This is a genomic window from Micromonospora lupini (assembly GCF_026342015.1).
GTDB classification, from domain to species: Bacteria; Actinomycetota; Actinomycetes; order Mycobacteriales; family Micromonosporaceae; genus Micromonospora; species Micromonospora lupini_B.
Genome location: NZ_JAPENL010000001.1, coordinates 3129520 through 3177500 on the forward strand (window position 1 = coordinate 3129520; position 47981 = coordinate 3177500).

Here is a 47981-nt window from a genome sequence, read left to right on the forward strand (position 1 = left end):
GCGGCCGGCACGTCGCCGACCATTGTGGCGTCCGCCACCGTGAAGCCGGTCACCTCGACCCGGCCCCGGTAGTAGCGGGCCACCGTCTCGGCGCTGATCCGCCCGTCGGTGTCGGCGATGAGCTGGGAGCAGGCGGCGGCCAGCTCGCGCAGGTCGTTGCCGACGGCCGCGATCAGCGCCTCGGCGGCGTCGTCTGTGCACTTTCCGCCGGCCCGGCGGATCTCGTCGCGGACGAAGGCGACCCGGTCGCGGTGCCCCTTGAGCTTCGCCGCCGGGATCACCGTCGCGCCTGCCGACCGTAGCCCGTCGGCGAACGCCTTGCCCTTGGCGCCGCCCAGGTGCAGCACCAGCAGTTGGACGTCCGGGTCGGGGTTCTTCGCGTACGCCAGCAGCGCGGCGACCAGGTCCTTCCGGGCGTCCTGGCCGGAGCGCAGGATGAGCAGCCGTCGCCCGCCGAACAGCGATGGGCTGAGCATCTCGGCGATCTCACCGACGGTGAGCGCGCCTGCCTGGTACTCGCGGACGTCCGCCTCGGCCTCGACGCTGCGGACCCGCTCGACAGCTTCGGTCACGGCGCGCGTGGCGAGCAACTCCTCGTCGCCGAGGACGAGCAGAATGGGGGCGAGGCTGGCGGGGGTCACGCCGCCCATATTCGCACGGCCAATGGCGGGTACGGGCCTGGTCATTCGCCGCCCGGTCGGTGCAGCCCGCACTAAGCGCAAATCCAGACATTTACCTCGGTTCGCCATCTAATCCGCAAGACGGTCACCATTTCCTCAATTGCGCTGCAATTTCCACGGCAGCGCGGGCCTACCCCACGGTCGACTCTCACGGTGGTCGTCCGGGTCGCACCCCTCGGCGGGCCACCGCGAGGCCGTCGCCGGTCCGGATCGCGGCCAGGTCACCGTCGGTGTCGGTCCGCAGGACCCGGGCGCCGCCCCTGCTCAGCCGGGTCAGAAGCGCCGGGTTCGGGTGCCCGTAGGTGTTGCCCGCGCCGACCGGCACCAAAGCCACCGCCGGTCGTACGGCGGCGAGGAAGCCGTCGTCCTGATACGCCGAGCCGTGGTGGGCGACCTTCAGCACGTCCGCCCTCAGCTGTCCCGGCGCCACCCGGGCCAGCACAGCGTGCTGCTCCTCGGTCTCGGCGTCGCCGGGCAGCAGGATCCGCACGCCGGCGACCGTGGCGCGCAGCAGCAACGAATTGTTGTTCGGGTCGGATCTGGTGCCCGCCAGCGGATACGGCGGACCGAGCACGAGCAGGTCGACGCCGCCGACCCGATGCAGCGCCCCGGCGGTGGTGCCGAGCAACGTGGCCCGCCCGCTCATCGCCGCCGCGCGGACCGCGTCCCGGCCGCTCGCCGGATCCGTCGATGGCGGGGTCAGCACGGCGGTCACCCGCCGGCCCCGGAACACCCCGGCCACCCCGCCCACGTGGTCGACGTGGAAGTGGCTGACCACCAGCAGCGGCACCTCCCGGATGCCGAGCCGCCGCAGGCACCCGTCCACCGCGCCCGGGTCCGGGCCGGCGTCGACCACCACCGCCCGGCCGGGGGCGACGGGCAGCACCAGAGCGTCGCCCTGCCCCACCGCACAGGCCACCACCACCCAACCGGGCGGCGGCCAGCCGGTGGCCAGCAGCCGGACCGGTAGCGTGCCGAGCAGCGCGGCGACGGCGACGACCGCCACCAGCCGGCGCACCAGCTGTCGACGCGCGGCGACCAGCAGCGCCACGGTCAGTGCGGCAAGCAACAGGGCGCCCCACGCGCCGCCCGGCCACGGCAGGGTGCCGGCCGGGAGACGGGCGCCGTGACGGGCGAGGACGACCAGCCACCAGGCCGGCCAGCTGGCCAGCCACGCGACGAACCCGGCGCCGCCCGGCCAGATCGGTGACAGCACGGCAGCCGTCACGCCCAGCACCGTCGCCGGGGCGATCGCCGGCACCGCCAGCAGGTTGGCCGGCACGGCGACCAGGCTGACCGTGCCGGAGATCCCGGCGACGACCGGCCCGCAGGCCACCTGGGCGGCCGCCGGCACCGCCAACGCCTCGGCCAGCCCGGCTGGGACACCCCGGCGGCGCAGCCCGTCGCGCCAGCGCGGCGCGAGCAGCAGCAGACCCCCGGTGGCCAGCACGGACAGCGCGAACCCGGCGTCGCCGGCCAACTCGGGGTCGAGCAGTACCAGCACCGTGACGGCGGCGGCCAGTGCGGGCAGCGCGGCCCGGGGTCGACCGGCGGCCAGCGCGACGAGCCCGATCGCCCCCATCGTGGCGGCCCGGACGACGCTCGGCGACGGGCGGACCAGGATGACGAACCCCACAAGCGCCACCCCGCAGAGCAGGCCGGCGAGCCACGGGCCGGCGCGTGCCCAGCGGGCCAGCAACAGCACCGCGCCCAACACGATCGCCACGTTGCTGCCCGACACGGCGTTGAGGTGTGTCATGCCGGTCGCCCGGAAGTCCTCCTCGACGGCGGGCGGCAGGCGGCTGGTGTCCCCCACCACCAGCCCCGGCAGCAGGCCACCTGGATCGTCGGGGAGGGGCGCACAGGCCCGTTGCAGGCCGGCACGCAGCGTGCCGGCGGCGCGCTGCGCCCAGGACGCCGCACCGTGCCGTTCGGGGGGACCGGTGGCGCCGAGCACCGCGGCGGTGAGATCGCCGCCGCGCGGAACGCCGAGGCGACCCTCGGCGGTCACGTGCTGCCCGGGCAGCAGACCTCGCCAGCCCGGGTCGGTGGCCAGGACCAGCAGCCGCGCCGACGCGCGAATCCGCTGACCGTTCGGACCGGTCAGCCGAATCAGCTCAGTCGACACCAGCAGCATGCCGGGACGGCCGGCGGATCGGATCGGGCGTGGATCATCGTGGACGACCAGCTCGGCGGTGACCGGAGCGCGCTGCTCGGCCAGGTCGCGGATCGGCGGCGCGTCCCGGACAGCCAGGCGGCCGACTGCCGCCGCCGCGCCACAGAGCACGCCGAGGCCGACCACGACGGCGATCCAGCCGTGCCGGCGGGCGAGCGCCCGAGGGTGACCGAGCCGGCCGAGCAGGTGCAGGGCGCTCAGCGCCGACAGCACGGCCGCCGTCCCGCCCGCCAGCACGAGCGGGCGGACGCCGACGTGCAGGCCGGTGAGCGCGGTGAGCCAGGCGGCCACGGCCAGCCCGGCGAGCCGAAGATCCGGCGGCGGAGTCCGAGGTGGGGCTACGGCCGGGCGGCCCGACGGCGTCGGGTGACCGCCGCTCACACCGTCACCAGATCCTTGAGCTGCTCGTAACGCGCGTCACCGATCCCGTCGACCTGGCGCAGGTCACCGACACCCTTGAACCCGCCGTGCTGATCGCGGTAGGCGAGGATCCGCTGGGCGAGCACCGGCCCCACCCCGGGCAGCGCGTCGAGCTGCGCCAGCGTCGCGGTGTTGAGGTTCAGCGCGCCGCCGACCGCCGGCGATCCGGCGGCCGCCGGATCGGCCCCACCCCCCGGCGCGGATGGTGGCGTCACTCCGACCACGATCAACTCGCCGTCGGTGACCTTGCGGGCGGGGTTGAGCAGCGCCACGTCGACCCCGGGCAGCGGACCGCCGGCCGCCTGCACGGCGTCGCCGAGCCGCGCTCCGGCCGGCAGGCGCACCAACCCGGGCCTGCGGACCTTGCCCGCGACCGCCACCACCAGCTCGCCGGCCGCCGACGCGCTCCCCTGCTCCGCCGCAACGGCCGGGGCCGCCTCGCCTGTCGACGGGGCGACCGGTTCCGCGTGCGGCCGCGACCGCCAGGCCCAACCCGCTGCGGCCAGCACCACCACGAGGGCGACGACCGCCAGCGCCCGCACGCCGCGCCGCCCCGGATCGAACGCCCCGGGGCCGGGCAGCCGTGCCGCACCGCCGTCGGCATCGGGGGGCACGTCCGCCGCCAGGTTGATCGACGGCGCACCGGCCCGGGGTGACGGCGCACCGGCCCGGGGTGGCGGCGCACCGAACGGGGGCACCCCCGCGAGCGGCACGCCGCCACCCGTCGGGGCCGTCAACCGGCGCAGACGCTGGCGTACCTCTGTCTCCTCGTCCTGCGACACACCGCGACGCTAGGACGATGGGCGGTACGCCGGGGCGCTGCGGCCTCGACCTGTGGACAGCCGGCGCCACTGTGGACAACGCCCTGATCATGTCCTGATCTGCTACCGGCCCGCTCGGGCAACGACAGTCGCGGCGCACCGGGGTCGGGCACGGGAGGTAGCGCGGGCGCATGGACAGCCATTAATGTTAGAGGTGTGACGTGTGACGTCACGGTGCACCAGCGCCCAGCGGATCGATCCCGTGCCGCGCCCACCCACCGGAAACGGGCACGCGGCACGTCCCGCACCGCGGACCCGTGCCGTCCCACCGAGGCGCGCCCGCACGACGGACACCCCCTCCGTCGACGTCCGTCGGCTCCCTGGCCGCCATCCATCCCCACCACCCACCACCCACCACCCACCACCAAGTGAAGAGGAATCCATGGACGTGAAGACAAGGTTGAGCCGTCTGCTGGCCGCCGCGGGGACCCTGCTGGTCCTCGCCGCCGGCGCCGGCGCCTACGTGGTCTCGGAGTCGCCAGGCGTCGCCCGGGCCGCCGGCACCGGCCCGTGTGACATCTACGCCTCCGGCGGCACGCCGTGCGTGGCCGCGCACAGCACCACCCGAGCCCTGTACGGCGCGTACAACGGCCCGCTCTACCAGGTCCGCCGCTCGTCGGACAACACCACCCGCGACGTCGGCGTGCTCGCTGCCGGCGGCGTCGCCAACGCCGCCACGCAGGACACGTTCTGCGCCAACACGAACTGCGTGATCACGATCATCTACGACCAGTCCGGCCGCAACAACCGTCTCACCCAGGCGCCTCCGGGCGGCTTCAGCGGCCCCGCCGCAGGCGGGTACGACAACCTCGCCGACGCGAAGGCGGCACCTGTCACCATCGGCGGCCAGAAGGCGTACGGCGTCTACATCGCCCCCGGCACCGGCTACCGCAACAACAACACCAACGGCGTCGCGACCGGCGACCAGCCCGAGGGCATCTACGCCGTCGTCGACGGCACGCACTACAACCAGTGGTGCTGCTTCGACTACGGCAACGCGCAGACAAACGTCCAGGCGGACGAACGCGCCATCATGGAGACCGTCTACTTCGGCGCGAACAAGCAGTGGGGCTACGGCGCCGGCGCCGGCCCCTGGATCATGGCCGACCTCGAGTGGGGGCTCTTCTCCGGGGTGAACGCCGGCTACAACAACATCGCGCCCATCAACCACCGCTTCGTGACCGCCATGGTCAAGGGCGAGCCGAACCACTGGGCGATCCGGGGTGGGAACGCGCAGTCGGGCGGCCTGACCACCTACTTCGACGGTCGACGCCCCAACGGCTACAACCCCATGAAGAAGGAGGGGGCGATCCTGCTCGGTATCGGTGGCGACAACAGCATCACCGGCCGGGGCACCTTCTTCGAGGGTGTGTTGACGTCCGGCTACCCGTCGGCCGCCACCGACGACGCCGTCCAGGCCAACATCGCCGCTGCCGCCTACACCCCCGCCGGCGGTGCGAACCCGCAGCAGAACGCCCAGGTCGTGGGCGCCCAGTCCGGCCGCTGCGTGGACGTCCCCAACGGCACGACCACCAACGGCACCCAGGTGCAGCTCTGGGACTGCATCAGCAACAGCGCCGCCCAACGCTGGACCTACACCAGCGGAAAGCAGATCCAGGTGTACGGCAACAAGTGCCTCGACGCCAACGGCCAGGGCACCACAAACGGCACCCAGGTGATCATCTGGGACTGCAACGGTCAGGCCAACCAGCAGTGGAACCTCAACTCCAACGGCTCCATCAGCGGCGTCCAGTCGGGGCTCTGCCTCGACGCCAACGGCGCCGGCACCGCGAACGGCACGAAGATCATCCTCTGGGCCTGCAACGGGCAGCAGAACCAGCAGTGGGCCCTGCGTAGCTGATCAGGCAACCGGCGTGCCGCCTCGGCGTCAGCACCACGACGCGGAGGCGGCACGCCCGCGCCGGATCAGCGGATCAGCGGGCCTCCGGGTCGAGGCCGAGCACCGCTCGTCCGCCGTCGACAGGCAGCGTCACCCCGTTGACGAAGCTCGCCGCCGGCGACAGCAGGTACGCGACAGCCTCCGCCACCTCCTCGGCACGCCCGATCCGGCCCACCGGGTGTAGCCGGGTCAGCTCGGCGTCTATCCATTCGGCCTGCGACGGCTCCTGAGCGGCGAGGAACTCGGCGTGCCGCTCGGTGGCGATCGAGCCGAGCGCGACGGCGTTGGCGCGGATGCCGTGCCGCCCGTACTCGACGGCAAGCGCCCGGGTCAGCCCCTCCACGGCTGCCTTCGCCGTGGCGTACGGCAGGGCGCCCGACACCGGCCGGCGGGCCTGGTGCGACGAGACGTTCACGATGGCCCCGCCCGTGCCGGCGGCCAGGAACCGGCGGACCGCCACCGCCGCGCCCACCACGGCCGGACGCAGGTTCAGCCCGATCAGGTCCAGGACGGTGTCGGCCGATGCCGAGTGCAGCGCCGCGTCCCGGAAGACTGCGGCGTTGTTCACCCAACCGGTGAGACGGGCGGCGCGCTCCGCCACCTCGGCGGCGCGCTCGGCAACCCGCTCGTCGCCGGCGTCGCCGACCACCGACAGCAGGCGGTCGGCGGCCGGGTGCCTGGCCAGCCAGTCCACCGCCTCGGTGTCGCGCTCCACCACGACGACTGTGACGCCTGTCGTCACCAACCGTTGCACCACGGCCCGGCCGACGCCACGGCCGCCACCTGTCACCACACACGCGGTGGCCACCGGCTCAGCCCTCCGACCGCCGGTGGACGACCACACACGCCAGGCCCGGGCCGGCGTGCGCGGCGACGACCGCGCCGGCCTCGGAGACGTACGTGTCGTGCAGCCGTGCCCCGAGCCGCCCGGTGAGCGCGGCGAGCAGCGCGTCGGCGCGTTGCGGCGCGGCCAGGTGGTGCACGCCGAGGTCCACGTCGTCGTCGCCGGCCGACTCGACGGCCAGGTCGACGAGACGTGCCACTCCCCGGCTGGCGGTACGGACCTTCTCGCGCAGCACGATCGCCCCGTCCGGCATGTGCATGATCGGCTTGACCGACAGGGCGGTGCCGAGCAGCGCCTCGGCCGCGTTGATCCGGCCGCCCCGGCGGAGGAACTCCAACGTGTCGACGTAGAACCAGACGGTGGTCCGGGCGACGGAGGCGAGCGCCGCGTCGCGTACACCGGCGAGGTTCGCCCCGGCCTCGGCGGCCCTGGCGGCCGCGATGGCCGGGAAGCCGAGTCCCATGCCTGCGGAGCGGCTGTCGACGACCTCGACGCGGCCGTCGAAGTCGGCTGCGGCCAGCCGGGCCGCCTCGACGGTGCCGGACAGGCCTGCGGACAGGTGCACCGAGACGACGCCGTCGGCGCCGTCGTCGAGGAGGCGGCGGTACGTCCGGGTGAACTGCTCGGGCGCCGGGCGGGAGGTGCTGGCCGAGACCCGCCGCTCGCGCAGCGCCCGGGTGGCGTCGGCGGGCTGGGTCTCCACCCCCTCCAGACCCTCCGCGCCGTTGAGCACGACGGTAAGCGGGACGACTGTCAGCCGGTGCCGCCGCACCAGCTCGGGTGGGAGGTAGGCGGTGGAGTCGGTGACGACCGCGACGGGCATGCCCGGCACGCTAGCCGATCACGACGGGATACGCCGAGGCGTGAGCGCCCCGGCTTCGGGCGGGAACGGCGCTCAGACCGCTTCGACGACGGCCGGCGCGGTGACCAGGCCGACGTTGTGCCCCCGCAGCTGCCAACCCCTGGCGTCCTGGGGACGGCCGACTGCCGGCGCGCCGGGTGCGTGCCGCAGCTCGGTCCAGTGGCAGTTGGCAAGCGAGCCGATGGTGCGCAGCACGTCGGGAGGCCAGCCGAGCAGGTGGCCGACGCCCTGGCGGGAGCTGCCGCCGTGGGTGGCGATGACCACCGTGCCGTCGGGGGCCGCGTCGGCCGCTTCCCGCAGGGCTGCGGCGACTCGTTCGCCCAGGTCGTGCAGCGGTTCCAGATCGGCGCCCGGGTCGGGGTCGCCGGCCCGCCAGCGGGCGTACTCGTCTCCGAAGCGCTCGGCGACCTCGGTGAGGTGCAGGCCCTGCCACTGGCCGAAGTGCCGTTCGCGCAGCCGGGCGTCGGTGCGGACCGGCAGCCCGGTCAGCGCGGCCAACGCCGCCGCGGTCTCCGTGGCGCGGCTCAGGTCGCTGGACACGATCGCGTCGGGACGCAACGAGGCGAGCAGCGGGGCGGCGGCGCGGGCCTGGTCGCGGCCAAGCTCGTTGAGGGGTACGTCGGAGTGCCCCTGGACGCGGTTGGCGGCGTTCCAGTCGGTGTTGCCGTGCCGCCAGACGATCAGCCGGGTCATTCGGCTGCGGCGGTCCCGCCGGCGTCGGCCTCGACCAGGTCGCGGTCGACGAACGGGATGGTGGGGCAGTCCTTCCAGAGCCGGTCGAGCCCGTAGAACTCGCGCTCCTCGGTGTGCTGGACGTGCACCACGATGTCGACGTAGTCGAGCAGCACCCAGCGGCCGCCACGCTCACCCTCGCGCCGGATCGGCTTGGCCTTCTCCGGAAGCTCCAGCAGGCGCTCCTCGATGGCGTCGACGATGGCGAGCACCTGACGCTCGTTGGGGGCGGCGGCGAGCAGGAACGCGTCGGTGATGGCGAGCTGGTCGCCGACGTCGATGATCGAGATGTCCTGCGCCTTCTTGTCGGCGGCGGCCTGGGCGGCAGCGATAGCCAGCTCGTGAGCGCGTTCGGAAACTGTCACCGTTCTCCTTCGATCAACCGTGCGATCCTCCAAGCGTCTCACACCCGGCGAGGTGCCGACCCGTCAGTTCTGGTCGGTTAGGCGCATGAAACGGTGCATATCGGACGGGATCAGAGCTGATAGAGGCGTCGCTTGGCGATGTACTGCACCACACCGTCGGGCACCAAGTACCACACCGGCTCGCCCCGGGCCACCCGCGCCCGGCAGTCGGTCGACGAGATGGACATCGCGGGCACCTGGATCAGGCTTACCGTGTCCGCCGGAAGGTGCTCGTCGGTAAGCGGAAAGCCGGGTCGGGTCACCCCGATGAAGTGGGCCAGCTCGAAGATCTCGTCCAGGTCCTTCCAGGACAGGATCCGTTGCAGCGCGTCCGCGCCGGTGATGAAGAACAGCTGCACCTTGGGGCCGTACTCGGCCTGGAGGTCGCGCAGGGTGTCGACGGTGTAGGTCGGACCACTGCGGTCGATGTCGACCCGACTGACCTGGAACCGCGGGTTGGAGGCGGTGGCGATGACAGTCATGAGGTACCGGTCCTCGGCGGGGCTGACCGGCTCGTCAGCCTTCTGCCAGGGCTGCCCGGTCGGGACGAAGACCACCTCGTCCAGGCCGAAGCGGTCGGCCACCTCGCTGGCCGCGACGAGGTGCCCGTGGTGGACCGGGTCGAAGGTGCCGCCCATGATCCCGATCCGCCGGATATCTTCCTCCACCCTGCGATCGTAGGCCGGGCGTCCGGGCCGACCGTTCCGGCCCGGCAACGGCGACGTCAAGCCGCCTCGCGCTGATCGTCTCGGCCTCCTGCCGAGGATCGACTCGCCCTCCTGGAAATCGGCCCATCGCACCCGTCGGGACACCGCGGCTTCAGGAAAAGCGAGTCGATCACTCTGGTCGCGGACCGGCGAGTCGATCACCCCGGCCGCGGACCGGCGAGTCGATCACCCCGGCCGCGGACCGGCGAGTCGATCACTCCGGTCGCGGACCGGCGAGTCGATCACTCTGGTCGCGGACCCGGCGCGGAGAGCGGCGCGGGGAGGTCGCGGTGCGGGCGCCGATGTGCTTATACTCGTCTACGAGTAATCGCCTACGAGCAAGGGGGCGTGTCGTGCCGAAGCGGCGCAAGGTCGGCAATCTGCTGGCGCTGGCCGTGCTGTCCGCGCTGGTCCAGCGGCCCATGCACCCGTACGAGATCGCCACAGCCCTGCGCGCCTGGGGCAAGGACCAGGACATGGAGTTCAAGTGGGGATCCTTCTACACGGTGATTCGCAATCTGGACAAACACCGCATGATCGAGGCGGTGGAGAGCGTCCGTGATTCCCGGCGCCCGGAACGCACCGTCTACCGGATCACCGAAGTGGGGCGGGCGGAGCTTGTCGACTGGGCCCGTGAGCTGGTCGCCACCCCGATGCCGGAGCAGCCCCGCTTCCGCGCCGGGCTGTCCGTCCTCGCCGTGCTGCACCCCGACGAGGCCACCGACCTGCTGCGGCAGCGGCTGGCCCTGCTGGAGGACGCGCTCCGCCTCGACCGCGAGACGCTCGACGCCTACCTGCGGGACATCCCCCGGCTGTTCCTGGTGGAGGCGGAGTACGACCTGGCCATGCGAGCCGCGGAGGCGACCTGGCTGCGAGCCCTGCTCGCCGAGCTGACCTCCGGAAGTTACCCGGGGCTCGACATGTGGCGGGCCTTCCACGAGACCGGCGAGATACCTGCCGAGCTGATCGAGCTGGCGGAGAGGACCAGCAGCGCCCCGGACACCACCGACTGAGCAGACAGCTCCGGCGGGGTGCGCCAACACCCCGCCGGAGCCCTACCTCGAACCGACACCTGAGCAGGCACCCGGCCCGAAGCGGCAAGCACGAGGATAACCGGGTTCCCTCCCAGGTCGGTTTCGCACGCACACACCGACACCCAGGGAGAGAGCATGACCACGGTACGAACCGCGATCGTCATCGGCGGCGGCATCGCCGGCCCGGTGACGGCGCTCGCGCTCCACCGCGCCGGCATCACCGCCACCGTTCACGAGGCTTACCCGGCCACCGCGAGTGGGGTGGGCGGCATCGGCGGCACCCTCGCGCTCGCGCCCAACGGCGTGGCGGCCCTGCGCGCGGTCGGCGCCGACGAGGCGGTGACGGCGACCGCCACCCCGATCGACCGCAGCGTCATGGCCGTCGGACGTCGGCGCATCGACCTGCCCACGCTGGCCGGGGTGCCGCCGCTGCGCGTGGTGCACCGGGCCCAGCTGCACCGCGTGCTGCACGACCGGGCGGCCGCCGAGGGCGTCGCCTTCGCGTACGGCCGGCGGCTGGTGGCCGTCGAGCAGACCGACAGCGGCGTGACCGCCCGGTTCGAGGACGGCAGCACGGCCACCGCCGATGTCCTGGTCGGCGCGGACGGCATCCGGTCCACGGTCCGTGGCCTCATCGACCCGGCCGCGCCCGGCCCCCGGTTCACCGGGCTGCTCAGTTTCGAGGCGGTTGCCCGCCACGAGGTGGACGCCGAGGCGGGCACCATGACGTTCGCGTTCGGGCGACGTGGCTACTACCTCTACTGGCCGGAGCCCGGCGGCGGCACCCGCTGGGGCGCCAACCTGCCGCAGCAGCGACCGCTGAGTCTCGTCGAGGCTCGCGCGGTGCCGGCGGACCAGTGGCTGGAGACGCTGCGCACCAGCTACGGCGACGACGACCCGGGCCGGGAGCTGATGGCCACAAGCGCCGCCGACGAACTCCAGGTCGCCGGCTCGTTGCAGATCATGCCGCCCGTGCCGCACTGGCACCGGGGGCGGATGGTGCTTGTCGGCGACGCGGCGCACGCGCCGTCGAACAGCTCCGGGCAGGGCGCCTCGCTCGCCATCGAGAGTGGGGTGCAGCTCGCCCGCTGCCTGCGGGACCTGCCCGACGTGGCGTCGGCGTTCGACGCGTACGTGCGGCTGCGCCGGGACCGGGTCGAGAAGGTCGCCGCCCGCGCGGCGCGGATCAACCACGCCAAGGCGCCGGGGCCGGTCGCCCGAACGCTGATGCCGCTGCTGATGCCGCTGCTCATGCGGACCGCGATGGACCCGGAGCGGACCATCGCCCACGAGCAGCGCTACGTCATCGACTTCGACGCCCCCGTGACGGCGGAGACCGCGCTGCGGTGAACGCCTGGCGCGGGGTGGCCGACACGCCACCCCGCGCCCGCCTCGGCTCAGGCGGCCGCGGCGGCCACCGCCGTCCGGGCGACGAGCGCGCGCCGCAGGTCGTCGTCCGCGTCGGTGACCACCCGGCGCAGGCCCGGCGTCAGGTCGTCGCGGGCCAGCAGCGCCGCGGCCGCCTCCCGGGTCGGCTGCGCCACGGCGTAGTGGGGAAACGCCAGCTTCGCCACCCGATCGGCAGTCCAGGCCGTACGCCGACGCGCGGCAGCCGGCATCTCGGTGAAGTACCGCTCGACGTACGCGGCGGTCAGGTCGGTCTGCTCCGGCTGCCAGAACCCCTCGGCCGTTGCCTCCAGCAGCCGGTTGGACAGCTCGGTGTCGCGCACGATGATCTCCCAGGCCGCCTGCTTCGCGGCCGGGTCGGGCAGGGCGGCCCGACAGCGGGCGGCCCGTTCCGCGCCTGTGGAGCTGACGTCGGCGGCCGCCTCGGCGGCGATCTCCGCCTCCCCGGCCGCGCCCAGCACCACGAGCCGGCGCAGCACGGCCCACCGCAGCTCGGCGTCGACCTTCAACCCCGCTGGCACGTCCCGGCCGGCGAGCCAACCGACGAGCAGGTCCGTGTCGGTGGTCGCGGCGATCCAGCCGCGCGCGGCGGCGAGCTGCAGGGACTCCCCCGCCTTGGCGCCGTCCAGAAGCTGCCGGCAGGCCAGGGCGACCCGGGCCAGCGCCGCCGACCGGGCCAGCGGGTCGAGGTAGCGATCCACAAGGGATCGGCTGAGGGTCAGCACGTCCTCCGCGATGATCACCTCGGTCTCGGCGGGCAGTGCCGCGACCATCAGGTCGACCAGGCCGCCGACCGGCCGCTCCCCGTCGGTCACCGCGTCCAGTGCCTCGCTCCAGAGCACCGCCCGGGTGAGCGGGGCCGCCAGGCCGGGCAGGAGCAGCGCGACGGCGTCCGCCGACGCCGGGTCGAGGCGCACCTTGGCGAAGGTGAGATCGCCGTCGTTGAGCAGCAGCAGTTGGGCCGCCGGCTCGCCTGTCAACTCGCCGAGCACGGTCCGACCGCCGTCGACGGCCGGGTCGAGATCCACCTCGGCACGCCGCACGGTGCCGTCCGCCGCGTACCGGCCCACGCCGATCCGGTGCGGACGCAGCACCGGATGTGACTCGGGCGCGGTCTGCACCACGGCGACCTCGGTGTAACGGCCGTCGGCGTCCACGGCGACCTCGGCGCGCAGCGTGTTGACCTGCGGCTGGCGCAGCCACAGGTCGGCCCAACCGGACAGGTCCCGGCCGCTGGCCGTACCCAGGCTGGCCAGCAGGTCGGCGAGGGTGGCGTTGCCGAAACGGTGCGCGGCGAAGTGCGCGTTCAGGCCGGCGAGGAACGCCTCGTCGCCAAGCCACGCCACGAGCTGCCGCAGCACGGAGGCGCCCTTGGCGTACGAGATGCCGTCGAAGTTGAGCAGGCCCTCGTCGGCGTCGGCCACCTCCTGGGGTGCGACCGGGTGGGTGGAGGGGCGCTGGTCGGCCGCGTACCCCCAGGCCTTGCGGCGCATGACGAACGTGGTCCACGACTTGTCGAAACCTGTCGCCTCGGCGACGACACGGGTGCCCAGGTACTCCGCGAACGACTCGTTGAGCCACAGGTCGTCCCACCAGCGCATGGTGACCAGGTCACCGAACCACATGTGGGCCATCTCGTGGGCGATCGTGGTGGCCCGCAGCTCGCGCTGGGTGTCGGTGACCGCCGAGCGGAACACGTAGTCGTCGCGGAAGGTGACGATGCCCGGATTTTCCATCGCGCCGGCGTTGAACTCGGGGACGAACGCCTGGTCGTACTTGCCGAAGGGGTAGCGCTCGGCGAAGAGCTGGTGGAACCGGTCCAGGCACTGCCGGGTGATGGTGAAGATCTCCTCGGCGTCGGCGTCGAGGTGCTCGGCGAGCGACAGTCGACAGTAGAGGCCCAACGGCACGCCGTCGTGCTCGGCCCGCCGCACGTGGTACGGACCGGCGATCAGCGAGAAGAAGTACGTGGACAACGGCGCGCTCGGGGCGAACTCCCAGCGCCCCGGGGCCGGATTGGCGGCCACCTCGGCGTTGCTGGAGACCGTCCACCGCGGCGGCGCGGTGACCGTGAGGGTGAACGACGCCTTGAGGTCGGGCTGGTCGAACGCGGCGAAGATGCGCTGCACGTTGTCGAGGAACGTCACCGCGTAGAGGTAGGTCTCCCCGTCGGCCGGGTCGACGAAGCGGTGCATCCCCTCCCCGGTGTTGGAGTACGCCATCTCCGCCTCGACGACCAGGGTGTTCGTCGAGGCGAGGTCGGCCAACGGCAGCCGGTTGTCGGTGAACGTGGCGGGGTCGATGTCGCGGTCGTTGAGGCGTACCGCCAGGAGGTTGGCGGGCTTGACCTCGGCGAAGGTGGCGGCGCCGGGGGCCGCCCGGAACCGGATCTCGACGCGGGAACGGAACAGGTCCCCGTCGCCGGTCAGGTCGAGGTCCACCTGATAGGACTCGACAGTAATCGCCGCGCCACGCGCGGTCGCCTCTACACGGGTCAGGCTCGGCATCCGCTTATCCTGCCCGATGGGGATCGGCACGCGGTCCCCAGACGGCCCCGGCACTGGAGGAAAGAACCATGGCGCAGCACCCCAAGGGCGACTTCGACCTCTCCCGGGCGGTCTGGCAACGGGCCGAGGGGGACACCTCGGAGAGCGCCGTCGAGGTCGCGTTCGTCGACGATCTGATCGGAATGCGCAACTCCGCCGAGCCGGAGGGCGCCGTGCTCGTCTTCACGCAGGCCGAGTGGGACGCGTTCGTCGCCGGCGCGCAGGACGGCGAGTTCGACCTGGACTGATCGCCAGGTGGTCGCGGGTGGCGGGGAACGACCGCCACCCGCGACGCCAGGTCAGGCATCACCGTCGCCCCAGCCGAGACCGCCGGGACCCGGCGCGTGGTGGAAGCCGGGATGCTCGGCGACATCGACGCAACGCTCCCCGTCCGGGCCGACGGCACCGCAGAACAGCCGCTCGGCCCGGTGCCAGGCGTCGGCCGGCGACAGGGCCGCCGCGCCGAGGGCCACCTCCGGGCGCAGCAGGGTCAGCGCTTCCGCGTACGCCACTGCCTGCTCGCGGGCGTCGGCCGCGCCCGGCGCGGTGAAGCCCAGGTGCACTGTGAAGAACCGGCGCGGCCTCAGCGGCCGACCGGGTGGGCCGATCAGCGAGCGCAGGGCACGACCCGCGCCAGTTGCCCCGACCGCCCGCCGTTGCCGCCAGTGCGGCGACCTGTTGTCGTGCATGCGCCCTCCCCGTGGTCGTGACCGTCGGCCCGCCGTCGGCCGCACCGGCCGACCGGTGCTGCCGGCTCACGGCGGCCCCACCAGTCAGCAAACCAGGTTCCGCCGCCCGTGGGAGGGGCCAGCCGACGCGCTGTCGACGCGGGGATTCAGCGGCGGCAACACGGGTAGACGCGCGACGGCGACGCCGGCCACCACCCGCACCCGAGGAGGCCCGATGGCGACCATGCCGGCCGACCGCACACCGGACAGCACCCTCGCGCTGCTGCGCGCCGGCTACCGGTTCATCGGTGAGCGGTGCGACAGGTACGGCAGTGACGTCTTCCAGACCCGGATCCTGCTCGCGCCGACCATCTGCGTGCGCGGCCGGCCGGCGGCGATGCTCTTCTACGACAACGAGCGTTTCCAGCGGGACAGCGCCATGCCCCTGCGGGTGCAGCGGACGCTCACCGGCCGCGGTGGCGTGCAGGGGCTGGACGGATCTGAGCACGCCGCCCGCAAGGCCATGATCATGTCGATCATGACGCCGGCGGCCGTCCAGCGCCTCGGACAGCTCTTCGACGACGAGTGGCGAGCGCGGCTCCCCGCCTGGGAGGCGGCCGGGCCGGTGCCGCTCTACGACGAGGTGGGCCGCCTGCTGACCCGGGTCGTCTGCGCCTGGGCCGGGGTACCGCTTGCCACGTCGCAGGTCGACCGCCGCGCCGTCGACCTGCACGCCATGATCGAGGGCCCGGCGGTCGTCGGCCCACGGCACTGGAGGGGCCTGCTCGCCCGCCGTCGCGCCGAGCGCTGGATCGGCGACCTCGTCGAACGGGCCCGGACCGGGATCCACCCGGCGCCGGCCGGCAGCCCCCTGGAGATCGTGTCCGAACACCGCGACGCGCGCGGGGAGCTGCTCCCCCGTCGGACCGCCGCCGTCGAACTGCTCAACCTGCTGCGCCCGGTCGTCGCCGTGGACCGGTACATCGTCTTCGCCGCGCTCGCCCTGCGCGACCATCCCGGCTGGCGGGAGAGGGTCCACGGCGACGACGAGGCCACCGGGCAGTTCGTCCAGGAGGTACGTCGCTACTACCCGTTCTTCCCGATGGCCGCCGCCCGGGTCCGGCGCTCGTTCGACTGGGAGGGCCACCACTTTCCGCGCGGACGGCGGGTGCTGCTCGACCTCTACGGCACCAACCACCACCCGGCGCTCTGGCCCGAACCGGAGCTGTTCCGCCCCGAGCGGTTCGCCGGCCGCCGTGTGGACCCTTTCGAACTGGTCCCGCAGGGCGGCGGCGACCACACCACCGGGCACCGCTGCGCCGGCGAGTGGATCACCATCGACCTGATGAAGCGGGCGGTCACCAATCTGACCGGGAGCATGCGCTACGAGGTTCCGCCACAGGACCTGACCCTGGACCTGCGGCGGATGCCCGCGCTGCCGCCCAGCGGCCTGACCCTCACCGACATCCGCCGCGCCTGACCCCGTTACCGATCCCCGGAGGCGTCCCCGTTCCGCAGGCGGGCTGCCTGCGGTCGGCCAGTCGAGGCGACATCCTGGTTTGGTTGCCCGCAGGGCGGGCACGCGCAGCGGGCGGTCCGCCCCGCCGGCCGCGGACCGCCTGCCCAGGAGGCACCGATGCCCTCGAAGGCCACCGGTGGCACCGCCCGGCGAGCCGGGCACGACAACACCGGCCTGCCGCCGCCAGTCCTGCCGATGGCGTACGTGCTGCCGCTGCGCTGGCGCACCGACACCGGTCTGGACGAGCTGACCGGCTACCTGCGCTGGCTGAGCGGCCTCGTCGAGGTGCTCGTCGTCGACGGGTCGCCTCCGGAGCGCTTCGCCCGGCACGCGGCGGCATGGCAGGGACTGGTCCGGCACCTTCCGCCCGATCCCGCCGGGCGAGGGCTCAACGGCAAGGTGGTAGGGGTGCACACCGGCCTCGACGCCGCACACCACGAACACGTGGTCATCGCCGACGACGACGTCCGGTACGACGAGGCCGGGCTGCGTGCCGTGCACCGACTGCTGGGCCGGGTCGACCTGGTCCGGCCGCAGAACTACTTCGACCCACTGCCCTGGCACGCCTGGTGGGACACCGGGCGGACGCTGCTCAACCGGGCGCTCGGAAACGACTACCCCGGCACCCTCGCGGTACGCCGCAGCACGTTCCTCGCCATGGGCGGGTACGCCTCGGACGTGCTCTTCGAGAACCTGGAGCTGATCCGCACCGTGCGCGCGTACGGCGGGGTGGAGGTCGCGCCACCCTGGCTGTACGTACGCCGGCTGCCTCCGGACGCGACGCACTTCCGTGGCCAACGGGTCCGCCAGGCGTACGACGATCTGGCCCAGCCGGCCCGCCTGCTGACCGCGCTCGCGGTCCTGCCCGCGCTGGCCGCGGCGGTCGCGTCCCGCCGACCCCGGCTGCTGCTCGGCACGGCGGCCGCTGTCGTCGCCGTGGCCGAGGTGGGCCGCCGCCGCGCCGACGGCGGGATCGTCTTTCCACCGAGCACCTCGCTGGCCGCCCCACTCTGGCTGCTCGAACGCGGCTTCTGCAGCTGGCTGGCGGTCGCCCAGCGCCTCCTTCACGGCGGAGCCCGCTACGGCGACTCCCGCATCCGCAGGGCCGCTCGCCGGCCACCCCGACGCGTGCGCTGAGCAGACGTCCGCACCGCGAGCGCGTCGGGGTGGACGTGCGACAGCTCGCGGCCACCGGAGTGGACCGCGAGCTGTCGGCGACTGCGGTGGGCTCAGGAACTGACCTGCTGGCGGGCCTGCTGGGCCTGGTCCTTGACGTCCTGGGCGGCCGAGCGGCCGTCGTCCTTCACGGCGTGCACGGCGTCCTGAGCGGTGGACCTCACCGACTCGGCGGCGTGCTGGGCCGGCCCGCGCAGCTCGTCCTTGAGCTCGCTGGCCACCTCGCCCAGCTTCTCCTTCACGGCGCCGCTGTGCTCGCTGACCTTGTCCTTGACCTGCGCGGCGGCCTGCTGCTCCCGCCGGGAGGCCGGGATCAGCGAGGAGGCCAGCCAGCCGACCCCGAAGGCGATCAGGCCGGCGGCCAGCGGGTTGCCCTGCGACTTCTGCCGGATGACCCGCGGCGCGCTGTGGGCGGCGTCGCTGACCGAGGAGGCCGCCGAGTGCGCGGCGTCGCTGACGCTGGAGGCCGCCGAGGAGGCGCGGTCACCCACCGAGTGGGCGGCGTGGCCGGTGCCGTGGCCGAGGTCAGACGCGGTTCCCATGACCTTGTCCCTCACATTCTGCAGCGCGGAACGGGCCCGCTGCTTGCGGTCGTCGACGATGCGGCTCGGGCTGACCTTGTAGGCCAGGGCGTCCACATCGGAGCTGAGGCTGTTGCGGGTGGCCTCGATCTCCCGGCGGATCTGGTCGGGATCGGTGCTCATCGGGTGACTCCCTCCGGGTGGGGCTTGAGCGCGTCGGGGATCCGCTGCACGCTGTCGTTTGTCTGCTTGAGCCCGCGTACGTTCTGGGCGTTCTTCTTGGCCATCGAGTAGAGGACCGCGGCGGCCACGGCCCAGATGACGGCCACGATCAGCGCGGCCAGGCCGGAGTCCATGACGTTGTCCAGGAACTGCCACACGGCGATGGAGACGAACAACGCCACCATGTAGCCGCCGAAGCCGGCGCCGCCGAAGAGGCCCGCGGCCTTGCCGGCCTTCTTGCCCTCCTGGCGGATCTCGGCCTTGGCCAGCTCCACCTCCTGGCGCATAAGCGTCGACAGGTCGGTGGTGACCTGGCGCATCAGGTCACCGAGCGAGCTGCCCTTCACGTCCGCCGCGGTGTGCGGGGCGCCCGCGTCGGGGTGGTAACCGGAGTCCAGGCCGGACCCCTGCGTCGGCATGGTCATGCCGTCGCCTCCCTTCGGATGACTCGGCGCCTCACGGGCGGGGGCTGCCGCTGGACGGCACGCCCGGCAGCGGGTCGGTCTGGGTCACCGGCGGCAGCGGCTGACCGGTGCTGGTCGGCTCGGTGTAGCCAGCCGCGCTGCCCGGCGTCGGGTCGGTGTAGCCACCGGAGGTCGGCTCGGTGTACGTCCCGGGGGTCGGGTCGAGGTAGCCGCCCGGCGGAGTGGCGTCGGCGGCCGTCCGGGGCGCCGGCGGCGGCGTGGGGATCACGGCGGTCTGCTCCGGGTCGTACGCCCCCGCGCCGCGGTAGCCAGCGGAGCCGTTGCCGGAGTGGTCACCGGAGTCGGAGATGCTGCGGGTCAGACGCCCGGCCAGCACGCCGAGCACCGCCGCGCCGACCAGGAAGGTGCCCGGGTTGCGCCGCGCGTAGTCGCGTACCTCGTTGATCAGGTCGCCGGGCTCGCGCTCCTCCAACCAGCCGGCCACACCGTGCACCCGGTCGGCGGCCTGGCGGGCCAGCTCGCTCACCGGGCCGGCCTGGCCACCCTGCTCGGCCATGGTGCGCATCTCGTCGGCGATCGACCGCAGTCCGCCGGCGGCCCGGCGCTGCTGCTCACCGGTCTGGCCGGCGAGCTGGCTGCGGGCCTCGCCGTAGAGGTTGCGGGCCTGCCGGGCGGCCTCGCGGCCGACCTCGGTGCCCTGCTCCTTGGCGGTCTGGGCGACCGCGCCGCCGGCGTGCGCCGCCTCGGACCCGACGTGGCGGGCCTGCTCGCGGACGCCGCCACCGTTCGTGGACTCGTTCCCGTACGTGGAAGACGTGGGTGACAGATCGTAAGTCATGATTTCCCTTCCGCTCAGAAAGTCGTCGCGGTTGTGCTGGGGGGATTCGGCCGTGACGCCGTGGCCGCCGACAATTCACCTACCCTGCGTTTCGCCTTCCATACCTCTTCGTGCATTTCTCTGCGGGGCCGGCGGGATCCACTTCAAAATGGAGGATCGTCGGGCTGCGTCACGTCGCCGCCGCGGACAGCGAGGTTCGTGGGACCGGCAGATCCACCGGAGGGGGCAGGGATGGCACGAGACGCGCGAGGTGGCCGACCCGCTGCGCCCCGGCCCCGGGTGCGGGTGGCCGCGCTTGTCGTGGCCGGCGTCTTCCTGCTGATCGGCATCCTCGGCTTCATCCCCGGCATCACCACCGACTACGGCGAGCTGACCTTCGCCGGGCACCACTCGGACGCCAAGCTGCTCGGGCTGTTCCAGGTGTCGATCCTGCACAACGCGGTGCACCTGCTGTTCGGGCTGGTGGGCCTGGTGCTGGCCCGCAGCGTCGGCGGCGCGCGGCTCTTCCTGGCCGGCGGCGGCGCGATCTACCTGGCCCTCTGGCTGTACGGCCTGGCGATCGAAGCGGTCGACGAGGACGCCGGCGCGAACATCCTGCCGGTCAACTCCGCCGACAACTGGCTGCACCTCGCGCTCGGCTTCGGCATGCTCGCGCTCGGGCTGCTGCTGTCCAACCAGGCGGGCACCGGCGGGCGCCTGGACGCCCCGATCGACAGGCCCTGACCTGCGAACTCACGCGTTTGACGGCGACGGTGGCGCGGGTGGGCGCCGCAGCGGGGCTCGGCCGAGTCGAAGCCGGTCACGGTGGCGCACGCCGAGACCGGCGCCTGACCACCGCCGCCGTCAGGCCGACCGCAGCCGTCAGGCCGCGACCGGGAGCCGCTTGGCGAAACAGACGCTGTACGGGTTGCCGACGTACTCGCCGTACACCGGGACCTGTTCGTAGCCGCACGAGGTGTACAGCCCGATTGCCGCCGGAAGGTACGTGCCGGTCTCCAGGCAGACCACCGAGTGCCCCTGCCGGAACGCGCACTCCTCAAGCGCGGCGAGCAGCTGGCGGGCGATGCCCCGCCCCCGGTACGCCGGCCGGACGTACATCCGCTTGATCTCCCCGGTGGCGGCGTCGAGGGCCTGGAGCCCACCGCAGGCGACAGCCCGACCGTTCACCACCACCGCGAGGTAGCGGACGTCGTCGTGGGGAACGAAGACCTGCCCGTCCACCCCACCGTCGGCCTCGCGCAGCTCACGCTGCTGGGCGACGAGCAGGGCGGCGATCTCGGGATCGGTGGCGGGCCGCGACTCGATCAGCATCACCCAACGCTAGGCGGGATGGATTTCACGGAGGTTTCCGGAAGTCGTCCCGATCACGGAGAGCAACGGACTACTCGGCGTCGTCCTCGATGTCGTCGTCGATGTCGTCGTCGGACGCGTCCGCGCCCACCTCGTCCGCCGAACGCACCCGGCGGGCCTTGCGCGCGGCGAGCCGCTCCGCCGCCGAGGCCCGGTTCGACTTCTCCTCCAGGCGGACGTCGGTACCCCGGTTGCCGGGCACGAACTCCACACCCGCGAACAGCGTCGGCTGCCAGTCGAACTCGCGCTCACCGATCCGGACCAGGTCACCGGGCTGCGCGCCGGCCTTGGCGAGCTTGTCCTCCACGCCGAGCCGGGCCAGCCGGTCGGCGAGGTAGCCCACTGCCTCGTCGTTGTCGAAGTTGGTCTGCTTGACCCACCGCTCCGGCCGGACGCCGCGCACCGTGAACGAGCCGTCCGCCTCGGCCGTGATGGTGAAGCCGTCGTCGTCCACGGCCATCGGACGGATCACGATCCGGGTCGGCTCGGCGGGCGGCGCGGCCTTACGCTCGGCGTCGACCAGCTCGGCCATCGCGTACGTCAGCTCCTTGAGCCCCTCGCGGGTGGCCGCGGAGACCTCGAACACCTGGTAGCCGCGCTCCTCCAGGTCGGGGCGCACGATCTCGGCGAGGTCCCGGCCGTCCGGCACGTCGACCTTGTTCACGGCCACCAGTCGCGGGCGGTCGGTCAGCCCGCCGTACTGGCTCAGCTCGGCCTCGATGGCGTCGATGTCGGCGACCGGGTCACGCCCGGGCTCCAGGGTCGCCGAGTCGATGACGTGCACCAGCACCGCGCAGCGCTCGATGTGCCGCAGGAACTCCAGGCCCAGGCCCTTGCCGGTGGCCGCGCCCGGGATCAGACCCGGCACGTCGGCGACGGTGAAGGTGTGGTTGTCCATCCGGACCACGCCGAGGTTGGGCACGAGGGTGGTGAACGGGTAGTCGGCGATCTTCGGCTTGGCCGCGGAGATCACCGAGATCAGCGACGACTTGCCTGCCGACGGGAAACCCACCAGGCCCACATCGGCGACGCTCTTCAGCTCCAGCACGATGTCCAGCTGGTCGCCGGGCTCGCCCAGCTCGGCGAAGCCCGGCGCCTTGCGCTTGGCGTTGGCAAGCGAGGCGTTGCCCCGCCCACCGCGTCCACCCCGAGCCACCTCGAAGGTGGTGCCGGCGCCGACCATGTCGGCCAGCACGGTCCCGTCGGCGGTCTGCACCACAGTGCCGTTGGGAACCTTCAGCACCAGGTTGTGGCCGTTGCCCCCGTCCCGGTTCGACCCGGCCCCGCCCTTGCCGTTGTCGGCCTTGACGTGCGGGTGGAAGTGGAAGTCGAGCAGCGTGGTCACCTGCGGGTCGACAACCAGCGACACGCTGCCGCCGTGCCCGCCGTTGCCGCCGTCCGGCCCGCCGAAGGGCTTGAACTTCTCGCGGTGGATCGAGACACAACCGTGCCCACCATCGCCGGCCTGCAGATGCAGAACGACCCGGTCAACGAACGTTGCCACGGCGTCAATCCTTCCAGCGAGGTCCAACCCCGCACTTCGAAAAAAGCCAAACGGGCCGGGACCCGTAGGTCCGCGGCCCGCTTGGCTCGAGAACTACTGCTGCGGAACGATGCTGACGGTCTTGCGACCGCGCTTGGTGCCGAAGAGGACCGCACCGGCCGACAGCGCGAACAGCGTGTCGTCGCCGCCACGGCCGACCAGGTCACCGGGGTGGAACTTGGTGCCACGCTGCCGGATGATGATCTCACCGGCGCTGACGACCTGACCACCGAAGCGCTTCACGCCGAGTCGCTGGGCCGCGGAGTCACGACCGTTACGCGAGCTGGACGCACCCTTTTTGTGAGCCATTGGAGGACGACCTACTTCCCGCTGGAGATGCCGGTCACCTTGACCTGGGTCAACGGCTGGCGGTGACCCTGGCGCTTGTGGTAGCCAGTCTTGTTCTTGAACTTGTGGATCCGGATCTTCGGGCCCTTGGTGTGCGCGGCGATCTCGCCGGACACCGCGACCTCGGCAAGCTTCGCCGCGTCGGTCACCAGGTCGTCACCGTCGACGAGGAGCACCGCGGTGAGCTTCACCGCGTCACCGGGGGCACCGGTGAGCTTCTCGACCTCGATCACGTCGCCCTCGGCGACCTTGTACTGCTTGCCGCCGGTCTTGACGATCGCGTACATCGGAGGCGGACTCCCTGTCGTTGAGGCTGCTGGCGGTTGTCCCCGCGGCGGCTCGCCGGGTAGCAGTGCACGGCGGCGCGGGCACACGGGAACTCGGCACACCAAAGGTGGGCCGCAGGCAAGAGTACGCCATTGCCGGCCCGGACCCCAAACCGGCCCACCCTGCTCAGCGGGCGCAGAGCTGGTCCAGGCGCTGCTGGAGCCGGTCCAACTCGGTCTCGTCGATCGACTCGACGTCTCCGCCGAGTGCGGCGACCTCCGTACCGAGGTCACTGAGCAGCGTCTTGAGCTGCGGATCGGTGGACCGCGCCGACTGCTCCCGCAGCGCGGCCCGCCAGCCGGCCAGCGCCGTCTGCGCCCTCGTACGGGCCGCATCGGCGGTGGCGGTGTCCCCCGCGCCCACCGCCGCGACCATGCGGCCCAGCGCCTCCACGTACTCCCGGACGGCGGTGGCGCCAGCCTGCTGCGCCTCGGCGCAGACCTGGGCGTTCCCGCCCGCGACACCGCCACCCACAGGCGTACCGGTCAACCCGCCGGGAGCACCCCCGGACCCGGCGGCCGAGCCGGAACCCTCACCGGTCGGGCCCGCACCGCCCGACCGGCCGGCGGAGCAGCCGGCCCCGACGGCGAGCACGGCGACCACCATGGTGACGGCGAGCAGGCGACGCATCTTCTTCTCCTGACCGGGGGCCGACCACTCCCGGACCGGGGTGACCGGAGCGGCGAGGTCCCTCCCCCGTCACATTGCCGGGAAAGGGACCTCGTCAAACACCGGGCCGGTCAGACCGTCAGGGGCGGGTCCGCCGGCGGGCGCCACCGCGGCGGGAGCGGCGACGCCCCGCGCCACCGGCCTCCTCGTCGGTGTCACCGTCCGCGAGCGCGTCCGGGTCGTCCGCCGCGGCCAGCCGGGCCGACTCGCCCTGCTGGCTGTCGGAAAGCGCCGGAGCGGCCTCGGTCTCCGCCTCGTAGCGGGACAGGTCGTACCCCATGGTGTCCTGGTAGTCGGCGTCCGGTTCGGCGCTGGTGTCGGTGTCGACGACCTCGACCACCGCGCGCTCCGCCGGGGCGCTCTTGCGCGCCCGGCGGCGGGAGGACGCGGTGCCGTTCTCGGCGGCCGGAGCGGCCGGAGCGGCCGGCGCCGACGAGGCCACCGCCTTGACCTTCTCCGCCGCCCCACCGGTACGCGGCTTCTCCGGCACCGGCTCGGTGTGCATGATGACGCCCCGACCCTTGCAGCACTCGCAGGTCTCGCTGAACGCCTCCAGCAGGCCCGCGCCGATCCGCTTACGGGTCATCTGCACCAGACCGAGCGAGGTGATCTCGGTGACCTGGTGCTTGGTGCGGTCCCGACCCAGGCACTCGGTGAGCCGACGCAGCACCAGCTCCCGGTTCGACTCCAACACCATGTCGATGAAGTCGATCACCACGATGCCGCCGATGTCGCGCAGCCGGAGCTGGCGGACGATCTCCTCCGCCGCCTCCAGGTTGTTGCGGGTGACCGTCTCCTCCAGGTTGCCGCCGGAGCCGGTGTACTTGCCGGTGTTGACGTCGACGACAGTCATGGCCTCGGTCTTGTCGATCACCAGCGAGCCGCCGGAGGGCAGGAACACCTTGCGGTCCAGGCCCTTGATGATCTGCTCGTCGATCCGGTACTCGGCGAACACGTCGCTCGTGCCCACGTGCCGGCGCACCCGGTCGACCAGGTCCGGAGAGACGTGCGACAGGTACGACTCGACCATGCCGTACGACTGCTCGCCCTCGATGACCAGCTCGCGGAAGTCCTCGTTGAACAGGTCCCGGACCACCCGGATGACCAGGTCGGGCTCCTCGTAGAGCAGCACCGGGGCACCGCCCTCGGCGGCCTTGGCCTGGATGTCCTCCCACTGCGCCTGGAGCCGCTTGACGTCGCGGGCCAGCTCGTCCTCGCTGGCGCCCTCGGCAGCCGTACGGACGATCACGCCGGCGCCGTCCGGGACCAGCTTCTTGAGCACGTCACGCAGCCGCTTGCGCTCGGTGTCCGGCAGCTTGCGGCTGATCCCGGACGCGTTGCCGTTGGGCACGTAGACCAGGTGCCGGCCGGAGAGGGCGATGTGGCTGGTCAGCCGCGCGCCCTTGTGCCCGATCGGGTCCTTGGTGACCTGCACCAGCACCGAGTCGCCGGAGCGCAGCGCCTGCTCGATCGAGCGGGCACGCCCCTCCAGCCCGGAGGTGTCCCAGTTGACCTCACCGGCGTACAGCACCGCGTTGCGGCCCCGGCCGACGTCGACGAACGCCGCCTCCATGCTGGGCAGCACGTTCTGCACCTTGCCCAGGTAGACGTTGCCGGCCATGGTGCCCGAGGAGTTGCGGGTGACGTAGTGCTCGACCAGCACACCGTCCTCCAGGACGGCGATCTGGGTGCGGTCACCGCGCTGCCGGACCGCCATCACCCGGTCGACCGCCTCCCGGCGGGCCAGGAACTCCGACTCGCTGAGGATCGGCGGCCGCGTACGCCGCTGCTCCCGGCCGTCCCGACGGCGCTGGCGCTTGGCCTCCAGCCGGGTCGAGCCGGACACGCCCTGGACCTCGTCGACAGTGCGACGCGGCTCGCGGATCTTGACCACGGTGGGCACACCGTCGTCGGCGGCACCCTCGGTGTCGCCGGCGCCCCGGCGGCGACGACGACGGCGACGACGGGTCAAACCGTCCCCACCCTCGGACTCCTCGTCCTCGTCACCCTCGGCCTCGACCTCGGCGGTCTCCTCCTCGTCGGCCTGCGCCGCCTCGTCGGAATCCTCGTCCTCGGCGTCGTCGGCGCCGCCCTTGCCCCGGCCCCGACCGCGGCGGCCACGCCGACGGCGGCGACGCGCGGCGGCGCTGTCCTCGTCGTCCTCGTCCGCCTCGGTGGCCTCGTCGGCCTCCTCGGTCGGCTCCTCCTCGGCCTCGACGGCCTCGACCGGCTCCACCGGCTCGGCGTCGCGGCGACCACGCCGCCGCCGACGGGACGGCTCGGCCTCGACGGCCGGCTCCTCGGCCACCGGAGCGGGCTCCGCCGGCCGGGTCACCGGCACGGCGTCCGGCTGCGGCGCCATGAACAGCACGGTGGGCGCGGAGAGCGCGGCCCGCCGACGACGCGTACGCGGCTGCTCGGTCTCGATGACCTCGGCCGGCTCGATCGGCTCATCGGCCACGTTCGCCACTGCCACACCGGGCGCCACCTCGCCGGAGGACTCCTGCGTGACACCGAACGCCTGCGCGGCGACGGGGGCGCCCGGCGAGGTCTGCGCCTCGTTCAGCTCGGTTTCCGCCTGACGCAGGTCGGACTCCGCAGGCGTCTCGGCGGCGTCCTCCTCGACGGCTTCGGGCTCCGCGACTGCCGGCAGCTCCTCGGCGGGAGGCTCCTCGACGGCGGCGGGCTCCGCGACGGCCGGCGGCTCCGCGGCGGCGGGCGTCGCCTTCTTGCGCCTGGTGCGGGTCACCTTGACCGGCGGAACGACCTCGGGAGAGGCCAGCTCCGCGCTGGCGGCGACCAGCGGCTCCTCGGCGGTCGTCTCGACGGGGGCCGCCTTGCGGCGGCGTCGGGGGGTCTTCGGGGCGACGTCCAGGTCACCGGAGATCGGGGCGAAGACCTCCGCCTGCGGCGACTCGACGGCCCCGGCTCCGCCGGTGGACGCCTCGACGGGCGCCTCGGCCTGCTCCGGCTGGTTGAGCGGTGCGGCCCGACGCCTGGTGGCCCGCGCCCGCCGTGGCGGCGCGGCAGGCTCGGCGCTCTCGACGCCCGCCCGTTCCGTGCCGGCGGCGCCGTCGGTGGTGGTGCTCTGGTCAGCGGTGTCGCCGGCCGGCTGTGAACCGGTCCGTTCGCCGCCCTCGGGCTCGTTCTCGAGCATGGACGTTCTCCAGTTCTGGCTGCCCCGGGCGCGGGTGAGCGCTGCCACGCAGGGTCGCCGCAAAAGTGTTTCCGCCGGGCGCGCGTGGTGCGCGACCGCCGAAGTCTGCCTGCAAGAGCGCTGACCGTCGGTCAGTGCCCAACGATGGCTGCCCCGCCGCGGTCCGCATCCAACGGATCCACGATCGCACCCTGCGCGGTCAGCGTGCCCTGAGCCAGCCGGGTCACCCTCGGCGAGACCGGCGGCTCCAGGTCGGCCACCACGCGGAGGCCGGAAAGGACGTCATCGGGCCGTACGGACGGGGTGACCTGCCGCACGACCAGTTCGAGTATCGCACACGGTACGGCCGGCGCCCCGGAAGGCGTCTGCGTCGGGGACAGGACATCGATCGACATAACTGCAGCACGGGCGTCGAAGGTGCGTCGCCCCTGCTTGGTCATCCGCTCGACAAGCACCTCGTCGGCGGCGGTGAAGGCGTCCACGGCGGCGCGCAGCGTCGCCGAGTCGACCTCGGGCAACTCGATGTGCCAGTGCGACGCCTCGATCCGGTCCGCCAGGCTGCCACCGTCGGCGATCACCACCTCCAACACGTCCAGCCCGGGTGAGAGCGCGGCGTCGAGCGCGGCACGCAGCGCCTCCGGCTCGACCGGAGCCTGGAGGCCGATCTCCAGGTACTCCGCCTCACTCGCCACCCCGGTGGGCGCGGCGCTGGCGTAGGAGATCTTCGGGTGCGGGGTGAAGCCCTGGGAGAAGGCGATCGGTACGGCGGCACGACGCAGCGCACGCTCGAACGCCCGGGCGAAGTCCCGGTGCGAGGTGAACCGCAGCGGGCCGCGCTTGGCGTACCGGATGCGGGCGCGCTGAACGACAGGCGCCTGCCCACCCTCCGGCTGGTTTTTCTTACTGATCGTCTCGCTCCTCAGGCGGTGGGGGTTTTGAGGCCCTTGATCGGCGTCAGCGGCAGGAGCTTCTTGCCGGTGGGGCCGATCTGGATCTCGGTGTCCATCGAGGGACAGACACCGCAGTCGAAGCACGGGGTCCACCTGCAGTCGTCCTGCTCGAACTCGCTGAGCGAATCCTGCCAGTCCTGCCAGAGCCAGTCCTTGTCCAGACCCGAGTCCAGGTGGTCCCAGGGAAGGACCTCCAACTCGTCGCGCTGGCGGGTGGTGTACCAGTCGAGATCCACCCCGAACGCGGGAAGCGTCTCGGCCGCCGCGTCCACCCAGCGCTGGTAGGAGAAGTGCTCGCTCCACCCGTCGAACCGGCCGCCGTTCTCCCACACCTTGCGGATCACCGAGCCGACCCGGCGGTCGCCCCGGGAGAGCAGGCCCTCGATCAGCGACGGCTCGCCGTCGTGGTAGCGGTAGCCGATGGCCCGGCCCAGCGAGCGGTCCGAGTTGATCGCCTGCTTGAGGATCTTGAGCCGGTGGTCGATGACCTCCGGGCGCTCCATGGCGGCCCACTGGAACGGGGTGTGCGGTTTCGGCACGAACCCGCCGATGGAGACCGTGCAGCGGATGTCCTTGGAGCCGGTCGCGGCCCGACCGGCCTTGATCACCTCGTGGGCCATGTCGGCGATCTCGAGGACGTCGTCGTCGGTCTCGGTGGGCAGGCCGCACATGAAGTAGAGCTTCACCTGCCGCCAACCGTTGCTGTACGCGGTGACGACCGTCCGGATCAGGTCTTCCTTCGACACCATCTTGTTGATGACCTTGCGGATCCGCTCCGACCCGCCCTCCGGGGCGAAGGTCAGACCGGTACGCCGCCCGTTGCGGGACAGCTCCTGCGCGAGGTCGATGTTGAAGGCGTCGACGCGGGTCGACGGCAGTGACAGCGACACGTTGGTGCCCTCGTACTGCTGGGCCAGGCCCGAGCACATGTCACCGATCTCCGAGTGGTCCGCCGAGGAGAGCGACAGCAGACCCACCTCGGAGAAGCCGGAGAACTCCAGGCCCTCGCGCACCATCTGCCCCACGGTCGTGATCGACCGCTCGCGCACCGGGCGAGTGATCATGCCGGCCTGGCAGAACCGGCAGCCGCGGGTGCAGCCGCGGAAGATCTCCACCGCGTACCGCTCGTGCACCGTCTCGGCGAGCGGGACGAGGGGCTTCTTCGGGTACGGCCACGCGTCTAGGTCCATCGTCGTGCGCTTGTGCACCCGGAACGGCACGTCCGCCCGGTTCGGCACGACCCGCTGGATCCGCCCGTCCGGGAGGTAGTCGACGTCGTAGAAGCGCGGCACGTACACGCTCTCGGTGCGGGCCAGCCGCAGCAGCAGCTCGTCGCGGCCACCCGGGGCGCCCTCGGCCTTCCACTCCCGGACGATCGCGGTGATCTCCAGGACGGCCTCCTCGCCGTCGCCGAGCACGGCGGCGTCGATGAAGTCGGCGATCGGCTCCGGGTTGAAGGCGGCGTGCCCGCCGGCCACGATCACCGGATCGGCGTCGGTGCGGTCGGCGGCCAGCATCGGGATGCCGGCCAGGTCGATCGCGGTGAGCATGTTGGTGTAGCCCAGCTCGGTGGAGAAGGAGATGCCGAACACGTCGAAATCGCGCACCGGTCGGTGCGCGTCGACGGTGAACTGCGGCACGCCGTGCGTGCGCATCAGGTTCTCCAGGTCGGGCCAGACCGCGTACGTCCGCTCGGCGAGGGTGTCGGGCAGCTCGTTGAGCACCTCGTAGAGGATCTGCACGCCCTGGTTGGGTAGGCCCACCTCGTACGCGTCGGGGTACATCAGCGCCCAGCGCACCGTCGCCGCGTCCCAGTCCTTGACCACCGCGCCCAGCTCACCGCCGACGTACTGGATGGGCTTGGAGACCTGAGGGAGCAGCGGCTCGAGCCGGGGCCAGACGGAATTGGTCGCGGCCGCACGCGGCGTCGTGGACGGGGCACTCATGATGGCCAAGGGTACGCGCCCGCCCGTCGGTGACCGCGCGCACGCCACGATGCGGCCCGATCATCCACCTGTTCACGCACTCCGCCTCGATGCCCGCGCAGCGGTGGTGGCGACGCGGTACTAACCTCGGACCGGCGCGAGAGGAGATTGCCGCGATGCCGGAGCCCCAGCCGGGAGCACGGCCGGCCGACGGGCGCACCCCGGGCCAGGAGCCGGACGACGCTCCGGCGGTCGCCGACGAGCCGACCTCCCCACCCGTACCGCCGGACGAGCCCACCACCCCCGACCGGCCGGAACCCACGGCCGAGCCCACCGCCCCAGCCCAGCCGGAGCCCACGGCGCAGGAACCCACGGCCCAGCCTGAGCCGACGGCCCCGGAACCCGCGGCCCAGCCTGAGCCGACGGCGCAGGAGCCCACGGCCCAGCCCGAGCCAACGGCTCAGCCCGCGTCCGGGGACTCCCCCGCCGGGCCCACTGTGGTCCCCGCGCCCCGCTGGAGTGGGTCCGCGGCGGTCCCTCCCCCGTTGCCGCGCAGGCGCGCCTGGGGTGAGTCGGCCGAACCGACCCCGCCGCCGCCGCTACCCGAGCAGCCGCCCGAGCACCGCACCCCGGTCGACCCGTGGGCCGGCGTGGACACCGGCGGCTGGGACCTGCCCTCCGCCGAACTGCCCCCGCTTCCCCCGACGCTCGGCTACCCGGCGCCCCCGTCGACCCGGCAGTGGTCCGGGCCGCCCGCGCCGCCGGTCGGGATGCACCCAGTCTCGCCGCCGCCCGTCCACCCGGCAGCGCCCGCCTATCCAACGTCGCCCGCCTACCCGCCGCCCGCCTACCCGGCGCCACCGGCCCACCCGCCGCCGCCCGCCCGGCCCGCTCTGCCGCCTCAGCCCGGCCCGGCCCGGCCCACCGCGCCGGTCCGGCCGGCCCGGGCGCCGAAGCAGCGGCGGGGCCGGCGGTCGGCCGCGCCACCGCCGGTGACGCCACCACCGGGCTGGGACGCCCCCAAGGGGTACGTTCCCGTCCCGGTCCGCCGCCGACGTCGCTGGCCGTGGCTGCTGCTGCTCACCCTGGCCTGCTGCTGCGGATGCCCTGCCTACTACGGCCTACCGATCTCGTCCCAGTACCCGGCCCGCGCCGCGCTGCCCGAGCAGGTCGCCGATCTGAGCCTGCGGCAGGACGACGGCAGCGCCACGACGGCCCGACAGCTGGAGAACGAGGTACGCCAGGAGCACTGGCTGGCCGAGGACACCTTCGCCGGGGTCTACGCCACGGCGGACGGCAAGCGGGTGACGGTCTTCGGCGGCACCGGCTTCCGGCTGAGCCCGGAGGCCGACGCGGACGCGGAGATCACCCGCCTCACCGAGCGCTACGCGCTGGAGGCGCCCGAGACGGTGCAGACCGGCGTACGAGGTCGGCACGAGCGTTGCGCGATCGGCCGGCCGGCCGACGGTGAGGTGGTGGTGTGCACCTCGGTCGACCACGGCAGCATCGCCACCGGAGTGTTCACCCGGCTCTCCGTCGCCGACAGCGCCGACCTGCTGAACACCCTGCGCGGCCAGATCGTCCAGCCCGAGAGGGGCTGAACCCGGCCCGCACGCTGCCCGCCGTGCCGCCGTGCCGCCGTGCCGCCGTGCCGCCGTGCCGCCGCGCCGCGTGCTGACGTGGTGGCTACTGGGCTCCGTCCATCACGCAGCGTCACGCCGCAGACAGAGGACACAGCGGCAGCGCGTATACCTGTGCGTCATAAATATGACTCACAGGTATACCGCATCTGACCGTATTGCTCGCCAGCTCGGCGGCCGAGGCCAGCAGGCCCCGCCAGCAGCAGCGTGGAGACCCCAGCCCGTCAGCGACACCGCCGACGAACAGGCAGCGCCGAGAGACGGACAACACCGGCAAGCGGGCACGCGCCGACAGACGGGCACGCGCCGGAAAGCGGCAGCGCCGGGTCAGGCGTCGCGGGTCGGGTCCGGGTGGGCGCGCGGCGGAGCGTAGCGCGGGACGTACTCCTGGCCGGTGAGCTTCTGGATCTCGCTCATCAGCTCGTCGGTCATCTGGCGCAGCGAGGTGCGGTCGTCCGGGCGGCCGGTGAAGTCCAGCGGCTTGCCGAACCGGACAGTGATCTTGGCGCTGCCGGGGCGGGGCACCCGGGCACCGATCGGCTGGGCCTTGTCGGTGCCGATGGTGCCGACCGGGATGATCGGCACCCCGGCCGAGATCGCCAGCCGGGCCGCCCCCGTCCGGCCCCGGTAGAGCTTGCCGTCCGGGGATCGGGTGCCCTCCGGGTAGACCACCACCAGGTCACCACCCTGCAAGGCCGGGATGGCGGCGTCGAACGCGGACAGCGCGGCCCGCCCACCGGCCCGCTCGACCGGGATCGCGCCCAGACCAGTGAGGACGAACTTCGAGAACGCGCCCTTCGCGCCGGTGCCCTTGAAGTACTCCGACTTGGCCCAGAACGCCAGGTGCCGGGGCACCACCGTGCCGAGGAACAGCTCGTCGGCCACCGAGAGATGGTTGCCGGCGAAGATCGCGCCGCCGGTCTCCGGCACGTGTTCCAGCCCCTCCACGGTCGGGCGGAACGCCAACCGCAGCGTGGGCGCCACGGTGAGCTTGCCGATGGTGTAGAGCAGGGGCACTGGTCCTCCGGCAGATGAGGTGCGAGCAGGCGGTGTCACGGTAGCGGACGCCTCCACACCTCCCGGACGGAGGTGGCGAGGCGTCCGCACCCGCGCTCTACGACCGGCGGACGGTGACCGTCACCCGCTCACCCTCGCCCACCTCGCCGGCGAAACCGTCGAGGCCCTCGGCGAAGTCGATCGAGTCGGCCAGCACCTCACCGGCGACGAAATCGACGTACGCGCTCACCGCCGCGCGCACGTCCTCGGACGCCGACACCGACACCACGATCCGGTCCGACACGTCCAGGTCGGCGTCGCGGCGGGCCTGCTGCACCACCCGCACCACGTCGCGGGCCAGGCCCTCGGCGGCCAGCTCCGGGGTGACCTCGGTGTCCAGCACGACCACGCCCTCGCCGCCGGGCAGCGGCGCGGAGTGCTCGGCGTCGGCCGCGACGAGACGCAGCTCGTACTCGCCCTCGGCCAGGGTGACGCCGGCGGCCACCGGGGCACCGTCGACAAGCTCCCACTCCCCGGCCTTGACCGCCTTGATCACCTGCTGGACCTGCTTGCCGACCCGTGGGCCGAGCGCCCGGGGCACCACGGTCAGCACCTGCTGGCAGTACTCGGCCAGCTCGGCGCTGAACTCCACCGCCTTCACGTTGACCTCATCGGTGATCAGGTCGGTGAACGGGCGCAGCTGCTCCGCCGCCGGCGATGCCACTGTCAGCTTCGACAGCGGCAGCCGTACCCGCAGACCCTTGGCCTTGCGCAGCGACAACGCCGCCGAGGCGACCGCCCGCACGTTGTCCATGGCCGCGACCAGGTCGTGGTCGGCCGGGAACTCGCTCGCCTCCGGCCAGTCGGTCAGGTGCACCGAGCGCTCCCCGGTCAGCCCGCGCCAGATCTCCTCAGCGGTCAGCGGCGCGAGCGGCGCCACCACCCGGCAGAGCGTCTCCAGCACCGTCGACAGGGTGTCGAACGCGTTGGCGTCACCGGACCAGAACCGGTCCCGCGAGCGGCGCACGTACCAGTTGGTAAGCGCGTCCAGGTAGGACCGGACGGTGGCGCAGGCGCCGGAGATGTCGTACGCGTCCATCTGCGCGCTGACCGTCGACACCAGCTCGTTGGTCTTCGCCAGGATGTACCTGTCGAGCAGGTGCGTCGAGTCGGTGCGTCGCCGCGCCTGGTACCCGTCCGCGTTGGCGTAGAGCGAGAAGAAGTACCAGACGTTCCACAGGGGCAGCAGCACCTGCCGGACGGCGTCGCGGATGAGCGTCTCGGTGACCGCCATGTCCCCGCCACGCAGCACCGGCGAGGACATCAGCATCCAGCGCATCGCGTCCGAGCCGTACGCGTCGAAGACGTGGTACACGTCCGGGTAGTTGCGCAGGCTCTTGGACATCTTGCGCCCGTCCGAGCCGAGCAGGATGCCGTGGCTCAGGCAGTTGCGGAACGCCGGCCTGTCGAACAGCGCGGTGGCCAGCACGTGCATGGTGTAGAACCAGCCGCGGGTCTGCCCGATGTACTCGACGATGAAGTCACCCGGGTAGTGGTGCTCGAACCAGTCCGCGTTCTCGAACGGGTAGTGCACCTGGGCGAACGGCATCGACCCGGACTCGAACCAGCAGTCCAGCACCTCCGGCACCCGGCGCATCATCGATTGGCCTGTCGGGTCGTCCGGGTTGGGGCGGACCAGGTCGTCCACCGCCGGCCGGTGCAGGTCGCTGAGGCGTACGCCGAAGTCCCGTTCGATGTCGGCGAGCGAGCCGTAGACATCGAGGCGGGGGTAGTTCGGGTCGTCGGAGCGCCACACCGGGATCGGCGAGCCCCAGAAGCGGTTGCGGCTGATCGACCAGTCGCGGGCGTTGGCCAGCCACTTGCCGAACGAGCCGTCCTTGATGTGGCCGGGCGTCCAGTTGATCTCCTGGTTCAGCTCGACCATCCGGTCCCGGAACTTCGTGACCGCGACGAACCACGACGACACCGCCTTGTAGACCAGCGGGGTGTCGCAGCGCCAGCAGTGCGGGTACGAGTGGGTGTAGGTGTCCTGCCGGAGCACCACCCCCCGTTCCTTCAGTTCCCGGATCACCGGCTTGTTGACGTCGAAGACCTGGTCACCCTGGTACGGCGGGACGAGCGCGGTGAACCGCGTGTGGTCGTCCACGGTGACGATTGTGGGGATGCCCGCGGCGTTGCAGACGTTCTGGTCGTCCTCACCGAAGGCCGGGGCGAGGTGCACGATCCCGGTGCCGTCCTCGGTGGTGACGAACTCCGCGCCGAGCACCTGGTAGGCGTTCTCGCCGGCCTGCTCGACGAGGAAGTCGAACAGCGGCGTGTAGCGGCGTCCGACCAGGTCCCGGCCGTACACCGTGCCGACCTGCTCGTAGCCGTCCAGCTCCTTGGCGTACGCGGCCAGCCGCGCCGCCCCCACCAGGTAGCGGTCCCCGTCGCGTTCGAGCACCGCGTACTCGATGTCCGGGCCGACGGCGAGCGCCAGGTTCGACGGCAGCGTCCACGGCGTGGTCGTCCAGACGCCCAGCTTGACCGGCCCGCGCACCAGCTCCGGGGCGGACTCGTCGGCGGTCAGGCCGAACCACACCGACAGGGTCGGGTCGTGCCGGTCCCGGTAGACGTCGTCCATCCGGGTCTCGGTGTTCGACAGCGGCGTCTCGCAGCGCCAGCAGTACGCCAGCACCCGGAAACCCTCGTAGATCAGGCCCTTGTCGTGCAGGGTCTTGAAGGCCCACATGACGCTTTCCATGTAGTCCAGGTCGAGGGTCTTGTAGTCGTTGGCGAAGTCGACCCAGCGGGCCTGCCGGTTGATGTACCGCTCCCAGTCCTGGGTGAACTCCAGCACGGAGGTGCGGCAGGCCTCGTTGAACCGCGCCACGCCGAGGTCGATGATCTCCGCCTTGCTGGTGATGCCGAGCTGCTTCTCGGCCACCACCTCGGCGGGCAGGCCGTGGCAGTCCCAGCCGAAGCGCCGCTCGACGTGCCGGCCACGCATGGTCTGGTAGCGCGGCACCACGTCCTTGACGTACCCCGTGAAGAGGTGGCCGTAGTGCGGCAGGCCGTTGGCGAACGGCGGGCCGTCGTAGAAGACGTACTCGTTCTTGCCGTCGTCGCCGGCCGGGCGGGCCTCGACGGACGCCTCGAAGGTCTTGTCGGCCGTCCAGTGCTCCAGCACCCGGCGCTCGACCGCGGGCAGGTCCGGGCTCGCCGGGACACCGGCGGCGGTCGGGTCGTGCAACGGATAGGCCATCGCCTGTCGCTCTCCTCGCGCAGCTCACTCAACGTGGGTCTGCGAGGACGAACCGTCCGGGGTACGCCTCGAAACGGCGCTCCCGGGTGGTCCGCGGTACCACCCCGCTTGACGGTCAGGATCGACCGCCCGCTCGTTGCCGGCTGTGACGGGCCGCACCCGTCCGGTTCTACTGGGCCGGTTGCCCGGCTGTTCTTCCGGAGGCTCACCGGTGATGGCCGGGTCATCGCCTTACGGTGCCCAACGATACTCGACAGGCCCACCGCCTCGCCGCCGAGTAACGGCGCGCGCGGGCACCCTGGGCTTGCCGTGTGATCCGGATCGAGTTGGACGAGCCGAGTCCCGCCGCCGAGCCTCCCTAGACACCCTCTAACCCACCCACCCCGGTGATCATGAAGTTGTTGCCCGCGGCAGCGACGTGTCGCGGCAACAGCTTCATGATCAACCGAAGGGTCGGGGGTGAGGTGGGGTTACGGGGCGGGGAGGGTGGTGTTCCAGAGGGAGGCGCCGTCACGGTCGCGCAGGTGGACCGTCAGGGCCGCCGACTCGCCGTCGATCGACACCTCGCCGAAGTGCTGGAAGCCCTCGGCCGGCGACGTGTTGGCGTGCGGCGGGGCGTGCACGAAGACCGCCTGCGGGCCGAACGTGCCGTCAAGCGCGTTCGGGCCGAACGCGCCGGCGTGCGCGGGCCCGGAGACGAACTCCCAGAACGGCGTGAAGTCACCGACCGCCGCGCGGGACGGGTCGTAGTGGTGCGCGGCGGAGTAGTGCACGTCTGCGGTGAGGAAGACCATCCCGGTCACCTGAGCCCGGTGGGTGGCCCGCAGCACTTCGGCGAACTCCAACTCACGGCCGAGCGGCACGCCCGGGTCACCCTGCGCGACACCCTCCTGCGCAGCGGGCCCGTCCGGCACCACGACCCCGATCGGCAGGTCGTTGGCGATCACCTTCCAGGTCGCCGTGGAACGCTTCAACTCACGGATCAGCCACTCCCGCTGCTCGCGGCCGAGCAGACCGCGCTTCGGGTCGGCGTACGTGTTGCCGTCGTTGGGGTCCTTGTGGGTGCGCATGTCGAGCACGAAGACGTCCAGCAGCGGCCCGTACGGGATCCGCCGATACAGCGGCCCGTTGTCCGGCACCGGCAGCCACTCGTGGAACGCCTGGCTGGCCCGCGCGGCGAGGACGTCGACCCGCTGCTCGGTGTAGCGCGGGTCGTCCAGGATCTCCCCCGGGTACCAGTTGTTGAGGACCTCGTGGTCGTCCCACTGGTTGATCTGCGGCACCGCCGCGGCGAACTCCCGCAGGTGCGCGTCGAGCAGGTTGTAGGCGAACTGTCCCCGGTACTCGCTGAGCGTCTCGGCGACCTTGCTCTTCTCGGGGGTCACCAGGTTGCGCCAGATCCGCCCGTCGGGCAGCGTCACCGACTCGACGAGCGGGCCGTCGGCGTACACGGTGTCGCCGCTGCACAGGTAGAAGTCCGGACGGGTTTCCCGCATCGCTCGGAAGATCGACAGTCCACCGTAGGCGGGGTCGATCCCCCAGCCCTGCCCGACGATGTCCCCGGTCCAGACGAACGACACGTCGCGCCGCCGGTGCCGGCCCGGCGCCGTTGTCAACGACCCGGTCAGCGGCTCGCTGACCACCCCGTGCCGCTCCAGGCTCTCCACCCGGACCCGGTAGTGCAGCCGCTCGGCGTCCGGCAGGCCCCGCAGCCGCACCTTGCCGGTGAAGTCCCCGCTCGGGCCGAGCACCGGGCCCCGCAGTTGCCGCGCGCCCCGGAAGTCGGGCCGCCGGCTCACCTCGACAAGCATCCGACCCGGACGGTCGGCCCGCGTCCAGACCAGCGCCGAGTCGGCGGTCACGTCGCCGCTCTGCACGCCGTGGGTGAGCACGGGGCGTCCCGCCGGGCGCCAGGCCGGGGCGGCGTTCGCGCCGGCGCCGCCCAGCAGCGCGCCGCCGGCGACTCCGGCCCCGGCCACCAGGCCGGCCCGCAGCAGGGTACGTCGATCAAGCTCGGTCATGCTTCCTCCCGGTCATGGGTTGACCCCGTCGGTCTACCGGGCGGAGATGACCGCGATCGGCGGCCCGGATGACCGGGGCCCGAACGCCTGTTGTCGGGGCGGAACGACAGCGCGGTCCGCTTCGGACCGCGGCCCGCCGCTTGACCCCGGTGGCGGGCTCGCGCAAACTTCGCCGGTGCGTCCGCTCGATTACGACGAGTTCCAGGCCCTGCGACGTTTTCCCGCCCTGGACGGCCTGCGGGCCGTGGCGGCCGTCATGGTCTTCGCCTTCCACTTCGGTGGCCAGTCCTGGGCCTGGCTGACGGGCTGGATCGGCGTACACCTGTTCTTCGTGCTCTCCGGTTTCCTGATCACGACGCTGCTGCTGCGGGAGGAGCACAGGTACGGGCGGGTGTCCCTGCGCGCGTTCTACCTGCGGCGGTTCTTCCGGATCATGCCGGTGTACCTGCTGGTGCTCTTCCTGACCTGGGCGCTGGCCCGGCTCAGCGGCACGGCCGACGCGGTGGAACGCTCAATGGCGTACTACCTGCTCCTGCTCAACGACTTCCTGCCGGCCGACGCCCCGTACCTGCACTCCTGGACGATCGGGATCGAGCAGAAGTTCTACCTGTTCTGGCCGGCCATCGCGTTCGTGCTGGTGACCGCCGTCTTCCGCCGCCGGCTTGCCGTCACCCTCGGCCTGCTGGTGCTCCTCATCGCGCTGATCCCGCCGGACATCGCCTGGCTGAGCTGGCCGATCCACTACGTGGCGATCCTGCTCGGCTGCCTCGTCGCGGTGATCATGCATCATCCCCGGGGCTTCTCCCTGCTCCGGCCGCTGACCCACCCGCTCACGGCCAGCGCGGTGATCATCGCCTTCGGCGCGGTCCAGGTGGCCGTGCGGTACTGGCCGGCCCGTCTCGGCCAGGAGGCGCTGATCGGCAGCTACGCCGCGGCGGCCGCCCTGCTGCTGCCGGCCCTGCTGTCACGCAGCCTCCTCGCGCGCGCACTGGCGCTCCGTCCGCTGGTCTTCGTCGGCGAACGGTCGTACTCGATGTACCTGGTCCAGTCCATCGCGGCGCGGGTGGCGATCGGGCTGCTGCCCACGAAGGGGCACCACGGCACCGTCATCTTCGTGGGCGCCGTGGTGGTGGGGCTGGTCCTCGCGGACGTGCTCTACCGGTGGGTCGAGCTACCCATGATCGGGGTGGGGCGGCGGCTCGCCGCCCGCGCGGCACGGCCCACGTCGCCAGGCGACACCCGACCGGCGGGCACCGACGACGACGACGGCCCCCGGATCCCCCGCCCGCGCGAGGTGCTGGCCGACACCGTCCCGGCGACCTCCGGCCACGCGTGACCGGCGTCACCGTCACGGTTGTCACGGCAGGGCCCGGTCCGACCGTCGTAGCGGTGTCGGATCGAACAGGGAGTTGGTCATGCAACGAATGAGGCTCTTCGAGGTCGCCCCGCAGGGTTACCAGGCCGTGTCGGGCCTGGAGAAGTACGTCCAGGCGAACGTCGACCACACAGTGCTGGAGCTGGTCAAGCTGCGGGCGTCGATCCTGAACGGCTGCGCGTACTGCGTGGACATGCACAGCCGCGACGCCCTCGCCGCAGGCGAGTCGAGCCGGCGGCTGTTCGCGGTGTCCGCCTGGCGGGAGGCGCTGTCGTTCTTCGACGAGCGGGAGCAGACCGCGCTGGCGCTCACCGACGCGGTCACCCGGCTCGGCGAGCACGGAGTGTCGGACGAGGTGTGGGACGCCGCCGCGAAGGTCTGGTCGGAGAAGGAACTGGCCGATCTGGTCCTCGCGATCGCCACAATCAACCTGTGGAATCGCATCGCCGTGACGACGCACACGGAGCCCCCGGCACAGGTGTGACGACCGAGGCGGCAGAGGCGGCCGGTGCGCTCCAGGCGCACCGGCCGATGCTGCTCGGGCTCGCCTACCGGCTGCTCGGCAGCCGGCACGACGCCGAGGACGTGCTCCAGGAGGCGTACCTGCGGTGGCTGGGCGTGGACCGCGCCACCGTGACCGAGCCGCGCCGCTACCTGTCCCGGGTGGTCACCCGACTGTCGATGGACCGGCTACGGGCCCGGCAGACGGCCCGCGAGACGTACGTCGGCACCTGGCTGCCCGAGCCGGTGCCGACCGCGCCCTCGCCGTTCGGACCGCTGGACCGCGCGGAGCTGCGCGACTCGCTCTCCACCGCGTTGTTGCACGTCCTGGAGCGGCTCACCCCGCCGGAGCGCGCTGTCTACGTCCTGCACACCGCCTTCGACCTGCCGTACGCGGAGATCGCCGAGATCCTGGACCGGTCCGTCGACGACTGTCGGCAACTGCACCACCGGGCGAGCACCCGGGTCCGTCAGGAGCAGCGTCGCTTCACCGCCAGCCGCGCCGAACGGGAACGGTTGCTGGACGCGTTCCTCACCGCCGCCCGTGACGGTGACCTGGCGACGCTCACCGGCCTGGTCGCAGCGGACGCCACGGCCTGGAGCGACGGTGGTGGTCGGGTCCGGGCCGCCCGCAACCCGGTCACCGGCGCGGACCGGATTGCCCGTTTCTACGTCGGGATCTACGGCCCCGGCCGCCGCCCCATCACCGTGCACCCGGTCGAACTGAACGGGGAACCCGCCGTGTTGGTCACCCGCGGGGACGGCAGTCGGTACACGTTGACCATCGCTGCGGCCGGCGGTCGGATCACTGGGATCTACATGGTCGGGAACCCGACGAAACTGCCACCGGTCGGGTGAGCCCCGGCCCCGGCCCCGGCCGGGTCGCGTCACCCCAGCCGGGTCGCGTCTAGCCCAGCTCGGGGAACCAGAGCCCGATCTCGCGCTTGGCGCTGTCCGTCGAGTCGGAGGCGTGCACCAGGTTCTCCCGGTTGGACAGCGACAGGTCACCGCGGATCGTGCCGGCGGCGGCCTTGCGGCCGTCGGTCGCGCCGACCAGCCCACGGACCACGTCGATGACCTGGTCGCCGGAGAGCACCAGGGCGACAAGCGGGCCGCCGGTCATGAAGTCCTTCAGCGGCGGGTAGAACGCCTTGTCGACGTGCTCGGCGTAGTGCGCGTCGGCGAGCGCGGCGTCCATCGTCCGGTGCACCATCGCGTCGATCCGCAGCCCCTTGCGCTCGAAGCGGGAGAGGACCTCGCCGACCAGGCCGCGGCGGACCGCGTCGGGCTTGATCAGCACGAGGCTGCGCTCATCCGGGCTGTTGCTGGACACGCTGGGTTCCTCCTGTACGCGCAGAACGCTTGGGCTCGGTACGGTCAGCCTAGCGACCCGGTCCCGGCGCCGGCGCGGCGGCCGGTCTTTCCCCCGGTGGCCGATCCGGCCTAGCCTGGCCCTGACCCCCTGGAGGTCCACAGTGGCGAATGGCGGGAACCGGCCCATCGCGCCGGTACGCAAGCTCATCGGCACGGTGCTCGGCACCGTGGCCACCTTCGTCGTCCTCTTCGGGCTGGGGATGACCAGCTGGGCCATCGTGGCGCTCGGGGTCGCCCTGCTGGTGCTGGCGATCGCGCTGGCCACCGTACGCGGCGGCGGGCGCACCTGGGTGGTCGGCGTGGCGCACGTGCACAGCGCCTCCGAACCACCCACCCAGTACGCGTTCGGCCGGTGCGAGCTGCAACTGGTCATCGACGCGCCAGGGCTACCGCCCCGATCCAAGAAGATCATCGAGCCGCGGGTGCCGGTCTCGAAGTGGCCGTCGCTGGGTCAGACCCTGCCGATCCGGGTCGCGCTTGACGACCAGCGGCACGTCAAGGTCCTCTGGGACGAGGTGCCCACCCACGCAGAGACCGCCGCGGCCGTCGCCGACCTCCCACCGGAGTTCGGCGACATCGACGCCGTGGACGACGTGCTCATCCAGCAGGACGCCCCGCCGTGGGCGGGTCGCGCGACTGACGACGACTTCCGCGACGACTACCGGGATCCGCGCGAAGGTGACCCGTTCCGCGACGCCCGCGACGGTGACCCGTTCCGCGACGCCCGCGACGGTGACCCGTTCCGCGAGGCCCGTGACGGTGACCCGTTCCGCGACGACGCGGCGGTCGCGCCCGATGAGCGCGAGCCGGTGGTGATGAGCCGGAGCCCTGGTGGCCCGGTGGTGCTCGAAGGCGTCGTCGTCGAGCCGCAGACCGGCCCGGGGCTGCCCCGACGGGCCACCCCCGCACCGCGCCCGCCTGCGGAGGAGCACTTCGACAAGCCCGGCGCGGACCCGCTCGCCCCGCTCGACGACCGCGTCGACCGACCAGGCGACCGTCACGATCCGAGGCCCGACGCCCCCTCCACCCCGGGGCCCGACGACCGCTTCGAACCGGGGCCCGACGACCGGCCCGCGACCGCCGAGGACCGCCTCGACCCGCCCGTCGCGCCGCGCGTCGACCCACCTCCGGCGCAGCGCACCGGCCCGGTCGCCATGGACCCGCTGGACCCGCTGGACCTGCCGCTTGACGATCCGAGCCCGACCGGGACGGCCCGCGAGACCGTCACCGCCGAAGACCTGGACGAGGCGATCTTCGGGTACGACGGCGCGTCCGCGGCCGATCCGGCCGGCCCGATCAGCGGCGTCGGCCTGACACTCCTGGTCACCGACCTGTCCCGGTCACTCGGCTTCTACCGCGACATGCTCGGCTTCAGCGAGGTCGACCAGGGCGCCGGCAATGCCGTGCTCGCCTCCGGCACGACCCGGCTGGTGCTGCGCGAGGTGACCGGGGCGGCGCCGATCAGCCGCCGGCTGGTGCACGTCAACCTCGAGGTGAACGACATCGAGGCGGCGTACGGCCGGCTGCGGGACTCCGGCGTCCGCTTCACGTACGCGCCCCGGGTGGTCAACCGGGGCAGCAGGCTGGAGGTGTGGGCGGCGGCCTTCCGCGACCCGGACGGCCACGGCATCGCCCTCACCCAGTGGCGCGAACGCGCCGACGCCTGACCCGGCCGGGTTCGCCGGTCAGCCGAGGATGACCCGGCGGACGTGCAGGGCGTACGCCCAGACCAGAGCGAAGATGATGCCCAGCACGAGCAGCGACCAGTGCAGCAGACCGGCCAGGATCAGCAGGCCCTGCAGCACGGTGCCGGCGTGCCAGGCCCAGGGGCGGCGCATCATGCCGGCGAGCAGGACGGCGGCCACCGCCAGGGCCACCACCGCCGCGATCGCCGCCCCGCCGAGGTCGCCACCGACCACCCGGATCGGCTGGATGGCCAGCAGCAGCACCAGCGCCTCCAGGCTGAGCGTCCCCGCGCCCAGGCCGCGTACCGCCCGCTCCGGGTTGCGCAGCCCGGACCGCCGCGTCGGCCCGACGCCCGGCTCCCCCGCTGGAACCTCGGCGGGGTCCTCGGCGGTCTGCGGGTCCCGTTCGGGGCCGGTCATCGCTTGAACAGCCGGCGGGCGTCGGCCACCGTGACCACCGAACCGGTCACCAGGACCCCGACGCCGCTCAGCTCACCGGGAACGTCCTCCTCGGCCAGCGCGACCGCCAGCTCGATCGCGTCCGGCATCTCCTCGGCCACCTCGACGCGCTCCTCGCCGAAGATCTCGGCGGCCAGCGCGGCGAGTTCCTTCGTCGGCATCGCCCGCGGCGAGCTGTTACGGGTCACCACCACGACGTCGGCCACCGGCTCCAGCAGCTCCAACAGGCTGCTCGCGTCCTTGTCGGCGAGCACGCCGACAAGCGCCACAAGCTTGCTGAACGCGAACTCCTCCTGGAGGGCGGTGACTGTCGCGGCCATGCCGTGCGGGTTGTGCGCGCCGTCGAGCAGGACTGTCGGGGCATTGCGGACCCGCTCCAGCCGCCCCGGGGAGCTGGCCGAGGCGAAGCCCTCCCGGACGGCCTCGATGTCCAACTGCCGTCGGGCCCCGGCACCGAGGAACGCCTCCACCGCGGCGAGCGCCACCGCGGCGTTCTGCGCCTGGTGCGCGCCGTGCAGCGGGAGGAACACCTCGTCGTAGACGCCGCCGAGGCCCTGCAGCGTGAGCACCTGCCCGCCGACGGCGACCGCCCGGCTCAGGACACCGAACTCGCCTCCCTCGCGGGCGATGGTGGCACCCACCTCGGCGCAGCGTTCGAGGAGGGGACGCGCCGCCTCCTCCTCCTGCGCCGCGGCGATCACCGTGGCGCCCGGGTGGATGATGCCGGCCTTGGCCAGCGCGATGTCCTGGAGGGTGTCGCCGAGCCACTCGGTGTGGTCGAGGCCGATCGGGGTGATGACGCAGACCCCGGCCTGGATGACGTTCGTGGCGTCCTCGGCGCCGCCGAGCCCCACCTCGACCACCGCGATGTCGACAGGCGCGTCGGCGAACGTGGCGAACGCCAGCGCGGTGGTCATGTCGAAGTACGTCAGCGGCTCGTCCGACCGCGCGTCGACCAGCTCCGCCAGCGGCTTGATCTCCCGGTACACCGAAGCGAACCGCTCCTCGCTCACCGGCTCGCCGTCCAGGCTGATCCGCTCCCGCACGGTCTCCAGGTGCGGGCTCGTGTACCGGCCGGTGTGCAGCCCGAACGCCCGCAGCAGCGAGTCGATCATCCGCGCGGTGGAGGTCTTGCCGTTGGTGCCGGTCAGGTGGATCGACGGGTACGCCCGCTGCGGGCTGCCCAGCAGGTCGAGCAGTGACTCGATGCGGTCCAGCTCGAAGACCATGCGGGTGAACCCGCGGGCGTTCAGCTCGGCCTCGGCGGCGGCGAAATCGGTACGGTCGGTCACGAGGGCAGTGTCTCCAGAGCAGCGGTGATCCGGACCAGGTCGGCCTCGGCGGTGACGAGCCGGTCGCGGATCTTCGCGACGACCGGCTCGGGGGCCTTGCCGATGAAGGCAGGGTTGTCGAGCTTCGCCCGGGCCTGCGCGATCTCCTTCTCGGCCGCCGCGCGGTCCTTCGTCAGCCGGGCCCGCTCGGCGGCCACGTCGATCGACCCCCGGGTGTCCAACGCGACACCCACCGCGCCGGGCATGGCCAGCGTGGCGCTGGCCTGGAAGTCGTCGCCGGCCGCGTCCAGCCGCACCAGCGACCGGATCAGCGGCTCGTGGGCCGCGATGCCGGCCCCGGCCAGCCCGTCCAGGCGGGCGGCCACCCGCTGCGTCGGGCGCAGCCCCTGGTCGGAACGGAACCGGCGGATCTCGGTGACGACCCGCTGCACGCCGGCCAGCTCAACCTCGGCGTCGTCGTCGACGAGCGACCGGTCGGCCACCGGCCAGGCCGCGGCCTGCACCGTCTCGCCACCGGTCAGCGCGACCCACAGCTCCTCGGTGACGAACGGGATGACCGGGTGCAGCAGCCGCAGCAGTTGGTCGAGCACGTGCCCGAGCACCCGCCGCGTGGCGTCGGCCCGCTCGCCGCCCTCGGCGAGCACCGGCTTGCTCAACTCCACGTACCAGTCGCAGACGTCGTCCCAGGCGAAGTGGTAGAGCAGGTCACACACCTTGGCGAACTCGTACGCCTCGAACTGCTCGTCGACCTCCGCGGTGACGTGCGCCAGCCGGGACAGGATCCACCTGTCGACTGTGGAGAGCTGCTCGACGGGCGGCAGGTCACCCGTGGTGTGCGCGCCGTTCATCAGGGCGAACCGGGTGGCGTTCCAGAGCTTGTTGCAGAAGTTACGCGAGCCCTGGCACCACTCCTCGCTGACCGGCACGTCCTGGCCGGGGTTCGCGCCCCGCGCCAGCGTGAACCGGGTGGCGTCGGCGCCGTACCTGTCGATCCAGTCCAGCGGGTCGACCACGTTGCCGAACGACTTCGACATCTTCTTGCCGAACTGGTCGCGCACCATGCCGTGCAGCGCGACCACGTCGAAGGGCGCGCGGCCGTCCATCGCGTACAGGCCGAACATCATCATCCGGGCGACCCAGAAGAACAGGATGTCGTACCCGGTGACCAGCACGCTCGTCGGGTAGAACTTCGCCAGGTCCGGGGTCTGCTCGGGCCAACCGAGGGTGGAGAACGGCCACAGACCGCTTGAGAACCAGGTGTCCAGGACGTCCTCGTCCTGGTGCCAGCCCTCGCCGGTCGGCGCCTCCTCGTCGGGACCGACGCAGACGATCTCGCCCGCCGGGCCGTACCAGACCGGGATGCGGTGCCCCCACCACAGCTGGCGGGAGATGCACCAGTCGTGCATGTTGTCGACCCAGGCGAAGTAGCGCTTGGCCAGCTCGGCCGGCTCGATGCGGACCCGGCCGTCGCGGACCGCGTCGCCTGCGGCCTGCGCGAGCGGGGCGGTGTTGACGAACCACTGCAGCGACAGCCGCGGCTCGACTGTCGTCTTGCAGCGGGAGCAGTGCCCGACCGCGTGCACGTACGGCCGCTTCTCGGCGACGATCCGGCCCTGCTCGCGCAGCGCGGCCACGATCGCCGGCCGCGCCTCGAACCGGTCCAGGCCCTCGAACGGGCCGGGCACGGTGATCACGCCGCGCTCGTCCATCACGGTAAGCGCGGGCAGGTCGTGGCGCTGGCCGATCTCGAAGTCGTTCGGGTCGTGGGCGGGCGTCACCTTGACCATGCCGGTGCCGAAGCTCGGGTCGACGTGCGCGTCGGCGACGATCGGGATGCGCCGGCCGGTGAGCGGCAGCTCGACCTCGGTGCCGATGAGGTGCTGGTAGCGCTCGTCGTCGGGGTGCACCGCGACTGCGGTGTCGCCGAGCATCGTCTCGGCCCGGGTGGTGGCCACCACGACCTCGTCGCTGTAGCGGATGGAGATCAGCTCACCGTCGTCGTCGGTGTGCTCGACCTCGATGTCGGAGAGCGCGGTGAGGCAGCGGGGACACCAGTTGATGATCCGGTTGGCCCGGTAGATGAGGCCGTCGTCGAAGAGCTTCTTGAAGATCGTCTGGACGGCGCGGGTCAGCCCGGCGTCCATGGTGAAGCGCTCACGGTCCCAGTCGACGGAGTCGCCGAGGCGGCGCATCTGGCCGAGGATGGCGCCACCGGACTCGGCCTTCCACTGCCAGACCCGCTCGACGAACTTCTCCCGGCCGAGATCGTGTCGGGAGAGACCCTCGGCGGCGAGCTGACGCTCGACCAGGTTCTGGGTGGCGATGCCTGCGTGGTCCATGCCGGGTAGCCACAGCGCCTCGAAGCCCTGCATCCGCTTCCGCCGGGTCAACGCGTCCATCAGCGTGTGCTCGAACGCGTGGCCCATGTGCAGCGAGCCGGTGACGTTCGGCGGCGGGATGACGATGGTGAAGGGGGGCTTGTCGCTGTCGGCGGAGGCCCGGAAGTGCCCAGCGGCTACCCACTGCTCGTACCGTCGCTGCTCTACCTCACCGGGCTGGTACTGGCCGGCGAGGGTCGGGGCGTCGGGGCGTCGGGCATCCAGTCTCTCGGTCACCTGACAAGTCTACGGAGGGCTTCCGCGGACCTGACGTGCGCCACCTGCCGTTCGCGTACGGTGTCGGCTATGTCCGACGCACATCTCACCCAACGTTCGCTCGACGACAGTCGCGAGCCGGTCGAGCTGACCGAGGAGCCGATCCAGCTGAGCACCCGGGACACCGGGGGCGATCCCGACGAGGGGTCCGGCGGCTGGTCCCGACGCCGCAAGATCGGTTGGACGGTCGCGCTGGTCGTGGGTCTCGCGGGTGCGAGCGTGCTGGGGGTCGGCGGGTGGCGCGTGGCGCAGCAGAAGGACACCAGGCTGAGTTCACCCGACCAGGTGGCGGGGTTGACCAGGGACGACAGCGAGCGGGCCAAGAGCACTGCGGACTATCTGCGCAGCGGCCTGGCCGCCGACATCGAGCTGGACCGTAGCTTCGGCACCGTCTACCGCGATCCCGCCGACGACAAGCGCTCGGTGCTGATCTTCGGTGGCACCACGCTGCTCTGGCAGCCCGAGCGTGACCTGGACAGCCTCTTCGGCCTGATGTCCGACGAGACCGGCGCGGTGACGGGCCTCCGCGAGGTGCCCGCGGGCGACCT

The 47981-nt window shown here is 72.5% G+C and carries 41 protein-coding genes (2 of these 41 only partly in view); 13 read left to right on the plus strand and 28 right to left on the minus strand.

Features of this window, described 5'->3' with window-relative positions:
* The 3 genes from holA to OOJ91_RS14550 form a co-directional block, all read right to left on the minus strand.
* On the minus strand, nt 1–650 hold the 5' portion of the coding sequence (gene holA, locus OOJ91_RS14540) for a DNA polymerase III subunit delta (protein WP_266245150.1). The gene continues 331 nt to the left of window position 1, outside the view; only the first 650 of its 981 coding nucleotides appear in the window; the start codon lies at nt 648–650; the stop codon falls past the left edge of the window.
* Nucleotides 651–828: 178 nt separating this feature from the next.
* On the minus strand, nt 829–3237 hold the full coding sequence (locus tag OOJ91_RS14545) for a ComEC/Rec2 family competence protein (protein ID WP_266245151.1): 2409 nt from the start codon (nt 3235–3237) through the stop codon (nt 829–831).
* Nucleotides 3234–4058, minus strand: a complete 825-nt coding sequence (locus tag OOJ91_RS14550; RefSeq protein WP_266245152.1) for a helix-hairpin-helix domain-containing protein — start codon at nt 4056–4058, stop codon at nt 3234–3236. The genes OOJ91_RS14545 and OOJ91_RS14550 overlap by 4 nt, the downstream gene beginning before the upstream one ends.
* A gap of 421 nt (nt 4059–4479) precedes the next feature.
* On the opposite strand from OOJ91_RS14550, the gene OOJ91_RS14555 reads away from it, so the two are divergent.
* Nucleotides 4480–5958: an arabinofuranosidase catalytic domain-containing protein gene (locus tag OOJ91_RS14555; RefSeq protein WP_266245153.1), complete on the plus strand. Its 1479-nt coding sequence runs from the start codon at nt 4480–4482 to the stop codon at nt 5956–5958.
* Between the two features lie 73 nt (nt 5959–6031).
* Here the strand turns inward: OOJ91_RS14555 and OOJ91_RS14560 are convergent, their stop codons facing one another.
* From OOJ91_RS14560 to nadD, 5 genes are all read right to left on the minus strand, one after another.
* A complete protein-coding gene (locus OOJ91_RS14560; protein ID WP_266245154.1) occupies nt 6032–6805 on the minus strand; it encodes an SDR family NAD(P)-dependent oxidoreductase in 774 nt (257 codons plus the stop codon).
* Between the two features lie 4 nt (nt 6806–6809).
* Nucleotides 6810–7664, minus strand: coding sequence for a DegV family protein (locus tag OOJ91_RS14565; RefSeq protein WP_266245155.1), 855 nt, complete (start codon nt 7662–7664; stop codon nt 6810–6812).
* A gap of 72 nt (nt 7665–7736) precedes the next feature.
* Nucleotides 7737–8396: a histidine phosphatase family protein gene (locus OOJ91_RS14570; protein WP_266245156.1), complete on the minus strand. Its 660-nt coding sequence runs from the start codon at nt 8394–8396 to the stop codon at nt 7737–7739.
* Entirely contained in the window at nt 8393–8800 is a 408-nt protein-coding gene (rsfS, locus tag OOJ91_RS14575) for a ribosome silencing factor (protein WP_266245157.1), read from the minus strand. The genes OOJ91_RS14570 and rsfS overlap by 4 nt, the downstream gene beginning before the upstream one ends.
* 110 nt (nt 8801–8910) lie before the next feature.
* Nucleotides 8911–9507, minus strand: coding sequence for a nicotinate-nucleotide adenylyltransferase (gene nadD / locus OOJ91_RS14580; protein WP_266245158.1), 597 nt, complete (start codon nt 9505–9507; stop codon nt 8911–8913).
* 392 nt (nt 9508–9899) lie between these two features.
* Between nadD and OOJ91_RS14585 the strand changes: the two genes are divergently transcribed.
* Both OOJ91_RS14585 and OOJ91_RS14590 read left to right on the plus strand, forming a co-directional pair.
* Complete coding sequence (locus OOJ91_RS14585) at nt 9900–10559, plus strand: PadR family transcriptional regulator (protein WP_266245159.1); 660 nt, start codon at nt 9900–9902, stop codon at nt 10557–10559.
* A gap of 156 nt (nt 10560–10715) precedes the next feature.
* Complete coding sequence (locus OOJ91_RS14590; RefSeq protein ID WP_266245160.1) at nt 10716–11930, plus strand: FAD-dependent monooxygenase; 1215 nt, start codon at nt 10716–10718, stop codon at nt 11928–11930.
* 47 nt (nt 11931–11977) lie between these two features.
* On the opposite strand, the gene pepN is transcribed toward OOJ91_RS14590, so the two are convergent.
* Nucleotides 11978–14494 (minus strand): aminopeptidase N, encoded by a 2517-nt coding sequence (gene pepN, locus OOJ91_RS14595; protein ID WP_266245162.1) that lies wholly within the window; start codon nt 14492–14494, stop codon nt 11978–11980.
* Nucleotides 14495–14562: 68 nt separating this feature from the next.
* Here pepN and OOJ91_RS14600 point away from each other — a divergent pair, with 68 nt between their 5' ends.
* Nucleotides 14563–14781 (plus strand): DUF397 domain-containing protein, encoded by a 219-nt coding sequence (locus OOJ91_RS14600; RefSeq protein ID WP_266245163.1) that lies wholly within the window; start codon nt 14563–14565, stop codon nt 14779–14781.
* 51 nt (nt 14782–14832) lie between these two features.
* On the opposite strand, the gene OOJ91_RS14605 is transcribed toward OOJ91_RS14600, so the two are convergent.
* Entirely contained in the window at nt 14833–15222 is a 390-nt protein-coding gene (locus OOJ91_RS14605; protein WP_266245165.1) for a hypothetical protein, read from the minus strand.
* A 214-nt stretch (nt 15223–15436) separates the two neighbouring features.
* Here OOJ91_RS14605 and OOJ91_RS14610 point away from each other — a divergent pair, with 214 nt between their 5' ends.
* Nucleotides 15437–16681, plus strand: a complete 1245-nt coding sequence (locus tag OOJ91_RS14610; RefSeq protein ID WP_266245167.1) for a cytochrome P450 — start codon at nt 15437–15439, stop codon at nt 16679–16681.
* A 156-nt stretch (nt 16682–16837) separates the two neighbouring features.
* Nucleotides 16838–17857, plus strand: a complete 1020-nt coding sequence (locus tag OOJ91_RS14615; protein WP_266245169.1) for a glycosyltransferase — start codon at nt 16838–16840, stop codon at nt 17855–17857.
* A gap of 92 nt (nt 17858–17949) precedes the next feature.
* On the opposite strand, the gene OOJ91_RS14620 is transcribed toward OOJ91_RS14615, so the two are convergent.
* Genes OOJ91_RS14620 through OOJ91_RS14630 form a run of 3 tightly spaced genes read right to left on the minus strand, consistent with a single transcriptional unit; the run spans nt 17950 to nt 19902 of the window.
* Nucleotides 17950–18600, minus strand: coding sequence for a DUF3618 domain-containing protein (locus OOJ91_RS14620; RefSeq protein WP_266245170.1), 651 nt, complete (start codon nt 18598–18600; stop codon nt 17950–17952).
* Nucleotides 18597–19064, minus strand: a complete 468-nt coding sequence (locus OOJ91_RS14625) for a phage holin family protein (RefSeq protein WP_266245172.1) — start codon at nt 19062–19064, stop codon at nt 18597–18599. Before OOJ91_RS14625 ends, OOJ91_RS14620 begins: the two co-directional genes overlap by 4 nt.
* A 31-nt stretch (nt 19065–19095) precedes the next feature.
* Nucleotides 19096–19902, minus strand: coding sequence for a hypothetical protein (locus tag OOJ91_RS14630; RefSeq protein ID WP_266245174.1), 807 nt, complete (start codon nt 19900–19902; stop codon nt 19096–19098).
* 231 nt (nt 19903–20133) lie between these two features.
* Here OOJ91_RS14630 and OOJ91_RS14635 point away from each other — a divergent pair, with 231 nt between their 5' ends.
* A complete protein-coding gene (locus OOJ91_RS14635) occupies nt 20134–20625 on the plus strand; it encodes a DUF4383 domain-containing protein (RefSeq protein WP_266245175.1) in 492 nt (163 codons plus the stop codon).
* A gap of 138 nt (nt 20626–20763) precedes the next feature.
* Here the strand turns inward: OOJ91_RS14635 and OOJ91_RS14640 are convergent, their stop codons facing one another.
* The 8 genes from OOJ91_RS14640 to OOJ91_RS14675 form a co-directional block, all read right to left on the minus strand.
* Nucleotides 20764–21213, minus strand: a complete 450-nt coding sequence (locus OOJ91_RS14640; protein WP_266245177.1) for a GNAT family N-acetyltransferase — start codon at nt 21211–21213, stop codon at nt 20764–20766.
* Between the two features lie 70 nt (nt 21214–21283).
* Nucleotides 21284–22756, minus strand: a complete 1473-nt coding sequence (obgE, locus tag OOJ91_RS14645) for a GTPase ObgE (protein WP_266245179.1) — start codon at nt 22754–22756, stop codon at nt 21284–21286.
* Nucleotides 22757–22849: 93 nt separating this feature from the next.
* A complete protein-coding gene (gene rpmA, locus OOJ91_RS14650; protein ID WP_007464062.1) occupies nt 22850–23104 on the minus strand; it encodes a 50S ribosomal protein L27 in 255 nt (84 codons plus the stop codon).
* An 11-nt stretch (nt 23105–23115) separates the two neighbouring features.
* A complete protein-coding gene (gene rplU, locus OOJ91_RS14655; RefSeq protein ID WP_007464063.1) occupies nt 23116–23430 on the minus strand; it encodes a 50S ribosomal protein L21 in 315 nt (104 codons plus the stop codon).
* A 166-nt stretch (nt 23431–23596) separates the two neighbouring features.
* Nucleotides 23597–24100: a hypothetical protein gene (locus OOJ91_RS14660; RefSeq protein WP_266245187.1), complete on the minus strand. Its 504-nt coding sequence runs from the start codon at nt 24098–24100 to the stop codon at nt 23597–23599.
* Between the two features lie 118 nt (nt 24101–24218).
* Complete coding sequence (locus tag OOJ91_RS14665; protein ID WP_266245188.1) at nt 24219–27296, minus strand: Rne/Rng family ribonuclease; 3078 nt, start codon at nt 27294–27296, stop codon at nt 24219–24221.
* Between the two features lie 131 nt (nt 27297–27427).
* Nucleotides 27428–28147 carry a TIGR03936 family radical SAM-associated protein gene (locus tag OOJ91_RS14670; protein ID WP_266245400.1) on the minus strand — a complete coding sequence of 240 codons (720 nt, stop codon included), beginning with the start codon at nt 28145–28147 and terminating at the stop codon, nt 27428–27430.
* Between the two features lie 68 nt (nt 28148–28215).
* Nucleotides 28216–30192 carry a TIGR03960 family B12-binding radical SAM protein gene (locus tag OOJ91_RS14675; protein ID WP_266245189.1) on the minus strand — a complete coding sequence of 659 codons (1977 nt, stop codon included), beginning with the start codon at nt 30190–30192 and terminating at the stop codon, nt 28216–28218.
* 155 nt (nt 30193–30347) lie between these two features.
* Between OOJ91_RS14675 and OOJ91_RS14680 the strand changes: the two genes are divergently transcribed.
* Nucleotides 30348–31772 (plus strand): hypothetical protein, encoded by a 1425-nt coding sequence (locus OOJ91_RS14680; protein WP_266245190.1) that lies wholly within the window; start codon nt 30348–30350, stop codon nt 31770–31772.
* Nucleotides 31773–32138: 366 nt separating this feature from the next.
* Here OOJ91_RS14680 and OOJ91_RS14685 read toward each other — a convergent pair whose 3' ends face one another.
* The 3 genes from OOJ91_RS14685 to OOJ91_RS14695 form a co-directional block, all read right to left on the minus strand.
* On the minus strand, nt 32139–32828 hold the full coding sequence (locus OOJ91_RS14685) for a lysophospholipid acyltransferase family protein (RefSeq protein ID WP_266245192.1): 690 nt from the start codon (nt 32826–32828) through the stop codon (nt 32139–32141).
* A 97-nt stretch (nt 32829–32925) separates the two neighbouring features.
* Nucleotides 32926–36072: an isoleucine--tRNA ligase gene (gene ileS / locus OOJ91_RS14690; protein WP_266245193.1), complete on the minus strand. Its 3147-nt coding sequence runs from the start codon at nt 36070–36072 to the stop codon at nt 32926–32928.
* Between the two features lie 470 nt (nt 36073–36542).
* Nucleotides 36543–38093 (minus strand): alkaline phosphatase D family protein, encoded by a 1551-nt coding sequence (locus OOJ91_RS14695; RefSeq protein WP_266245194.1) that lies wholly within the window; start codon nt 38091–38093, stop codon nt 36543–36545.
* A gap of 175 nt (nt 38094–38268) precedes the next feature.
* On the opposite strand from OOJ91_RS14695, the gene OOJ91_RS14700 reads away from it, so the two are divergent.
* The 3 genes from OOJ91_RS14700 (at nt 38269) to sigJ (ending at nt 40827) form a co-directional block, all read left to right on the plus strand.
* The gene (locus tag OOJ91_RS14700) at nt 38269–39429 is read left to right on the plus strand and encodes an acyltransferase family protein (protein WP_266245195.1); all 1161 of its coding nucleotides are present in this window, start codon (nt 38269–38271) and stop codon (nt 39427–39429) included.
* A 79-nt stretch (nt 39430–39508) separates the two neighbouring features.
* A complete protein-coding gene (locus OOJ91_RS14705) occupies nt 39509–39952 on the plus strand; it encodes a carboxymuconolactone decarboxylase family protein (RefSeq protein WP_266245198.1) in 444 nt (147 codons plus the stop codon).
* On the plus strand, nt 39949–40827 hold the full coding sequence (sigJ, locus tag OOJ91_RS14710; RefSeq protein ID WP_266245201.1) for an RNA polymerase sigma factor SigJ: 879 nt from the start codon (nt 39949–39951) through the stop codon (nt 40825–40827). The genes OOJ91_RS14705 and sigJ overlap by 4 nt, the downstream gene beginning before the upstream one ends.
* A gap of 49 nt (nt 40828–40876) precedes the next feature.
* Here the strand turns inward: sigJ and ndk are convergent, their stop codons facing one another.
* On the minus strand, nt 40877–41302 hold the full coding sequence (gene ndk / locus OOJ91_RS14715) for a nucleoside-diphosphate kinase (protein WP_266245202.1): 426 nt from the start codon (nt 41300–41302) through the stop codon (nt 40877–40879).
* Nucleotides 41303–41444: 142 nt separating this feature from the next.
* Between ndk and OOJ91_RS14720 the strand changes: the two genes are divergently transcribed.
* Complete coding sequence (locus OOJ91_RS14720; protein WP_266245204.1) at nt 41445–43010, plus strand: VOC family protein; 1566 nt, start codon at nt 41445–41447, stop codon at nt 43008–43010.
* Nucleotides 43011–43028: 18 nt separating this feature from the next.
* On the opposite strand, the gene OOJ91_RS14725 is transcribed toward OOJ91_RS14720, so the two are convergent.
* Genes OOJ91_RS14725 through OOJ91_RS14735 form a run of 3 tightly spaced genes read right to left on the minus strand, consistent with a single transcriptional unit; the run spans nt 43029 to nt 47394 of the window.
* The gene (locus OOJ91_RS14725; RefSeq protein WP_266245205.1) at nt 43029–43448 is read right to left on the minus strand and encodes a DUF4233 domain-containing protein; all 420 of its coding nucleotides are present in this window, start codon (nt 43446–43448) and stop codon (nt 43029–43031) included.
* Entirely contained in the window at nt 43445–44779 is a 1335-nt protein-coding gene (locus OOJ91_RS14730; protein WP_266245207.1) for a bifunctional folylpolyglutamate synthase/dihydrofolate synthase, read from the minus strand. The genes OOJ91_RS14725 and OOJ91_RS14730 overlap by 4 nt, the downstream gene beginning before the upstream one ends.
* On the minus strand, nt 44776–47394 hold the full coding sequence (locus OOJ91_RS14735; RefSeq protein ID WP_266245209.1) for a valine--tRNA ligase: 2619 nt from the start codon (nt 47392–47394) through the stop codon (nt 44776–44778). Before OOJ91_RS14735 ends, OOJ91_RS14730 begins: the two co-directional genes overlap by 4 nt.
* 69 nt (nt 47395–47463) lie before the next feature.
* On the opposite strand from OOJ91_RS14735, the gene OOJ91_RS14740 reads away from it, so the two are divergent.
* Nucleotides 47464–47981: the 5' portion of a hypothetical protein gene (locus OOJ91_RS14740; protein ID WP_266245210.1), read on the plus strand. The gene runs 169 nt beyond the window's last position; only the first 518 of its 687 coding nucleotides appear in the window; it begins with the start codon at nt 47464–47466; its stop codon lies off the right edge, out of view.

What these genes read in the sequence shown, in the direction of transcription:
- OOJ91_RS14555 (WP_266245153.1), top strand. Translation starts at nt 4,480, where the DNA reads ATGGACGTGAAGACAAGGTTGAGCCGTCTGCTGGCCGCCGCGGGGACC.
- OOJ91_RS14565 (WP_266245155.1), bottom strand. Translation starts at nt 7,664, where the DNA reads ATGCCCGTCGCGGTCGTCACCGACTCCACCGCCTACCTCCCACCCGAG.
- OOJ91_RS14570 (WP_266245156.1), bottom strand. Translation starts at nt 8,396, where the DNA reads ATGACCCGGCTGATCGTCTGGCGGCACGGCAACACCGACTGGAACGCC.
- OOJ91_RS14590 (WP_266245160.1), top strand. Translation starts at nt 10,716, where the DNA reads ATGACCACGGTACGAACCGCGATCGTCATCGGCGGCGGCATCGCCGGC.
- pepN (WP_266245162.1), bottom strand. Translation starts at nt 14,494, where the DNA reads ATGCCGAGCCTGACCCGTGTAGAGGCGACCGCGCGTGGCGCGGCGATT.
- OOJ91_RS14600 (WP_266245163.1), top strand. Translation starts at nt 14,563, where the DNA reads ATGGCGCAGCACCCCAAGGGCGACTTCGACCTCTCCCGGGCGGTCTGG.
- OOJ91_RS14605 (WP_266245165.1), bottom strand. Translation starts at nt 15,222, where the DNA reads ATGCACGACAACAGGTCGCCGCACTGGCGGCAACGGCGGGCGGTCGGG.
- OOJ91_RS14610 (WP_266245167.1), top strand. Translation starts at nt 15,437, where the DNA reads ATGGCGACCATGCCGGCCGACCGCACACCGGACAGCACCCTCGCGCTG.
- OOJ91_RS14615 (WP_266245169.1), top strand. Translation starts at nt 16,838, where the DNA reads ATGCCCTCGAAGGCCACCGGTGGCACCGCCCGGCGAGCCGGGCACGAC.
- OOJ91_RS14620 (WP_266245170.1), bottom strand. Translation starts at nt 18,600, where the DNA reads ATGAGCACCGATCCCGACCAGATCCGCCGGGAGATCGAGGCCACCCGC.
- OOJ91_RS14625 (WP_266245172.1), bottom strand. Translation starts at nt 19,064, where the DNA reads ATGACCATGCCGACGCAGGGGTCCGGCCTGGACTCCGGTTACCACCCC.
- OOJ91_RS14630 (WP_266245174.1), bottom strand. Translation starts at nt 19,902, where the DNA reads ATGACTTACGATCTGTCACCCACGTCTTCCACGTACGGGAACGAGTCC.
- OOJ91_RS14635 (WP_266245175.1), top strand. Translation starts at nt 20,134, where the DNA reads ATGGCACGAGACGCGCGAGGTGGCCGACCCGCTGCGCCCCGGCCCCGG.
- OOJ91_RS14640 (WP_266245177.1), bottom strand. Translation starts at nt 21,213, where the DNA reads ATGCTGATCGAGTCGCGGCCCGCCACCGATCCCGAGATCGCCGCCCTG.
- rpmA (WP_007464062.1), bottom strand. Translation starts at nt 23,104, where the DNA reads ATGGCTCACAAAAAGGGTGCGTCCAGCTCGCGTAACGGTCGTGACTCC.
- rplU (WP_007464063.1), bottom strand. Translation starts at nt 23,430, where the DNA reads ATGTACGCGATCGTCAAGACCGGCGGCAAGCAGTACAAGGTCGCCGAG.
- OOJ91_RS14660 (WP_266245187.1), bottom strand. Translation starts at nt 24,100, where the DNA reads ATGCGTCGCCTGCTCGCCGTCACCATGGTGGTCGCCGTGCTCGCCGTC.
- OOJ91_RS14665 (WP_266245188.1), bottom strand. Translation starts at nt 27,296, where the DNA reads ATGCTCGAGAACGAGCCCGAGGGCGGCGAACGGACCGGTTCACAGCCG.
- OOJ91_RS14675 (WP_266245189.1), bottom strand. Translation starts at nt 30,192, where the DNA reads ATGAGTGCCCCGTCCACGACGCCGCGTGCGGCCGCGACCAATTCCGTC.
- OOJ91_RS14680 (WP_266245190.1), top strand. Translation starts at nt 30,348, where the DNA reads ATGCCGGAGCCCCAGCCGGGAGCACGGCCGGCCGACGGGCGCACCCCG.
- ileS (WP_266245193.1), bottom strand. Translation starts at nt 36,072, where the DNA reads ATGGCCTATCCGTTGCACGACCCGACCGCCGCCGGTGTCCCGGCGAGC.
- OOJ91_RS14695 (WP_266245194.1), bottom strand. Translation starts at nt 38,093, where the DNA reads ATGACCGAGCTTGATCGACGTACCCTGCTGCGGGCCGGCCTGGTGGCC.
- OOJ91_RS14705 (WP_266245198.1), top strand. Translation starts at nt 39,509, where the DNA reads ATGCAACGAATGAGGCTCTTCGAGGTCGCCCCGCAGGGTTACCAGGCC.
- OOJ91_RS14725 (WP_266245205.1), bottom strand. Translation starts at nt 43,448, where the DNA reads ATGACCGGCCCCGAACGGGACCCGCAGACCGCCGAGGACCCCGCCGAG.